This window comes from Corynebacterium wankanglinii (genome assembly GCF_013601005.1).
Classification (GTDB): Bacteria; Actinomycetota; Actinomycetes; order Mycobacteriales; family Mycobacteriaceae; genus Corynebacterium; species Corynebacterium wankanglinii.
Genome location: NZ_JABFED010000008.1, coordinates 57672 through 108205 on the forward strand (window position 1 = coordinate 57672; position 50534 = coordinate 108205).

At 64.2% G+C, this 50534-nt stretch carries 41 protein-coding genes, 3 tRNA genes and 4 pseudogenes (1 of these 48 only partly in view); 16 read left to right on the forward strand and 32 right to left on the reverse strand.

Features of this window, described 5'->3' with window-relative positions; genetic code table 11:
- Together HMA55_RS10115 and HMA55_RS10120 are read right to left on the reverse strand one after the other, a co-directional pair.
- Positions 1–48: the start of a uracil-DNA glycosylase gene (locus tag HMA55_RS10115; protein ID WP_181192927.1), read on the reverse strand. It extends 609 nt beyond the left edge of the window; only the first 48 of its 657 coding nucleotides appear in the window; its start codon is at positions 46–48; the stop codon falls past the left edge of the window.
- Complete coding sequence (locus HMA55_RS10120; protein WP_181192928.1) at positions 33–995, reverse strand: thiamine-phosphate kinase; 963 nt, start codon at positions 993–995, stop codon at positions 33–35. The genes HMA55_RS10115 and HMA55_RS10120 overlap by 16 nt, the downstream gene beginning before the upstream one ends.
- Positions 996–1028: 33 nt before the next feature.
- Between HMA55_RS10120 and HMA55_RS10125 the strand changes: the two genes are divergently transcribed.
- On the forward strand, positions 1029–1958 hold the full coding sequence (locus HMA55_RS10125; protein WP_181192929.1) for a DUF3515 domain-containing protein: 930 nt from the start codon (positions 1029–1031) through the stop codon (positions 1956–1958).
- 48 nt (positions 1959–2006) lie between these two features.
- Here HMA55_RS10125 and HMA55_RS10130 read toward each other — a convergent pair whose 3' ends face one another.
- Both HMA55_RS10130 and HMA55_RS10135 read right to left on the reverse strand, forming a co-directional pair.
- Positions 2007–3047 carry a D-alanine--D-alanine ligase family protein gene (locus HMA55_RS10130; RefSeq protein ID WP_181192930.1) on the reverse strand — a complete coding sequence of 347 codons (1041 nt, stop codon included), beginning with the start codon at positions 3045–3047 and terminating at the stop codon, positions 2007–2009.
- A gap of 21 nt (positions 3048–3068) precedes the next feature.
- The gene (locus HMA55_RS10135) at positions 3069–4067 is read right to left on the reverse strand and encodes an NAD(P)H-dependent glycerol-3-phosphate dehydrogenase (protein ID WP_181192931.1); all 999 of its coding nucleotides are present in this window, start codon (positions 4065–4067) and stop codon (positions 3069–3071) included.
- A 90-nt stretch (positions 4068–4157) separates the two neighbouring features.
- Here HMA55_RS10135 and HMA55_RS10140 point away from each other — a divergent pair, with 90 nt between their 5' ends.
- Genes HMA55_RS10140 through HMA55_RS10150 form a run of 3 tightly spaced genes read left to right on the forward strand, consistent with a single transcriptional unit; the run spans position 4158 to position 6121 of the window.
- Positions 4158–5168 (forward strand): NUDIX hydrolase, encoded by a 1011-nt coding sequence (locus HMA55_RS10140; protein ID WP_181192932.1) that lies wholly within the window; start codon positions 4158–4160, stop codon positions 5166–5168.
- Positions 5169–5188: 20 nt separating this feature from the next.
- The gene (locus HMA55_RS10145) at positions 5189–5653 is read left to right on the forward strand and encodes a YbjN domain-containing protein (protein WP_181192933.1); all 465 of its coding nucleotides are present in this window, start codon (positions 5189–5191) and stop codon (positions 5651–5653) included.
- Positions 5654–5656: 3 nt separating this feature from the next.
- Positions 5657–6121, forward strand: coding sequence for a hypothetical protein (locus HMA55_RS10150; RefSeq protein ID WP_181192934.1), 465 nt, complete (start codon positions 5657–5659; stop codon positions 6119–6121).
- Between the two features lie 9 nt (positions 6122–6130).
- Here the strand turns inward: HMA55_RS10150 and leuD are convergent, their stop codons facing one another.
- Entirely contained in the window at positions 6131–6721 is a 591-nt protein-coding gene (leuD, locus tag HMA55_RS10155) for a 3-isopropylmalate dehydratase small subunit (RefSeq protein WP_181192935.1), read from the reverse strand.
- Between the two features lie 12 nt (positions 6722–6733).
- A complete protein-coding gene (gene leuC / locus HMA55_RS10160; protein ID WP_181192936.1) occupies positions 6734–8155 on the reverse strand; it encodes a 3-isopropylmalate dehydratase large subunit in 1422 nt (473 codons plus the stop codon).
- 61 nt (positions 8156–8216) lie between these two features.
- Here leuC and HMA55_RS10165 point away from each other — a divergent pair, with 61 nt between their 5' ends.
- Positions 8217–8903: an IclR family transcriptional regulator gene (locus HMA55_RS10165; RefSeq protein ID WP_181192937.1), complete on the forward strand. Its 687-nt coding sequence runs from the start codon at positions 8217–8219 to the stop codon at positions 8901–8903.
- Positions 8904–8938: 35 nt separating this feature from the next.
- On the opposite strand, the pseudogene HMA55_RS10170 reads toward HMA55_RS10165, so the two are convergent.
- Positions 8939–9411: pseudogene (locus HMA55_RS10170) on the reverse strand (FAD/NAD(P)-binding protein); the annotation flags it as partial.
- 516 nt (positions 9412–9927) lie between these two features.
- Between HMA55_RS10170 and HMA55_RS10175 the strand changes: the two are divergent.
- Positions 9928–10098 (forward strand): hypothetical protein, encoded by a 171-nt coding sequence (locus HMA55_RS10175; protein WP_181192938.1) that lies wholly within the window; start codon positions 9928–9930, stop codon positions 10096–10098.
- Positions 10099–10581: 483 nt separating this feature from the next.
- On the opposite strand, the gene HMA55_RS10180 is transcribed toward HMA55_RS10175, so the two are convergent.
- Both HMA55_RS10180 and HMA55_RS10185 read right to left on the reverse strand, forming a co-directional pair.
- Entirely contained in the window at positions 10582–11052 is a 471-nt protein-coding gene (locus HMA55_RS10180) for a hypothetical protein (protein ID WP_181192939.1), read from the reverse strand.
- A 553-nt stretch (positions 11053–11605) separates the two neighbouring features.
- Positions 11606–12079, reverse strand: a complete 474-nt coding sequence (locus HMA55_RS10185) for a hypothetical protein (protein WP_181192940.1) — start codon at positions 12077–12079, stop codon at positions 11606–11608.
- 47 nt (positions 12080–12126) lie between these two features.
- Here HMA55_RS10185 and HMA55_RS10190 point away from each other — a divergent pair, with 47 nt between their 5' ends.
- The 4 genes from HMA55_RS10190 to HMA55_RS10205 are packed head-to-tail and all read left to right on the forward strand — an operon-like array spanning position 12127 to position 17865.
- Positions 12127–12756, forward strand: a complete 630-nt coding sequence (locus HMA55_RS10190; RefSeq protein ID WP_181192941.1) for a hypothetical protein — start codon at positions 12127–12129, stop codon at positions 12754–12756.
- 53 nt (positions 12757–12809) lie between these two features.
- On the forward strand, positions 12810–13061 hold the full coding sequence (locus HMA55_RS10195; protein WP_181192942.1) for a hypothetical protein: 252 nt from the start codon (positions 12810–12812) through the stop codon (positions 13059–13061).
- Between the two features lie 26 nt (positions 13062–13087).
- The gene (locus HMA55_RS10200) at positions 13088–15679 is read left to right on the forward strand and encodes a YhgE/Pip domain-containing protein (protein ID WP_181192943.1); all 2592 of its coding nucleotides are present in this window, start codon (positions 13088–13090) and stop codon (positions 15677–15679) included.
- A complete protein-coding gene (locus HMA55_RS10205) occupies positions 15676–17865 on the forward strand; it encodes a YhgE/Pip domain-containing protein (RefSeq protein ID WP_257802589.1) in 2190 nt (729 codons plus the stop codon). The genes HMA55_RS10200 and HMA55_RS10205 overlap by 4 nt, the downstream gene beginning before the upstream one ends.
- 83 nt (positions 17866–17948) lie before the next feature.
- Here HMA55_RS10205 and HMA55_RS10210 read toward each other — a convergent pair whose 3' ends face one another.
- Complete coding sequence (locus HMA55_RS10210; protein WP_181192944.1) at positions 17949–19646, reverse strand: alkaline phosphatase D family protein; 1698 nt, start codon at positions 19644–19646, stop codon at positions 17949–17951.
- A gap of 136 nt (positions 19647–19782) precedes the next feature.
- On the opposite strand from HMA55_RS10210, the gene HMA55_RS10215 reads away from it, so the two are divergent.
- Positions 19783–21921: a purple acid phosphatase family protein gene (locus HMA55_RS10215; protein WP_181192945.1), complete on the forward strand. Its 2139-nt coding sequence runs from the start codon at positions 19783–19785 to the stop codon at positions 21919–21921.
- Between the two features lie 74 nt (positions 21922–21995).
- Here the strand turns inward: HMA55_RS10215 and HMA55_RS10220 are convergent, their stop codons facing one another.
- The 9 genes from HMA55_RS10220 to HMA55_RS11355 all read right to left on the reverse strand — a co-directional run bounded on the left by HMA55_RS10220 (position 21996) and on the right by HMA55_RS11355 (position 31196).
- Positions 21996–24755: an FAD/NAD(P)-binding protein gene (locus tag HMA55_RS10220; protein ID WP_181192946.1), complete on the reverse strand. Its 2760-nt coding sequence runs from the start codon at positions 24753–24755 to the stop codon at positions 21996–21998.
- Positions 24752–25711: a pyridoxal-phosphate dependent enzyme gene (locus HMA55_RS10225; RefSeq protein WP_181192947.1), complete on the reverse strand. Its 960-nt coding sequence runs from the start codon at positions 25709–25711 to the stop codon at positions 24752–24754. The genes HMA55_RS10220 and HMA55_RS10225 overlap by 4 nt, the downstream gene beginning before the upstream one ends.
- Before the next feature lie 37 nt (positions 25712–25748).
- Positions 25749–26570 carry a PhzF family phenazine biosynthesis protein gene (locus HMA55_RS10230; RefSeq protein WP_181192948.1) on the reverse strand — a complete coding sequence of 274 codons (822 nt, stop codon included), beginning with the start codon at positions 26568–26570 and terminating at the stop codon, positions 25749–25751.
- A 62-nt stretch (positions 26571–26632) separates the two neighbouring features.
- Positions 26633–26705 (reverse strand) — tRNA-Glu (locus HMA55_RS10235).
- 80 nt (positions 26706–26785) lie between these two features.
- Positions 26786–28018, reverse strand: a complete 1233-nt coding sequence (locus HMA55_RS10240; protein WP_181192949.1) for an alpha/beta hydrolase — start codon at positions 28016–28018, stop codon at positions 26786–26788.
- 65 nt (positions 28019–28083) lie between these two features.
- Positions 28084–28156 (reverse strand) — tRNA-Glu (locus HMA55_RS10245).
- Between the two features lie 31 nt (positions 28157–28187).
- Positions 28188–28259, reverse strand: a tRNA-Gln gene (locus HMA55_RS10250).
- A gap of 171 nt (positions 28260–28430) precedes the next feature.
- On the reverse strand, positions 28431–29924 hold the full coding sequence (gltX, locus tag HMA55_RS10255; RefSeq protein ID WP_181192950.1) for a glutamate--tRNA ligase: 1494 nt from the start codon (positions 29922–29924) through the stop codon (positions 28431–28433).
- 186 nt (positions 29925–30110) lie between these two features.
- The gene (locus tag HMA55_RS11355) at positions 30111–31196 is read right to left on the reverse strand and encodes an alpha/beta hydrolase family esterase (RefSeq protein WP_181192951.1); all 1086 of its coding nucleotides are present in this window, start codon (positions 31194–31196) and stop codon (positions 30111–30113) included.
- Positions 31197–31281: 85 nt separating this feature from the next.
- Between HMA55_RS11355 and HMA55_RS10265 the strand changes: the two genes are divergently transcribed.
- Positions 31282–32409: an isochorismate synthase gene (locus HMA55_RS10265; protein WP_181192952.1), complete on the forward strand. Its 1128-nt coding sequence runs from the start codon at positions 31282–31284 to the stop codon at positions 32407–32409.
- Here the strand turns inward: HMA55_RS10265 and HMA55_RS10270 are convergent.
- From HMA55_RS10270 to HMA55_RS10305, 8 genes and pseudogenes are all read right to left on the reverse strand, one after another.
- A complete protein-coding gene (locus HMA55_RS10270; RefSeq protein WP_181192953.1) occupies positions 32406–33197 on the reverse strand; it encodes a fumarylacetoacetate hydrolase family protein in 792 nt (263 codons plus the stop codon). The genes HMA55_RS10265 and HMA55_RS10270 overlap by 4 nt on opposite strands.
- A gap of 130 nt (positions 33198–33327) precedes the next feature.
- A pseudogene (locus HMA55_RS11360) lies at positions 33328–33468 on the reverse strand (3'-5' exonuclease); the annotation flags it as partial.
- A 98-nt stretch (positions 33469–33566) separates the two neighbouring features.
- Entirely contained in the window at positions 33567–35039 is a 1473-nt protein-coding gene (locus HMA55_RS10280) for a cell wall-binding repeat-containing protein (protein ID WP_181192955.1), read from the reverse strand.
- A 10-nt stretch (positions 35040–35049) separates the two neighbouring features.
- Entirely contained in the window at positions 35050–36066 is a 1017-nt protein-coding gene (locus tag HMA55_RS10285) for a 3-isopropylmalate dehydrogenase (RefSeq protein WP_181192956.1), read from the reverse strand.
- A 51-nt stretch (positions 36067–36117) separates the two neighbouring features.
- Positions 36118–37062: pseudogene (locus HMA55_RS10290) on the reverse strand (hydroxyacid dehydrogenase); the annotation flags it as partial.
- Between the two features lie 48 nt (positions 37063–37110).
- Positions 37111–37959: a hypothetical protein gene (locus tag HMA55_RS10295; RefSeq protein WP_181192958.1), complete on the reverse strand. Its 849-nt coding sequence runs from the start codon at positions 37957–37959 to the stop codon at positions 37111–37113.
- The gene (locus HMA55_RS10300; RefSeq protein WP_181192959.1) at positions 37944–39728 is read right to left on the reverse strand and encodes a DUF262 domain-containing protein; all 1785 of its coding nucleotides are present in this window, start codon (positions 39726–39728) and stop codon (positions 37944–37946) included. Before HMA55_RS10300 ends, HMA55_RS10295 begins: the two co-directional genes overlap by 16 nt.
- 21 nt (positions 39729–39749) lie before the next feature.
- Positions 39750–40658, reverse strand: a complete 909-nt coding sequence (locus tag HMA55_RS10305) for a cation diffusion facilitator family transporter (RefSeq protein ID WP_181192960.1) — start codon at positions 40656–40658, stop codon at positions 39750–39752.
- Between the two features lie 295 nt (positions 40659–40953).
- On the opposite strand from HMA55_RS10305, the gene HMA55_RS10310 reads away from it, so the two are divergent.
- The gene (locus HMA55_RS10310) at positions 40954–41493 is read left to right on the forward strand and encodes a hypothetical protein (protein WP_181192961.1); all 540 of its coding nucleotides are present in this window, start codon (positions 40954–40956) and stop codon (positions 41491–41493) included.
- Between the two features lie 174 nt (positions 41494–41667).
- Here the strand turns inward: HMA55_RS10310 and ilvC are convergent, their stop codons facing one another.
- The 3 genes from ilvC to HMA55_RS10325 form a co-directional block, all read right to left on the reverse strand.
- On the reverse strand, positions 41668–42684 hold the full coding sequence (gene ilvC, locus HMA55_RS10315) for a ketol-acid reductoisomerase (RefSeq protein WP_181192962.1): 1017 nt from the start codon (positions 42682–42684) through the stop codon (positions 41668–41670).
- Between the two features lie 74 nt (positions 42685–42758).
- Positions 42759–43277, reverse strand: a complete 519-nt coding sequence (ilvN, locus tag HMA55_RS10320) for an acetolactate synthase small subunit (protein ID WP_181192963.1) — start codon at positions 43275–43277, stop codon at positions 42759–42761.
- Positions 43278–43279: 2 nt separating this feature from the next.
- Positions 43280–45097, reverse strand: coding sequence for an acetolactate synthase large subunit (locus HMA55_RS10325; RefSeq protein WP_219910532.1), 1818 nt, complete (start codon positions 45095–45097; stop codon positions 43280–43282).
- Positions 45098–45423: 326 nt separating this feature from the next.
- On the opposite strand from HMA55_RS10325, the gene HMA55_RS10330 reads away from it, so the two are divergent.
- A complete protein-coding gene (locus tag HMA55_RS10330) occupies positions 45424–45972 on the forward strand; it encodes a PH domain-containing protein (protein ID WP_181192965.1) in 549 nt (182 codons plus the stop codon).
- Between the two features lie 4 nt (positions 45973–45976).
- A complete protein-coding gene (gene ilvD, locus HMA55_RS10335; RefSeq protein ID WP_181192966.1) occupies positions 45977–47815 on the forward strand; it encodes a dihydroxy-acid dehydratase in 1839 nt (612 codons plus the stop codon).
- Between the two features lies 1 nt (position 47816).
- On the opposite strand, the gene HMA55_RS10340 is transcribed toward ilvD, so the two are convergent.
- Positions 47817–48674: a DoxX family protein gene (locus HMA55_RS10340; protein WP_181192967.1), complete on the reverse strand. Its 858-nt coding sequence runs from the start codon at positions 48672–48674 to the stop codon at positions 47817–47819.
- Between the two features lie 181 nt (positions 48675–48855).
- Here HMA55_RS10340 and HMA55_RS10345 point away from each other — a divergent pair, with 181 nt between their 5' ends.
- Positions 48856–50259 carry a YkvI family membrane protein gene (locus tag HMA55_RS10345; RefSeq protein WP_181192968.1) on the forward strand — a complete coding sequence of 468 codons (1404 nt, stop codon included), beginning with the start codon at positions 48856–48858 and terminating at the stop codon, positions 50257–50259.
- 105 nt (positions 50260–50364) lie between these two features.
- Here the strand turns inward: HMA55_RS10345 and HMA55_RS10350 are convergent.
- Positions 50365–50534, reverse strand: a pseudogene (locus HMA55_RS10350) (IS30 family transposase); the annotation flags it as partial.

Below are 50534 nucleotides of genomic sequence, written 5' to 3' on the forward strand. Positions count from 1 at the left end.
CGGTTCCTGCCACGAATCGTGCACCGGCAGCATCAGAAGCTCTCCCATCCGCGGGCGGTGGCGGGCTCCGCGCCGTCGATACGCACTCCCTGTTTCCGCGAAACCGTGCCGATGGAGCGAAAGCCCACTGGCGCAGACCCCTCGATAGTGCCCACCAGCGTGTGGTCCTCCCCGCCGCCGAGCACCCACTCCCACGGGTCGATGTGGAGGAGTTCGCCCGCTTCGCGCAGCAGCGCATCGGGCGTTAGGGCGTTGGAGGCGAGATCTATCCCAACGCCGGATACTTCCGCGATCTGGGAGATATCGCGGATCAAGCCATCGGAATTGTCCGTCATGGAACACGCCCCGGCAGCGCGCGCGACCACTCCCCGGCCCGGGGTCAGCTGCGGTACCTGGTGGGCTGCTACCAGCGGCTCTAAGGCTGGCGGGACCGCAACTCCCGCCTGCAGCAGCGCGAGGCCAGCGGCGGAGTAGCCGATGCGTCCGTGGGCGATGACGCGGTGGCCCGGGCGCGCACCAGCAAGGGTCAGCGGCGGACGATTGCCGCCGAGCGCGCCGATGGCGGTCACCGACAAAACCAACTCATCGCCGCTGGTCACATCCCCGCCGACGAGCTCGCAGGCGTAGTCCGAGGCCATGTCGCCTACTCCCCGGGCGATCTCCTCCATCACTACAACCGGCATGTCAGGGTGGGCGGATACCGCCAACAGCGCTGCGATTGGGCGTGCACCCATAGCCTCGATGTCGGCGAAGTTCTGCAGCGCGGCTTTGCGCCCAACGAAGTACGGCGTGCTTGTGTCGGAGGTGAAGTGGCGGCCCTGCACGAGCATGTCGGTGGCCGCCACGACTCGCGAGTTCGGGGTTGGAGGTGCCAGCACTGCCGCGTCGTCGCCATTCACCGCGGACGGGGCTTGGGCGCGGATGCGCTTGATTACGTCGCGTTCGCCGAGCTCGCGCAGCGTCGGCCCGCCGGTGGGAAAGCCTGTCTCAATCACGTCCTCGCCAGCCCTTTCACTACAGTTGCCGCCATGAGTTCCACGGCGCACGACCCACAGATTAACCGCACCACCATCTACGTAAGCCTTGGGCTGGCGGTGCTGCTGGTCCTCGGCGTGCTGGTAGGCGCCCGCGTGTATTTCAACCGCGTCGCCCTGCAGCCGGTCGCGATGACGGAGCTTCCGGCACCAGACGCGCAAACACCAGAGTGCGCGCAGCTTATCGACGACCTCCCGGCCACCCTCGCCGGGCTCAAGCGCGCCGAGTTGGCCGAGCCGGCGCCAGCGGGAGCCGCCGCGTGGCAGGCCTCCTCCACCGAGCGCATCACCCTGCGCTGCGGGGTGGACGCTCCCGCCCAGTACACCCCATACGCGTCCACTGAAGATGCGGACGGTACCCGCTGGCTGCAGGTGAACGATTTGACCCCCGGCTCCTCCCTTGCCACGTGGTACACGGTGGACCGCTCGCCGATTTTGGCCGTCACTGCGGATGTGACCCAGCTGGCTGACGGTATCCCACCGCTCTCTGCGCTGCCCACCGGCACTCTCACCGGGCCCGCCCCGCAACAGCGCCCCGCGCCGCTAGCTGACCTGGCACCGGCCGGTGATGCTGGCACGTGCGACGCGCTCATCGCCGCGGCCCCCGATTCCATCGCTGACGGCTACACCCGCGTCGATGCGCGCAGCCCGCACACCGTCGCGTGGTCCGCGCCTGGCCAAGACGCAATTGTGCTGCGCTGCGGCGTGGCCGCGCCAGAGAACTACGGCCCCGGCGCGCGCCTCGACCAGGTCAACGGCATCCCCTGGTTCGAAGACGTCAAGCTGGCCAACGGCACCACCGCGTCCACCTGGTACGCCATGGGGCGCGACGTGCAGGTGGCGGCGTCCCTCCCCCAGGTGGAGAGTAACGAGGCGATTACCAATCTGACCAACCTCGTCGCTGAGCACACCGCGGAACAGTAGCGGCGCCTCCCCGACGCTCTCGCCCGCTCCCGGGCGGGAGCGCGATACCTACCGCAGCGCGGTGCGGATCAGCGTGTCTAAAAGCTCCGGGTACTCCACCCCGGTGGCCCCCCACACCTGCGGGTACATGGAAATCGCAGTGAACCCGGGCATGGTGTTGACCTCGTTGAGCACCGGCCCGTTGTCGGTGACGAAGAAATCCACCCGCGCCAGCGACTTGCAGTTAAGCGCATTGAAGCAGGTCACGGCCATGTCCTGCAACTGCCCAATCAGCTCGTCCGAGTACGGCGCAGGGATGGTGGCGGTCACGCCTTCTTCCAGGTACTTCGTTTCAAACCCGTAGAATCCCTCCGCGGAGTCCTCGGTGCCGTTGAGTTTGGCGGGCACGGACGCTGCCACGGTGCCGTCGGGCCGCTCCAGCACGCCGACCTCCACCTCGTCGCCGACGAGCTCCGCCTCGACGATGACCTTGCCGTCGGACTCCAGCGCCAGCTCCACCGCGGCCGGAAGATCATCCCAGCTAGTCACCTTGGACACGCCGATGGAAGAGCCACCGTTCGCGGGCTTGACAAACACCGGCAGGCCAAGGTGCTCGCGTTCAACCTCTGTGAGGTCCCGGGCGTGGTCAACAATCACCTCGCGGGTGACGGGTATCCCCGCCGCGGCCACGAGCTTCTTGGTGTATTCCTTATCCATCCCGCACGCGGACGCCAGCACACCCGGTCCCACGTACGGCACTCCGGCCAGCTCCAGCAGACCCTGCACCGTGCCGTCCTCGCCGTACTTGCCGTGCAGCACCGGGAAGACTGCGTCGACGGTGGTGAGGGTCTCGCCGGAGGTGACGTCGTAAAGCACGCCCCTGCGCTGCGGGTTGAGTGAAAGTGCGACTTCGCGCCCATGCGTGACGACGGGCAGCTCCGCCCCCTCCGCCGGGTTGGTCGCACCCTCAACCCACACGCCGTCTTGCGTGATGCCGATGGGAAACACCTCGTACTCGCTGGGCATATGCGCCATCACCGAGTCGGCGGAGATGCAGGAAATGGAGTGCTCGGTGGACATGCCACCGTACAAAACAGCAATGCGGATCACGGAGGGACAGCCTACAGCCCGCTACTCTGCTTTCTTGCTGCGCCCCATCAGCGCCGCGACGGCGTCGGAGACGCGCATGCCTTCGTGGCACACCGCGTAGACGGCCTGGGTGATCGGCACCTCCACCGCGTGTTCCGCCGCCAGCTGGAAGATGCTGCGCGACGACACGACGCCCTCCGCCACCTGCCCCTTTGTGGCGGCGCGGGCCTCGTCGATGGTTGCGCCTTGGCCCAGCGCGGCACCGAACGTGCGGTTGCGCGACAGCGGTGAGGCGCAGGTGGCCACGAGGTCGCCCATTCCGGCGAGCCCAGCGAACGTGCGGGAATCTGCGCCGAGCGCAGTACCGAGGCGCGTCGTTTCCGCGAGACCCCGGGTGATAAGCGTTGCCAGGGTGTTGTCGCCCAGCCCCTGTCCGGCCGCCATGCCGCACGCGAGTGCGATGACGTTTTTGATGGCGCCGCCGATCTCGCAGCCCACCACGTCGGTATTGGTGTACGGGCGCAGGTAGCCCGTCGCGCAGGCAGCTTGGACGAGCTTGGCGCGGTTTTCGTTGGCGCAGGCGATGACCGTGGCTGCGGGCTGCTCCTCAGCAATCTCGCGCGACAGGTTGGGCCCACTCAGCACCGCAATGCGCTCATTCTCCGCCCCTGTGACCTCGGCGATGATCTCGCTCATGCGCATGTGCGTGCCAGTTTCCACGCCCTTGGAGATAGAAACGAGCGTGGCGTCGCCCGGCAGGTGCGGCGCCCAATCCATGAGGTTGTCGCGCATAGTTTGGCTGGGCACGCCAAAGACTGCAATGGCGGCACCGCGGAGCGCGTCTGCAGCGTCGGAGGTGGCGCGAACCGCCGGCGGGAGGGTGATACCGGGCAGGTACTCGGGGTTCTCACCGGTGTCTTGGATGGTTCGTGCGAGGCTTTCCCTACGCGCCCAGAGGGCAACGGGGTTGCCTGCGTCTGCGAAGACTTTTGCAAGAGTGGTCCCCCAAGAACCAGCGCCCAGAACTGTCACGTTGACCATGCGTGCGACCTCCCAGCGTTTTCAACCGCTACAACGTACCACCCCGCCCGGACGTAGCGCGCCCGCCAACTGTGCGACACAATGGAACCTATGCCTAATAACAACGGCCATCTGCACGAGCAGGACAAGGACACTCACGGCGAGATGTTTCTCACCGGGCGTTTACAGGAGATCCCGAACCGTCCGCACAACGAGTTCAAGCGCACCACCCTCGCCGCCGGCGCGGTGCTGTGGCGCGGGGACTTACGCGCTCCGGAATCCGTGGAAGTTGCCTGCATCCACCGCCCCCACTACGACGACTGGTCCCTTGCGAAAGGCAAGGTCGATCCAGACGAATCCCTGATCCAAACCGCGGTGCGCGAGATCAAGGAAGAAACAGGGTTCGACGTACGCCTGGGCAAAATGCTGGGCAAGACCGTCTACCCGGTGAAGAAGACCACGAAGGTGGTCTACTACTGGACGGGCGAGGTCACCGGCGGCGAGTTCGTCCCAAACGACGAGGTCGACGAGATCCGCTGGCTCCCCTTCGACCAGGCCGTCGAGCTGATGACGTACGACCTGGACCGCCAGGTGCTACGCAAGGCGCAGAAGCGTTTCCGTACCCCAGCAGATGCGCGCGTCCTGTACGTGCGGCACGCCCGCGCCCATGACCGCGAGAAATGGTCGGGCGACGATAATCTCCGGCCGCTGGACAAGAAAGGCCGCCGGCAATCGGAGATGCTCGTGCCACTGCTCAGCGCCTTCGCCCCCGAGCGGATTTTCTCGGCCGCCCCGGAGCGTTGCCAGACCACCGTCGCACCGTTGGCCGACGAGCTCGGATACGAAGTCGCGGTTGACGAGCGCTTCGGCGACGAGGCGTGGTTGACCGATATGGTCGGCGCCCAGCGCGCGTTCACGGACGTGGTAGACCAAGGTGGCACCAGCGTGGTGTGCGCACAGGGCGACGTGATTCCCGGCATGCTCGCTTGGCTCTCCGCGCAAGGCACGTTGCCGATCGACACCGACATCCACGCCAAGAAAGGTTCCGTGTGGGTGCTGAGCTTCAGTAACGGCCAGCTCACCGGAGCCGACTACATCCCCTCCGCACTACCGGTGCTGTAAGAAGAAAGGAACGGTTTCCCATGACTTCTCCATCCGCGACCGCATTCCCCCTGGTCACCCAAGACCGCATCGCCGCTACCCTGGAGGCGCTCGACCTAAAGTTCTACCGCGAGGACAACGGCGAGGTCCGCACCGCGTTTCCAGGCTTAGTTGTCTTCTTTGAAGTGGAAAACGAAGGGTTTAAAGCGACGTCACGCTGGATGGCAGTGGTGGACGGCCCCGAGGACACAGAGCGGCTACGCGAGCTTGCAAACACCCTCAACCGCTCCCTACCGCTCGTGCGGGTACACCCGGTGCAGCGGGCAGACGGCACCGCGATCGCAATCGTCGAGGCACCGTTTTTCTCCGGCGACGGCTTCGCCGATGAACAACTGCGGGAAATGTGCGAGTATTTCTTCTCCGCAATTCACCACGTTGCTGGCAAGCTACGTGAGGCCTTTCCCGGCCGCGAAGAATCCTTCACCGACGGCGCTAAGGAGGCGTAACCAATGGGCACCACCAACACTTTGCAGCCCCTGTCCATCCAACGTGTCAAGGATGTGTTCGCTCAGCAAGGCTGGCAATTCGATGAGGCCGGAGAGTTCACCATCCGCTCCGGCTTTGCCGGCATCGGCTTAGAGGTAGCGCACATCGAGCCGAACGTGAACGTCATCTCCACAGTGGCCGTAGACGCTATCGGAACTGACCGGTACGCGGAGATTCGCGAGTGGGTAGAGCAGTACAACTACACCAAGGCCTACCCGACTGTGACCGCCCTGAAGGACGACAACCGCGGCATCACCGCCCTCGGGGCGGCGTACAGTCTGCCGGGGCACTGGGGATACACGGATACGCAGTTCGAGTCCCACCTGCTCACCGGCATCCAGGGGGTCGTGGCCGCATCGCGCGACTTCCTCACCGCGTTCGCGCCGCAGGTGATCCAGCAGCTCGACGCGATGGCGCAGCAGCGCTAATCCCCAGCGCTATCGCACGGCCGGCTTGAACGCCGGCCGTTGTGCTTCAAAGGCCTCGATGGCGCCCTCGTCGCGCAGCGTGAGCCCGATATCGTCCAGGCCCTCCATGAGCCGCCAGCGCGTGTAGTCGTCCACCTCGAACGCAAAGGTGTTGTCCCCGACCGTCACGGTGCGGTCCTCTAAGGACACGGTTGCGGTATCGCCTGGGTGCTGGTCCAAGTGCTTCCAAATCAGCTCGATGTCCGACTCCGGCAAGGTTGCGGCCAGAAGCCCCGCCTTGCCCGAGTTGCCGCGGAAGATGTCAGCGAACCGGGGGCTGAACACAGCGCGGAAGCCGTAATCCATCAGCGCCCACACCGCATGCTCGCGCGACGAGCCGGTGCCGAAGTCCGGGCCAGCAAACAGCACGGAACCGTTCCTGTACGCGTCCTGGTTGAGCACGAAGCCCGGCTCCGTCTCTCGCCAGTTGGAAAACAGGCCGTCTTCAAAGCCAGTGCGGGACACGCGCTTGAGGTACCGCGCCGGGATGATCTGGTCGGTGTCCACGTTCGAGCGCGTCAGCGGCACGGCGACGCCCGTGTGGGTGGTGAACTTCTCCATGGGTGTGCTCCTTTACAGGTCTGCGGGGCTTGCGAGGTGGCCGGTGACTGCGGTCGCCGCAGCGACCAGCGGGGAGACGAGGTGGGTGCGTCCTCCCGGTCCTTGGCGGCCCTCGAAGTTGCGGTTGCTTGTCGACGCGCTCCGCTCCCCCGGACGCAACTGGTCCGGGTTCATTCCCAGGCACATCGAGCAGCCCGCGGTGCGCCATTCCGCACCGAAGTCCGTGAAGATTTTGTCCAGGCCTTCCTCCTCCGCCTGCTGCTTCACCAACGTGGAACTGGGCACCACCAACATGCGGGTGTTCTCCGCGATGGTGCGGCCCTTGACCACCTCGGCGGCCGCACGCAGGTCCTCAATGCGCGCGTTCGTGCACGACCCCAAAAAGACGGTGTCGATCGCGATGTCTCGCAGGGGGGTTCCCGGAGTGAGACCCATGTAGTCGATGGCTTTTGCCGCTGCCTGCTTGGAGGTCTCGTCGGTGCAGTCCTCCGGGTCGGGAACGTTCTCCGCGAGCGGCAGGCCCTGCCCGGGGTTGGTGCCCCAGGTAACAAACGGTGTCAGAGCCGCACCGTCGATTTCCACGACGGTGTCGAACTCAGCACCGTCGTCTGTGGGCAGCGTCTTCCAGTACTCCACCGCGGCGTCCCATTCCGCGCCTGTGGGGGCGTACTCGCGTCCCTCGACGTAGTCGAAGGTCTTTTGGTCCGGTGCGACCATCCCGGCGCGCGCACCGGCCTCGATGGACATGTTGCAGATGGTCATCCGCGCTTCCATGGACATCTTCTCGATGGCCTCGCCGCGGTACTCGATGATGTGGCCCTGGCCGCCGCCGGTGCCGATCTTGGCGATGATGGCCAGAATGAGATCTTTCGCGGTCACCCCCTCCTGCAACTCCCCCGTGACCTCGATTGCCATCGTTTTGAACGGCTTCAGGGGCAGCGTCTGGGTGGCCATGACGTGCTCCACCTCGGAGGTGCCGATGCCCATGGCGATCGAGCCGAAGGCGCCGTGGGTGGAGGTGTGGGAATCGCCGCACACGATAGTCATACCGGGCTGCGTAATTCCGAGCTGGGGGCCTACCGTGTGCACGATGCCCTGCTTGATGTCACCCATCGGGTGCAAGGTGACGCCAAACTCCTCGCAGTTCTTGCGCAGGGTGGCCACCTGGGTGCGCGAGGTGGGTTCCGCGATCTCGATGAGGTCGCCGGAAGTGATGCCCTCCGTGGGCACGTTGTGGTCTTCCGTAGCCAGGTGCAGCTCGGGGTGGCGCATTTCTCGACCGGCCATGCGCAACCCGTCGAAGGCCTGCGGCGAGGTCACCTCGTGCAGCAGCTGGAAATCGATGAAGATCAGGTCGGGCTGACCGTTTTCACCTTTGGTGACCACGTGGTCGCGCCACACCTTCTCCGCCAACGTCAACGGTTTCTCCGCCATAGGAATCTCCTTCGCACTTCTTCCCTACAGTCCCACATAATGAGATGTTAGGATTCGAACTGTGAGACAGTATAACGAAGGCTCCGGCATCAAAGTGCTCGACCGCGCGGTCGCCATTGTGACCGCCGTCGCCGGCGGCGACAAATCCCTCGCGGAACTCAGCGACGCCACTGAACTCCCCCGCGCCACCGCCCACCGCATCGCCACCGCGCTCGAGGTCCACCACGTCCTGGCCCGCACCGAGCGCGGGGAATGGTCGCTCGGGCCCGCGCTCTCCGGCTACGCCGCCGGGCCCTCACCGAAGCTGCTCGCGGCCGCCGCACCGGTGATGCGCGATCTGGTTGCCGCGACAGGCGAGTCCGCCCAGCTCTACCAACTCACAGGCTCCACCCGCACCTGCATTGCGGCGGAGGAGCCGGAAAGCGGCTTGCACAATGTGGTGCCGGTGGGCTCCCGCCTGTCGCTATCTGCGGGCTCTGCCGCTCGCGTGTTCGCAGCGCATTCGCTTATCGACGCTCCGTTCGACGCCGCCGACCTCGACCAGGTGCGAGCGGATGGCTACGCAGAATCCATCGCCGAGCGCGAGGTCGGCTTGGCGTCTGTGTCCGCCCCGGTGTTCTTGCCGGACGGCGCCCTCGTGGCGGTGTTGTCCATCTCCGGCCCGGCGGAGAGGCTCAAGCCGTCACCCGCCGCGAAGTGGAAGCAAGAGCTGCTCGCGGCGAGGAACCAACTCGAGGGCGCCCTGTAGACGTCACCGCCATGCGCGCGAGCGTTTCGCCGACTTTACCCGCGGTCGATCGCGTCGAGCTCCCCATCCGGCCACACCACATTCTTGGCCAGCGGGATCTGGTGCGACGCGCTCTCCAGGATGTGCATGAAGTACCCAGCGGTGTTCGGGATCGCGACGAGGTCTCCCGCCGCCACACCGCGGGGGAAGCGGATCTTCCGCCGCAGAATCAGTTCGTCCTCAATGCAGTAGGCGCCGACCAAGAACGCCTCGATCTCCTCGCTCGGCGGGGTCCGCTTGACCAGGTAGGGGTCGATGAGGAAGTCATCCGAGGTCGTGCGGCACTGGGTGCGGTTCATGGCTAGGCCCACCAGGGGCACGCCGTCGGAACGGGTCTTGGTGAAGGCGACTTCGGCAAGGGTAGCCCGCAGCCGTCGACAAGCGAGCGCCCCGGCTCAAGATGCAGACGCAACCCGCGCTCGCGCAGCGCCTCTGCGACGCCGCCGGAGAGTACCTCGGTGAGCCAGTCCCATTACGTTGTTAGCAGTTCCGCTTGAAGGAGCCCAGGATTCGTAACTCCTAGCCCCATGCTGGGGCAGGCTATGTTTATCTGCGTTCCTTCTGCCCTTGTGGCAGTGGAACTAGTCGCTGGCTTCGGTATGGCTTGTTTTCGTCCCTGTCTGAAAATGACCCGGGGAGGTGATGCCGCCGAAGGCAGTGACATACTCCAGACTGCTAATAGGAACCTGACCCAGCCCCCCAGCGTATCGACGCCGGCCAACTCGCCTTCCGCATCCCCGCCGGCCACGGCGGCACCCTCACGTTCTCCTTCGCAGGCGAGCGCCCCTACCGCCTCAGCCTGTTCGGCGGGGCGACGCTCAGCCTGGTCAGCGCGCTGGTGTTGCTGTGGTTTGCGTGTCGACGCCGCGGCGTCGACGCCCCGACCCGCCCCATCCCTAGCGGGATAGTGGCGGCGTTGCCGCTGGCAGCCGCGCTGTGAATCAGCCCGGCACTCGGGATCGTCAGCGCCATCGGTGTCTGGGCGGTGCGCCGCTTTACCCTCCTGGCCAGCCGATACATTGCCGCCGGCGCCATCACCGCCATGGGATTGTGGCTGGCCCGCGCGCCCTGGCCTTCCGCCGGGTACGCCGGCGACGCCGCCCTCATGCTCGTGGCCGGGTGCGTTGCGGTGGCCTGCCTCGCCTGGCCGGGCTAGGTTTGGCTGCCCCCGCCCGGGAACCATTTTGGGGCTTCGGCCGGTTCCGGTCGACCGACATGGCGTTTCCCCAGGTCGCGACCGCTGTCTACGAAGAAAGTTCCCAAGACCACCGCCTCTTCGCACCAGATTCCAGGTTTTCGGCGAGCGGGTTTGCAAAAACCTCAGGTCGCGCAAACCTCATGCAGGAATTTGGTGTGCGCCCGGCCTACCATCACGCCTCAAAACCGTTTAAAGCGTGCGCTTAGAAGCGAGCGATGCAGGTCGCGCATTTTCAACCGACCCCGCCGATTTCCGGCGACCAGCATCGCACGCTTTAAACACCTCGACCGGAACAAAACCGCCCGACCACACAGGTCAATGACGGCGTGGGGTACGCAAGGTGAATCTGAAATTCATTGGGCTCCACACGTAATTTGACCCGTGCCCATGAGGGCACTGATCAAATTACGCTGGAAAACTCTCACGCAACAAGCGTGTGATCTACCAGTTCTGGAGCAAGCGGGCCCCTAGTGGCGACTGCAACGTCACCTTCATGGAGGAAGTGGAACTGATCAGGATGCACTCGTCAGGCGATCCTGGAATATTCCCTTCGTACACCCGAACTTTTACTGATGTTGCGGTTTCCGATGTCTCTGCGCGGTATCCGTAGCAAGTTTCGGTTCCGGCGGGGAAGAACACGCGTATTTGTGTGGGGCTGATTACTTGGTAGCCCGACCATTTGACTTGACGCTCATTTTTGAGATCGTTGCGCGCCTCCACGTCGGAGGGTTGTTGCCGCGTTTTGTGGACGATCCCCATTGCGCTGCTGAGTTCGTCGCCGACAGGGGTGGCTGAGACTATTCCTACCGCACTACCCACCTCCACCAACACCGCTAAAATAGCGCCGATCAAATGTACATTTTGTGCGTTCAGCCCCACGTTTATGCCGAATTTAGATAGCATGCCAGACATATTCGCTCCTTACTTCACTGGCCGACTTGCCGTTGAATCAAACATGTCCCAAATCTTGGAGGTTATAATCGGCGAACCGAGATACGCCGCACCGTTTGCCGGACCAAACGAACTCACGGAGCGGATATGTCCCAGAGTTCCGTTGAAGTCTTCTAGCCATGCACCGCCGGATGCACCACCTCCAAAGTTGCACCCATATGACATGTAGAAGTTATAGGACGACCTATTTTCGTTTTTCACCGGTACCGTGCACCGAAACATAGAGGAACCCAGGAAACGGTTGGCGGGATATCCAATTATGTCAGCTTTGAACGAGCCTGCATTTCCGGAGCGCAGTCCATGGCCACCAACCGCATCGACGAGACGTTTCCCTCTTTCTGGGTTGACAGTGACAAACCCGAAGTCAGCAGCAAACCCACGAGGTGTAGTTCCATAGTTTGCCCAGTCAGTAGTTGTGGTCATAAAATTGGCTTTGAATCTCCCATGGGGTGCAACACCGATCGTATATTCTGGGACGAATACCCAGTTTTTATGAAACTCACCTCCGCTCCCGCTATGAACGCAGTGACCGGCAGTAATTACGGTACTTTTTGTTGTCTGAGTTTACGGCAGATGCGGAGCAGACGTGATCTTTATATCTGCCATTGACTTTCTTTGAGAAAAATACTTTTCCATTCGCAGCACCGGAATTGCCGATTCGAGAGTGCGCCTCACTGGCGGTTTGAGATGATGAGGAGAACGGTTCAATAGGCTCTGATGCTTCTTGTTCACGTTCTGGCACTTCAGGGGAAACGACAACCTCTTTGCTGTTTGACGTTGCTTGGTCCGCTGCAAATGGCAAGTCGAGGGTTGCATCAACAGGAGTGGCTCTCGACATGCGATCCAGTGTCCAATACTCATCCAGCGTCATCTCCGAGGAAACTGATCTAGTCGACTGATCATTCGGGTTAATTACTCCGACAGTGGTTTCAGCTTCTTCTCCGATGAATGATTCCTGAGCATGGACTGCCACTGGCGCCACAGCCATGGCCAGACAAGCCGATGATGCCAGGACTGTAGCCCAACTACGGCGCCGTGCAACGCGCACAGTCCGCGCACCTCGCTACCGCCGCTGAAGGCAAGGACGTGCGCAACCTGGTGCCGGACTACCCCTCCGCGGGCACACCGGTGGGCGTTGCGATGGAAGGTAATGCCTCCGCATCCTCCTCCGCCGCCGACGCCACCGCCTTCGGCGGCGCCCGCGCATCCCGGTCGCTGACCGCCGCCTTCGACGGCCTCGACGACACCGCCTGGTGGCCCGCCGCCCAAGACCCCCACCCGTGGCTGCGCTTCACCCCCAACGCCAACACCGCCACCATCACCGCCACCGCCAACACGAAAGTGCAGGTCACCGACTCATCAGGCGAGCGCACGCTCAGCCTCGTCGCAGGGCAACCCCGCACCATCAGCGTGCGCGGCGAAACCACGCTCGCCCTCACCGAACCCGTCGGCATCACAGAAATCGACGCCGGCATCCACCGCATCGTCGACGTCCCCGGCACCGCCGACACTTACTTCTTCCAACGCCTCATGCCCGAAACCACCACGCTGCAGCGCGCCTTCACCACCGCCGAAGCCGCCGAATTGGAACTCTCCTCCCCGCCCTTATCGACGGCTCCTCCGCCACCAACACCGTCTTCCTTCCCGCCGGGCGCCACGACCTAGTCACCGACGCCGAAACGATCACGCTGCGGCGCGGGCCCAAGCCTGCGGCTTCGTTGTCGGCGTGGGAGCCGGTAATCGGCGACGCAATCGCGCCCGCCGACCAGGACCGCCTGCTCATCACCACCCACGCGTTTAACCCAGGCCTGCAGGCCAGCCTCGACAACGAACCGCTCACCCCCCGTCTCAGGGTCGGGCGCCTCGACCGGGTGGATGTGCGCGCCGAGGGCGCGGGCTGTGCGGTCCTTGGCACTGCCGCCGCGGTTGAAGGACTCGAGTTTGGCCCAGACCCGCGGCGTTTCCCCTAACGCCCATTGGAGGGTACGCTCGCCACGTGAGAAAGAGCGGGCAGATTCTTGGACGGGACATACGTCGCCTACTGCGCGTTCCCCGGGCCTTCATCATCATCGTCGGCGTGCTCATCATCCCCGCGCTCTACGCGTGGTTCAACATCAACGCCTTCTGGGACCCCTACGCCCACACCCAGAACATCCGCATCGCGGTGGTCAACAACGACCGTGGCGCATCCGCCGAGCGCGTCGGCGAGGTCGACATCGGCGAGCAGATCACCGAGCAGCTCAAGGGCAACGACAAGATCGGGTGGGTGTTCCTCCCCGAGGACGAGGCCCGCGACGGGCTCATGCGCGGCGACTACTACGCCATGTTCCTCATCCCGCCCGAGTTCAGCGAGGACATGCTGAGCCTGGTCAGCGGCACCTACACGCAGCCGGTGCTGGAGTACTACGTCAACGAGAAGAGCAACGGCGTCGCCCCCTCGATCACCGACGCCGGCGCCTCCGCCGTCGACACGGCCGTGTCCGAAGCCTTCAAGAAGAAGGTCGGCGAGGCCGCGGCGACCGAGCTGCGCAATAAAGGGTTCGCGTCGCGCGATGTCGCCGAAGAGGTCCGAGGCAAGGCCTCCGGGAGCTTCGGCCAGATCGCCGCCGACCTCGACGCCTCCCAGGGGCGGGTGGCCACGATGAAACAGAGCATCAGCGGGGCGCGCCCGGTCGTCGCCGAGCTGAACACCCTCGTCGGCTCCGTCGACGACACCCTCGTGTCCGTGGACTCCTCCCTTGGCGAGGCCGAGGGGATCATCGCCGAGCTGCAGAAGTCCTCCGCCGGTTTCAGCGCCGACACGTCGACCGCGCTCGTCGAGTCCACCAACGCGCTCAGCCTCGGCGCCGCCTCCGCCAACGCCTCCATCGCGGAGGCGACGGACCAGCTCGGCACCGCCCAGGGGCGGGTGCGCTCCGCCGTCGGCGAGGTCGACGGCGTGGTCAAGCAGGGCGAATCCGCCGTCGCGCAGCTGCGCGCCATATCGGCCGGGGCCGCCCTATCGCCCGAGGTCCGCGCTCAGCTCGACGCCGCGGCCAGCGCGCTGGAGGAGCGTACCGCCGCCTCCCGCGCCGTCCTCGACAGCCTGAACAACGTGGACCGCAGCGCGAGTGCCGCGCTGGCGTCGATAGGCGAGCTCGGCGACTCCCTCGAGGCCGCGACCGCCGACTCCAACGCCGCAGCGCGCGACGCGAGCACGCAGCTCGGCGAGTCCGTGCCCGCGATCAACGCATCGCTCGCGCAGGCCTCCGGCAGCGTCGCCTCCGTGCGCGGCGCGCTGAGCAGCCAGCGTGCCCTGCGCGAGGAAACGACCTCCCTGCTCGCCGGGGTGGACAACCAGCTCGCGGCCAGCCTCGGCATCCTCGACGAGGTCTCGGGCAACCTCGGCACGCTTGCCGACGGCGCTCGCTCCGCCCAGTCCGACATCAACGCCCTCCTGGCCACCTCCGACTCGAAGGCCCTCAACACTGTCACGAACCTCAACTCCGCGAAGATCGGCGAGTACATCTCCTCGCCCGTCACCGTCGAGCAGCAGGCCGTCTTCCCCACGGAGAACTACGGCAGCTCCATGGCCTCCTTCTTCACCAACCTGGCCCTGTGGATCGGCGCGTTCGTGCTGACGATCATCTTCCGCGTCGAGGTCGACACTGAGGGCTTCCGCCGCCTCACCGTCGGCCAGGCCTACCTCGGCCGCTTCCTCCTCTTCGCCACGCTCTCGGTGCTCCAGGCCGTCGTGGTGACGCTCGGCAACGTGGCCTTCGGGGTGCAGATGCAGTCCGTCACGGCCTTTCTCGCCACCGCAATCGCCATCGGGGTCGCCTACACGGGGATCATCTACTCCATCGTCTCCGCACTCGGCCACATTGGCCGCGGCATCGCCGTCTTCCTCGTCGTCATCCAGATCCCGGGCGCGTCGGGCCTCTACCCCATCGAGCTCATGCCCGACTTCTTCCGCCGCATCTACCCCTTCCTCCCCTTCCGCTACGGCATCGACGCGATGCGCGAGACCATCGCCGGGTTCTACGACCATCACTACCTCCGCTTCATGGCGGCGCTTCTCGCCATGTCCGCCGCGGCCTTCGCGCTGGGGTGGCTGTTCCGACTCACCTCCTCGCACGCCAACCTCCTGTTCAACCGCCAGCTCGCGCGCACGAACCTGATCACCAACGAGAAGGTGGAGGTCATGGGCTCGCCCTACCGCGCGTCCGACATGATGGCCGCCCTGTCGGACCGGGATGAGTTCCGCGGTGGCGTCGAGAAGCGGGCGCGGATGCTGCGGGAGAACTACCGCACCCTTATCTTCGGCGGGATCGGCGCGGGCGTTGTCGGCATCGCCATCATCACCCTGCTCACCACGCTCCTGCCCACCGACAAGACGATCATGCTCTCCATCGTTGTCGGCTGGTCGCTGCTGGTCATCCTCTACCTCGGCGCAGTGGAGTACTTCACGCAGAGCCTCGTCGACGCCGAACAGGTCTCGCGCCTCGGCGAGGCCGAGCTGCGCGACGCCGTGATCCACCGCCACGACTCCGCCGGCACCAGCGTCACCATCGGGCCCGCTGACGCCGAAAGCGAGGACACCAAGTGAGAACCGTCTTCTCCATCGCCTACAACGACCTGCGCCGGCTCTACACCAACGTCATGGCGGGCATCGTCATGGTCGGCCTGATCGCCATCCCCTGCCTCTTCGCCTGGTTCAACGTGCTGGCCACGTGGGACCCATTCGGCAACACCGAGCGCCTCGAGGTGGCGGTGGCCAGCACCGACCGCGGCCACACGAGCGACCTCACCCCGCTGACCGTCAACGTCGGCGACATGGTACTCTCCCAGCTCTACCGCGACGACTCGATGGACTGGGTCATCACCGACGCCGACGACGCCATCGAGGGCGCGAAATCCGGCGAGTACTACGCCGCCATCGTCCTGCCTCCCACGCTGAGCGACGACATGTTCACCTTCTACGCCGGCGACGCCGAACCCAGCCGCATCGACCTCTACATCAACGAGAAGAAGAACCCCATCTCCCCGCTGCTCATCTCCAACGGCACGCAGGGCGTCAGCGCCCAGATCAGCGCGTCGTTCACCAGGGCCCTCGCCGAGGTGTCATTCGGGTTGATCGAGACGGCCTCGGACTTCTTCAACGAGGCGGAGACCAAGCAGGCGCTCGACTCCATCGGGACGCGCACCGCCAGCGCCCGCGACCAGCTGCTCTCCAGCGCTAGCACCGTGGACGCGCTCGCCTCGCTCACAGAGTCGAGCGTGCCGCTCGTCGACAGCGCCGAGCGGATCTCCGGGGCGCTGGGCGACTCTCTCGGGCAGGTCCGCCCCGTCGACCTCGGGGTCACCGGGGCGAGCCTCGGCGGAGGCGGCGCGGCGCTTGCGGCGGCGCTGGGGGCGACGTCGGTAAGCTTCGCCGCCGTGAGCGACCGTGTCGACCAGCTGCTGGCGGACTCCTCCGCCACCTCCCAGGCCACCGCCGCGAGCCTGACGGACATCGCCGCGCGCATCGATGTCCAGGTGAAGCAGTACACGGCCCTGCGCGACACCATCAACGGGCATGTCGCCCCGGTGCTTCCCCCCGACGCCCAGCCGGGGGTGCGCGCGGTGGTCGGCGACCTCAACGACGCCATTGCCCGCCAGACGGCCGTGCGCGACGGACTCAACGACGCCGCCGCGCGCCTCACCGCCGGGCAGGGCGGCCGGGACGGGAAGAACGCGGACCGGCAGGAGATCGAGGACTCGATCGCCCGGGCCCGCGAGGCGATGGACTCGGCCAAGAATTCCTACGACACCGGGATCCGCCCGCGCCTCGAGGCGCTGTCGGGCTCGCTGGACAACGTCCGGGCGAACGTCGACAAGGCCCGCTCGGACATGGACGGCGTCTCCTCTGCCCTGGTCAACCGGCCCGGCTCGCTGCGCGACACCCTCGCAGCGTCCGGTGCGAACCTGCGCGACACGGCGGAATCCCTGCGCGCCAACGCGGCGAGGATGCAGGAGGCGCAGCAGTCGATCGCGCAGGCGCGCTCGAGCGGGGACCTGACGAATCTGGCCGACCTCGTCTCCAGCCACCCGGAAGTGCTCGCCGACGCCCTCGTCGACCCAGTCAAGGTGGAGCGCAAGGAGGTCTTCCCCCGCGTCAGCTTCGGCGCCGGCATGGCCCCGCTCTACACGGTGCTCGCCCTGTGGGTAGGCGCCCTGTTGACGTCGGTGGCCGTGCGCACGGACGACCGCTCCATCGAACAGAACGTGGTCGATCCCGGCCGCGTCACCGCGGGCCAGAAGTACTTCGGCCGCTACCTGACGTTCGTGACCACCGGCCTGGCCCAATCCACGCTCCTCATGGCGGGGCTCATCGTCTACGTGGGCATCGAGCCCGCGCACCCCTTCCTCCTCTTCGTGGCGGGGTGGGTCTCGAGCCTGGTCTTCCACCTGATCTGCTACACGCTGGTGCTCTCCCTGAGCAACGCCGGCAAGGCCGTGGGCGTGCTCATCCTGGTGCTCCAGGTCTCGGCGGCGGGCGGCGCCTACCCGCTGCAGCTGCTGCCGGGCTGGGCGCAGGCGATCAGCCCCTGGCTGCCCGCGACTTACTCGATCCGCGCTATGCGCGCCGCGGTCTTCGGCACCTACGGCTGGGACTTCTGGCGAGCCCTCGGCATCCTCGTCCTCTTCGCGCTGCCCTTCCTCTTCCTCGGCCTCTGGCTGCGCCACCGTCTGCACCACGCGATCAGCCGCATGGACGAGGCGGTCGCCCAGACCAAGGTGATGATGACGTAGGCCGCCCGCCTACAGCTCGATGGTGCCGCGCACGCGCGCGGTGACCGCCCACCCAGATGTCGCGGCCGTCGTCGATAAGCAGATTATGCTTCGACGAACCCCTCGCCGATGCGCCACTGACGCTTCGTGCCGAGGCTGACTGCGGCATCCGGGTCCTCCACGTCTGAAACGCGGTAGTACAGCATGTCCACGTAGTCGTAGTGGATGCTTGCGATGCCGTAGCCGTGCGCGTCAAAGTCGATGTGGTTGACCCACGGGTTGTACTCGCGGATCATCCGCTCCACCAGCAGCGAGGTGGAGTTGTCCTCCCTGTGGTAAGTGCCGAAGACGTCTGTGAGAATGTCGTCCACATTCGGAGCGGAGATCGACGTTGTCACCATCTCGCACCCGATCTCCCCGAAGCCGGAAGGCGAAACGATAGAGTTCGCCCACTCCGAGTGGATGTCGCCAGTAAGGAACAACGCGTTGGACTCTTGCTCGTCCAACATGGTGAGCACGCGGTCGCGCTCCGCAGCGTAACCGTCCCACTGGTCCGAGTTGACGGTGATGCCCGTTGCGCGTTCTTGCATGTACCCCGAAGCAACATTGGCTTTATCGTTGTTTTGGACGGTGACAAAACGCATCGGGGAGATCATCACCGAATTGCCCAGCACATCCCAGCGCGCGTCAGAATCCTGCAGCTGCTGTGCGAGCCAGTTGAATTGTTTCTTGCCCAGCATCGTGCGCTCAGCGTCCACTGATTGATCGCCGGTGGTCTGCTCACTGCGGTACGAACGCAGATCCATCATGATCAACTGCGCCAGTGTGCCGAAAGTGAAGCTACGGTAGAGCAGCTGGTCGTCGTCTTCCGCAGAACGCGCTCGCACCGGAAGCCACTCGAAGTACGCTTGCTCGGCGTTGCCCAGACGCTCGTGCCACTGGCCCTCCACACGACCGTCGGTGTGGTTCTCCGCACCGTCCAGCCAGCTGTCGTTCGCGGACTCGTGGTCGTCCCACACCACAATCCACGGGCAGGCAGCGTGCGCTGCCTGCAGGTTGAGATCAGTGCGGTAGCGGCCGTGGCGCTGGCGGTAATCCTCCAGCGTGGAAATCTCCCACTCCGGGTGGTGCATACGCGCCACGCCACTTTTGCCCGCGTACTCGCCAGTGGGATATTCGTAGATGTAATCGCCCAGAAAGACCACATGGTCGATTTCGCCGGACCGGGCACGCTGCGCCATATCCCCGTACGCCGCGAAGAAGCCGGATTCCCAGTTCGCGCACGATGCGATGGCGAGGTTGAGCTGGTCGAGGTCCGCGTCCGCCGCAGGCGCGGTCAGCGTCCGGCCAACCGGCGAAACAGACCCCTCGAACGCGCCGCTTCGCACGATAAAGCGGTAGAAGTATTCGGTATCCGGCGTGAGCCCGGCCGGATCAACGTGCACCGTGTGGTCCGAATCCGCAGACGTGGTCACGGTGCCCGTCGTCGGGCTGGAGAAATCCTCCGACGTGTCAATCTGCCACTCCAGCTGCACATCCTCGCCGAGGCCGGAGCCAGGCAGCGCCTCACGCGACGGAGTAACGCGTGTCCACAGCACCACACGGTCCGACAGCGGGTCGCCGGAGGCAACCCCATGCAGGAACGGCAGATCCCAGTTCTCAGCCGGGGTGGGCTCCTCCGGCGTGGAAACAGTGTTGCGACGGGCAGCGTAGGCACCGCCCGTGCCGATGGCGGTAACGGCGGCAGCCGCAGCGGCAGATTGCAGGAACACACGGCGGTTCACACTGAATTTTGCGCTCATACAGGTAACTCTCAACTAGGTGCGAATCGCTCGCAACAAGGGCAATGCCTAGTTGCCCAAAATTCACTTTCAATTCACCAAGGTGACGCAGTGCTTGTAACCGGCTGTTAAAACCGCGTGATTTAAGTGAGCAACCATGACCCTCACGCATTCTCCCCGCATGTACTCCGTGCACCGCCGTGCAGCCGCCACCGCGGTTGTCATCTCCCTGTTCGCGCCGCTCACCACCGCCGTTTCCGCCGACGCGCAGGACGATGCGATCAACACCAAGATCAGCCGCATCGTGCTCGGCATCGGCTCCGACGCCACCGAGGCAAACCTGGCCTGGCAGTCCAGGCGGTCCGGGACGCAGTTCCTCGAATACTGGCCTGCCGGCGAGCCGGCGGACGTCACCCGCGTTGAATCGCCCGCCGGGCCGTACAACGCCGCCGTTTTTTACCCGCACGAGGCGAAGATGACCGGGCTCCAGCCGGAAACCGAGTATGTCTACCGCGTTGGGGATGAAAGGCGCGGCTGGAGTGGGCAGCGCTCGTTTACCACCGGCGCTGATGCTGATTCCTGGAACTTCCTCGCAATGGCGGACGCTCAGATCGGTGTGGACGCGAAGATCAAGGAACAAGCCGCCGCCTGGGACAAAGCCGTCAACGTTGCTACAGGCGAGCACCCGGATTCCGCCTTCATCATGCACCTGGGCGATCAAGCTGAAGGCTGGGGCGCCCCCGTCGCGCAGCTTGAGGCGTTTACCGCACCGGAGCAGCTGCAGAAATATCGCCTCGCTGTGCTGAAGGGCAACCACGAAACCTACGCACCCGACAGCCACTTCCGGGACACCTACTTCCTGCCAAACGAGGTGGGCAGCACCGCGAATTACTTCTTCAACTACAACAACGTGCTGTTCATCGGCCTCGACGGCAACCGTGCCAGCGCCGCCGACATTGACACGCACGCCAAGTTTGTCAACGACACCATTGCGGAGCACGGCGCTGACGCGGATTGGGTGATCGTTGGCATCCACCAGGCCCCGTTCTCGCAGGGCACCCACTACACGGACCCGGATGTCACCGCGCTGCGGGACTCCCTGACTCCGAAGCTCTCGGAGGCTGGCGTCGACCTCGTGCTCAGCGGCCACGACCACATCTACACCCGCACCCACCTGATGAACGGGTTTACCCCGGTCATCCCCGAGGGCGCCTCCAAGTCCGGCGACATTCTGATCCCAGAAGACGGCGAAGTACTCTACGTCACCTCCACCACCGCGACTGGCGGCAAGTACTACGACTTCCAGGACAAGAACGGCGAGAAGCACCCGAACATCCGTGAGGAACGCGCCCGCGATCTGGCGCACGACTCCACCGCTCGCTGGCGCCAAGACTATAACCCGGACTACACTAGCATCGACGTCTCGCCGACCGAGCTGAAGCTGACCACCTACAACATCAACACTCCGTACGTGGTGGACCAGGTGACGCTTCGCAAGAAGGACGACGAAAAGCCGCAGGAGACCTCGACCGAGCAAACCTCGACGCAGACCCCGACGGAGGAGTCCTCTGCCGCTGCCCCGACCCAAGGCGAAACCGCCACCACGGCCGAGACTGCAACCGAGCCTGCGCCGGAGACCGAGAAGTCAAAGCCGGTAACGATCACCACCACGCAGACGTCCGAGAAACTCGTGACCACCACCAAGACGTTGGTTGGCAAGGCCACCGTCACTGAGACGGTCACGCAGACCTCGCCGTCCACCAAGGTTGTTGAAAAGACCAAGACGGTGCCCACCACGGTGAAGGAAACCGTTGTCCAAACTGAGACGGTGAAGGTCCCGACCACGATCACCAAGAACGCCGAACCCCAGGTCGTGACCGCCACGGAAACGTCTGAGAAGGTCCTCACCGAGACCACCACCTCTACCGGCAAGGCCACCGTGACTGAAACCTCGACGCAAACCTCGCCGTCCACCAAGGTTGTGGAAAAGACCAAGACGGTGCCCACCACGGTAACGGCGACCGTGGTGAAGACCACGACGGTCGCTGTGCCGACAACGGTGACCAAGGGCGCCGAGCCGGCTGCGACCCCGTCTTCCACGTCCGCAGCCGAGAAGCCTCATGGCGTTGACACTGAGGGCAGTGCCTCCGGCAGCAGCACCTCCGGCAGCAGCACTGGCGGCATCATCCTCACCGTGCTGGCCATCCTTGTTGGGCTGCTGGCGTCCATCTTCGCTGTCCTTGTCCGCGTGAACCCGCAGTGGGTTGAGGACATCCGCAACCAGTTCAACATCTAACGCCGAAGCACCAGCCAAGAGAAGGCCCCGACACCGCGCAGCAGCGGTGCCGGGGCCTCAACCATCCCGCGGGATTAACCGCGGTCTATGGCGTCGAGCTCTCCCGCAGGCCACACCACGTTTTTGGCAAGCGGTATCTGGTGGGAGGCGCTTTCAAGGATGTGCATGAAGTACCCGGCCGCATTCGGGATCGCAACGATATCGCCGGCGGCTACGCCCCGCGGGAAGCGGATCTTGCGCCGAAGAATAATCTCGTCCTCGATGCAGTACGCACCCACCAGGAACGCTTCGAGGGGCTCACCGTCGGGCGTCCGCTTCACCAGTTTTGGGTCGGTGAGGTAATCGTCCGACGTCGTGCGGCACTGCGTGCGGTTCATCTCCAAGCCCACCAAGGGCAGCCCATCCGAGCGCGTTTTCACAAAAGCCACACGGGCCAAAATGACACCACAGCCGTCCAGTAGGGACCGCCCCGGTTCCAGGTGCAGCCGAAGGCCCCGCTCGCGCAGGCCTTGTGCCACGCCGTTCGCGAGCACCTCTTTGAGCCAGGTTCCCCGCGTGGGTTCCTGCCAGTAAGGGTAGGTGTTGGTGAGCGGGTCCGATTTCCACGTGAACGGCTCCGCGTAACCGGCGCGCTGCGCTGCAATAGCTTGCTGGTAGTTGCGCCACTGCTCCTCATGGGCGAGGTAACGCATCGGCACGCCCCCACCGATGTCGATGAACTCGGGAGTGTGGCCGGCCGCCGTGAGGACGTCGATAAGCTGCAAGCATTCGCGCAGCGCCGCGGAACGGTCGGCGGCTGCGTACCCGTGGAGGTGGGCGTGGACACCGACGATGCGCACGCTTGACGACGGCTCGCGCAGATGCCACGCCCAGTCCCCCAGCCGCTCGCCGAACCGGGTCGGCGGCATAGTGTCGGGGTCCGGAGCTAGGCGCGGGGCAACGCGGGCGGTGAGACCGGACGCAGCGGCGAGGGCATCAATCCGGTCGTACTCCGCGCGGTTGTCAGCGGAGATAACCACCCCGTTGTCAATGGCGAGCTGCAGGAGGCAATCCGGCTTGATCGCTGCCGAGAGAATGATGCGATCGCCGGGGACGTTGTGGGCGAGAACCTGGCGCAGCTCGTTCTCGCTGGCCACGTCAACGCCGTTGCCCGTATCGCGCGCGGTATCGGCGAACACTAACGCTTTGTTGGCCTTACGCGCGTAGAACACCTTCGTCTCAACGCCGCAGTCACGACCGGCCTTGACCAATTCGTCGATATTGGCCTGCATCGGGCCCGGATGCAGCACGTTGACTGGACTGCCGTACTCATCGAGCAAGCGGTGGCACGCATCCGAGTCTGCGAGCAGGCTGTCGGACCACGCGACATGTGTTGGTTCAAGCGGCGGCAGGCCGTGGACGCGATCTGGTGTGTCCATGGCCGAAGCACTGACACGGTCCGCCCAGCGGTCGACGACGTCGTGCTGTGTCCGCTTGAGTGTGTCGTGTCCGAGGATGCGCCCCTCGTTCATGCGTCCTGTCGCAGCGATGTGCATCTGGCCGACGAGTGTGCCGTCGCGCTCGACTTCGAGGGCGCCGGTATCACCGTCGCGGATGCCGATGCCGGCGGCCACAAGGTTGCCAACCAACGTGCCGTCAATCACCCCAGGCGGCGCAAGCACCGCGTCGATGACAACGGTTGCGTCCACCTCCTGTGCGAGTGTGCGGAGATCTTCCTCACCACGGCCGATCAGATCGGTGCGCACGCGGTCTTGGCCGATGAGGTCAAGCAGCGCCGATGCGGATTCAGCCGGCGGGCCGAAGGCGACGCGCTCCATGGTTCGGGTGAAGTCGTGGAAATCCTTGCCGCCGAGCGTTTCCTGGCCGCCGAATGAGGACCGCTCTATCAGTGCGTCGTACGTTTCCCGGAAGGCGACCTGCGCCGCAAGTGCCGGCGTCCACGGCCGCTCGCCGAGCGCTGCTTCAAGCGACGCCCGTAATTCTGCAACCGGGTCCCCAGTGAAGTCCTTTCCCAGAAAGACGTCGCGGACCTCTACTTCGCCGCCGTCGCCCTCGACAATGCGCAAAATCTCCGTTGCACAGGCCGTGAGGATCTCTACGAGATGATCCAAGTGCTCGCACTCGAGGATTGCCTGCGATGCCGCCTGAATGACGGGCCGGGCTTGTCGCTCGGCGTCGCTTGGCAGGTACGCCTTCACCTCCATGAACCGGCCGGAACGGGTGACCGGGTAAAACGCCTTGGCATTCGCGTACTTCACTACGTCGATGAACGTCAGCGCTGCCCCGCGCACTACCGCGATGTCGTTCGTGCTGACCACGTCAAGATTCGTCGCAGGGTACGGCGGCGCAACCACTTTCAAGTCGCCGAGATCCTCGTGAGCGAGTGATCCCGGCCAGTCGTGGGCATGGCCGGTGGCCAGCAGCACCTCGTCGAAGTGCTCGCCGCTCACCTTGACTCCTCCAGCGGTCGGTTCGACCATGTCCACTCGCTTCATTCGGTGTGCGACGCTGCACCGCGGCGGCAGATGCTGCTCCAGCGCGCGCCAGGATGCGACGAGGTGCTCCCCTACATGCCGCCGGCTGGGGAAGTCACCAGCGAGCTCGCTTTGAGGATCTAGTGCGCCGAGCTGAGTCCGCACAATGGTTTTGGGTGCGTTCAGAATCCACTCCTGCGGCACAGACACACCGAACGCCCCCGGTGCCGATGCTTCCGAAAGCGGGCGCTCGTTAAACACTGTCAGCTCAATAGCGGCCCCGCGCTGCCGTGCGCGCTCCATGAGGGCTTCTGCGGCCCACAACCCTCGCGGGCCCGCCCCGATAATTGCTACCTTCACAGCGCACCTCCGATGTTTTCAGCAACCCACTCATCGTTGTAGACGGTGTCCAGGTAGGCCCGCCCGTCATCGTGGAACACCGCCACAACCTCTTCAGCTGCCCCTTCCGCTATGAGCTGCTCAACCGCGTACGCCACTGCCCCGCCAGACGCCCCGGGCACGAATCCTGTGGCTCGAGCCAGGCCACGCGCAGCGCTGACCGCAGCTGCTGCCGGAACCCGAACCACCCGGTCCGGCGAAACCGCTGTTGACAGTTCCGTGACAACACCAGCGCCATATCCAGGAAGGATGCGCTCACCCCGGTCGCCGTCGAACAGCACCGACCCCTCCGCGTCTACCGCGACAACCTTCGTTGCGTAGCCATGTTCGCGGATATGCCGCAGGCATCCGCCAACCGTGCCGGTGGTACTCACCGCTACCGCCAGCAGCTCCGGTGCATGACCGAGCTGCTCCGCAATTTCTCGCATGGTGCCCTGGTCGTGGGCGTCAAAGGCCGCCCGGTTCGAATACTGATCCAGGTTCACCGCGCCGAGATCCTCCTTGAGCTGTGCCACGAGGTTGCGCCGCGCCGTGAGCCAGTCTCCTGTTTCCGGGTCAGGCTCGCGCACCGGGTGCAGCACGGCCCCGAGCGCGGAAATCATCGAGAGTGTCGCCTGGTTCGTGCGGGGGTCAACCACACAGTGGAACTCCCAGCCGCCGACAACAGCTTCGCGTGCGAGCGCGATGCCCAGGTTGCCGCTGCTGGACTCCACAGCCACCGCCCCAGGGTGCAGCAGCCCCTTCGCGGTAGCGTCTGCAACCATCGCGCGCGCCGTGCGGTCCTTCGCACTCCCGCCCGGGTTGAAAGATTCAAGCTTGCCCCACACTCGGGATTGGCCAGCGAATCCAGCGGACACGTCCACGAGGGGTGTGTTGCCGATAGCGGAGAGAAGGTCAGAATCAGAGGACGCATGCATGCGCTCCACCTTATGCGCTCCGGCTCTCCAAGCGCTTCTACTCCACGTCTAGTGTGCCGCGAACCCGCACCACAGCTCGGCCGCCCACCCAGATGTCCTCCCCGTCGTCGGCAATATCCACCTGCCCGTCACGCCCCAGCGCTGTCCCTTGCGAGACCGTGTACCGCGGCGGCACATCCCCGCGCCCTCGCAACCACTGCGCCATTGCTCCGTTCGCGCTGCCGGTGACCGGATCCTCGAAGGACGGGGTAAACGCGCGCAGCTCGTAAGCAGGGTCATCGCCGCCGGTCAACGCGGCGAACGCCACCTTTAGCCGGCTGCCTTCGGGCCGCTCGAGCGCGCGCAGCGCGTCCAGGTCGTCCAGCAGCGCTAGCTTCCACCCTGGGCCGTTGTCGCCGAATGAGGCGTCGATAAGCACCTGCCTATCGACGCCGAAGGTCGCACACACCTCATCTTTTTCCTGCGCAGACAACGGGCCCTCCCGCTTGAGGGGCGGGGTGGCAAAGGCGAGCGTGTCGCCGTGGACGCGCACCTCAACGTTGCCCACACCGCACTCCTGGATCACGCGACCTGCGGTGCCGGGCGTGTTGCCCAGCTCCAACCACGCCCGCGCGGTGCCGAGCGTGGGGTGACCAGCGAAGTCGAACTCTTCAGTCGGTGTGAAGATACGCACGCGATAGTCAGCCTCAGGGTTGGACGGTTCGAGCAGGAACGTCGTCTCGGAAAAGTTTGTCCAGGAGGCGATAGCCTGCATCTGCGCATCCGTGAGGGCATCCGCGCCACAGATGACGGCGAGCGGGTTGCCGGTGAATGCGCCGGTTGCGAAGACATCAATTTCGAAGAAATCCAGGGGGCTCATCCGCCCTACGCTACCAATGCAAAAACCTCCGACCCGACAACCGGATCGGAGGTTTTGCGTTGTACCCCGTACGGGATTTGAACCCGTGTTACCGCCGTGAGAGGGCGACGTCCTAGGCCGCTAGACGAACGGGGCGCGCTCGCTTGTTTGCGACTTGTTAAAGATAAAGCATGGCTGTGTTTACCTACAAATCACCAGGTAGAACCAGAGTTCACCTACCTACTTGAACCGACAGAACCCCCGACCGGCTGCGGCGCCTCCTCCGGCAGCGGCGACTTAGTCACCGGGATTGTCCGTTCGAAGCGCTGCACGTCGAGGGCGGGCCCGATCACGCCCCAGCTTTTTCGCATGGACTTCTCAAACAGGCCCCAACTGTGCGTGCCCTCCACTTGCGGGTACCACTCCACATCCAGGCCAGCACGCTGGGCCTGGTCCACGAAATAAGAGGAGCAGGCGTAGGAGGCAGCCTCGATGGCCAGAGGCGGGCCTATCCGTTCTGATGATGTCTCGGTGCCATCAATCGCTCCCGGAACCCCTTGCGCCGCGGAGACGAACAACGCTGTATTTCGCAGCGCATCCAGGTGAAGCACGGGCGAGTGCGCTACCCACGCAGGATCACTGGACATGCCCCACATCTTGGCTGCGTCCGCCCCGTTGAGATTCAACGCTTGGCGCACGTAGGTGTCACCCAGCACGCCGGAGGTGGCCGGACAACCCGAGTAAGACGCCGCGGCACGGAACCGCCCCGGTTCCAAAGACGCGATGTGCAGGGCTGGCCCGCCGGACATAGAAATTCCTGCGATTGCGTCGCGGCCGTTGCCGTGGAAATACTCGTCCATAAGCGGCGGCAGCTCGTTGGTGAAGTAGGTGAGCCACTTGTTGCGCCCCGTCGCCTCGTCCTCGCGGTACCAGTCTGCCTGCATAGAGGACACGGAACCTATAGGAGTGACAACGTTGACCAGCTTGTCTTGGAAGAACTCCTGATAGTCCGAAGAGTTGCGCCAGGACCAGCCGTTCGCCGCCCCGTCGGCCCCCATGAGCAGGTAGAACGTTGGCCGCGGGGTCTCGTTATCCGGGCCGCCGGGCAGGATCACCTCGTTTTTGACTTCCCTACCCATGGCGTGGGAATACACGGTGACCTCGTAAATGTCGTTTTCAATGTGTGTGACAGACTGCAGCGTCGCTGGGCGGGCATCCTCATCCGGGAAGGTCTCGCCGACGTTGCTCGAGCCGTTGCGTAACGACGACCCATGGCTACTCGCCCCCTCGTACAACGAAGAGCCGAACACTCCCCCACCCAGCGTGGCCAGGAACAGCGCCGGGACTGCCAGGAGCGGGATCGCGGAGAACAGACTCGATGCCGCGACTGGAACACTGGACGCGTCAATGAGACTGGAACCGCTTTGCTGAACCCTGCCGCTGAGCAGCGACGACAACTTCCACACCATGCGGACAATGTACTCCCAACGTGAAAAACCTCCGACCCAACAACTGGATCGGAGGTTCAACGTTGTACCCCGTACGGGATTTGAACCCGTGTTACCGCCGTGAGAGGGCGACGTCCTAGGCCACTAGACGAACGGGGCATTAGGACACAGAACTTTCAAAGCTCTGCAGCTGGCCTACCAGGACTCGAACCTAGAATGACGGTACCAGAAACCGTAGTGTTGCCAATTACACCATAGGCCATTGTTTTCAGTTCTGACCTGCGCTTTCCCACTCTGGGTTCCGCGCCTGCCCGGCTGAACAACGTGGATTACTATAACCATGAAGCGCTTAAGCCACCAAATCCCCAGGCCACCGCACACAAACCGGCGACCTGGGGACGGAGAAACAACAGCGCTGTAACTACTCCGCGAGCTACTCTGCTGCCTGGTACGGCGTTACGGCCCGCGCGGCGCGCAAGCGCTTCAGGGTGGACTCGCGGCCGAGCAGCTCCATGGACTCGAACAGCGGCGGCGACACGGCAGCGCCGGTGACGCCCACACGCAGGGCACCGAATGCGACGCGCGGCTTCAACCCGAGGTCGTCGATAAGCGCGGTGTTCAACGCGGCCTCGATGTTGGCCGTGGTCCACTCCCCTTCGCCGAGTGCCTCCAGCGCGGCGATGCCGGCGTCCAGCGGCTCCACGGCGGTGTCCTTGAGGTTCTTCTTAGCGCTCTTCTCGTCCAGCTCGAGGTCGTCGTCCGCGATGACCAAGAACTTCAGCAAGCCCCACGCGTCCGAAAGCACCTTGATGCGCGTCTGCACCAGCTCGGCGGCCACAGCGAACTTGTCCGCCGGGTAGTCCGCCGGGAACTCGGTGTATTCGGTGAGGTACGCACGAAGGCGGTCGCGGAAATCTTCCGGCTCCAGCAAGCGGATGTGGTCGGCGTTGATGGCTTCTAGCTTCTTCTGGTCGAAGCGGGCGGGGTTACCCAGCACGTCGTTGACATTGAAGGCCTCGACCAGCTCGTCCACGCTGAAGATGTCCTTATCCGCTGACAGCGACCACCCCAGCAGCGCGAGGTAGTTGATCATGCCCTCCGGGATGATGCCGTTATCGCGGTGGTTGAACAGGTTCGACTCCGGGTCGCGCTTGGACAGCTTCTTGTTGCCCTGCCCCATCACGAACGGCAGGTGGCCAAACTCGGGCGTGCGTTCGGCCACGCCGATGCGCTTGAGCGCCTCGTACAGCGCCATCTGGCGCGGGGTGGAAGACAGCAGGTCCTCGCCGCGCAGAACGTGGGTAATTCCCATCAGCGCGTCGTCCACCGGGTTCACCAGCGTGTACAGCGGCGCGCCGTTGGATCGCGCCACCACGAAGTCCGGCTGCGTCTCGGACTTGAACGTCACCTCGCCGCGCACCAGGTCGTTCCAGGTCCAGTCCTGGTCCGGCATGCGTAGGCGCCACACGGGCTTGCGGCCTTCCGCCTCGAACGCGTCGATCTGCTCCTGGGTGAGGTCGCGGTCGAAGTTGTCGTAGCCCAGCTGGGGGTCGCGGCCGGCGGCCTTGTGGCGCTCTACAACCTCTTCGTTCGTGGAGTACGCCGGGTAGACCTCACCGGCCTCAATGAGCTTGTTCAGCACATCTTTGTAGATCTCACTGCGCTGAGACTGGCGGTACGGCTCGTGTGGGCCGCCAACGTTGATCCCCTCGTCCCAGGCGAGTCCGAGCCACTCCAGCGAATCAATGATCGCCTGGTAGCTCTCCTCAGAATCGCGCGCGGCGTCCGTGTCCTCGATACGGAAGACGAAGGTGCCGCCGCAGTGGCGGGCCTGCGCCCAGTTAAACAGTGCCGTGCGCACCATGCCCACGTGCGGGGTCCCGGTCGGTGAAGGGCAAAAACGTACGCGCATTGAAGAGTCAGTCATGTCCGCAATCGTAGCGCGAGGTGCGATGTGCCTATCGACGTCCTCCGGCCCCCACCCTCCCGCAATTCCGCAGTTGCAGAACCTCCTCAACCCCAACTCGAGACCCAGGCCTACGAACGCACCGAAAAAGCCGGCTGCCCGAAGGCAACCGGCATTCTTTGCGGCGCGTTTTCCTCCTTCCAACCCCTACTTCGGGTTGCGCATGAGAAACGCCCACATCTCGTCGGCGGCGGACGGCGAGTACCACCAGAAGTGGTTGGAGCCGTGGACCTGGATAACCTCAACGCCCTTGCGGCAGCCGCGGGCGGAAACGCGAGTGGCGTTGGGCAGCGGCGCGCGGTCGAGGCCGGGGCCGCAGCCGTTGCGGGCTGCGTAGGAACCGAACAGCTCCGGCACAGGCAGGACGCGCTGACCGCGACGGATCGTGCCGTGGTACGGCGTGAGCGTGTCGTTCGTCCCGTGCAAGGCCATAAATGCGATGGGGATGTTTTGGCAACCCTGGTTGACCGGAGCGTAGTAGGCGCCGGAGACACCGGCCACGCCTGCAAACAGGTCAGCCATGTGGCAGGCGGAGACCGCCGCCATACCGCCGCCGGTGGACATGCCGGTGGCGAAGATACGCCGGCGGTCAATGTTGTAGTAACGCTGGACGTCGTTGATCATGGCGCGGACGTACGCGATGTCTTGCCCCGGGCGGGTCGCGGCTGTCGGCGAGCCTTCCCAGGAAGCACCAATAGCGCGCGGGTACACGATGATGGCGTCGCGGCCGACGGAGGACTCTCGCAGACGCGAATAGTTGCGGAAGTTTTCCGTCGAGTCCTGGTACGCCGAGTATCCAACCATCACGGGCGTCGGTTTCGACGGGTTGTAATTGCGCGGCACCCAGATGAGGTAGCTGCGTCCAGCAGCATGGATTTCACCGTTGGTTCCGTTGGCAACGGGTGCGGGCGCCTGCGGCGACCACGGACCGACAGCAGCGGGACCAGGCGCGGGCGCGGGCACAGGAGCAACCTGCGGCGCCGGGAAGGGATTGCGAGGCAGCGACGAGCCGTTTGGCAGGGACTCGTTGGCCATCTGCACAAATTTGTTCCATTCGGCGTTTGCCTGGTTGGCCGCATCCGCGACGGCGCGGTTTGCTTCGTTGACCGCACTGTTGACTTGGTTATTGATCTGGGAGGAAAGATCCTGGGCATCAGCCTGAACCGGAGCTACCGCGCTACCAGCAAGAAGCAGAGCGGCAAGACCGCCCGCAAGGGTCTTAACAATTTTCACACAGGCAACAATAAACGCACTTTTAAGGCCCTGCAAGCGCCGCGGGAGTAGGGGGAATATCGATGGGGCGATAAAGTTACGCCACATGCCCACCTCCAGACCCGAAAGCGCACCCGACTTCCTGCTCTCGCGCGGCGACGGCTCCGTGCGCACACAAGGATCATTGCGCACGTTCGACGACGCGTGGGAGGCCGCGGACGCGGTCGCCCGGGGCGAAGTGGAAATGGTTGTTGGCGCTCTCCCCTTCGATCAGGACTGCGCTGCCGCCTTGACGGTGCCTGAGCACATTATCCGCGAGCCGGGCCCTCTGGAACCGCACCCGTACTACCGGATCGGCCCGGGCTCCACGCTCAACGCAATGCTTATCGACGTCGACCCGTCCCCGGAGGAGCACTACCGCAGAGTCGAAGCCGCGATTTCAACCATCCAAAGTTCGGCGTTGGATAAGGTCGTGCTCGCCCGCGCAGTGGACATCGCCTTCGACCCCCCGGTTGATCCGCGTCTGGTCGCGGCACGGCTGATAGACCTCTCCTTCACGCACGACGGCTTCATCGCAGACCTCACCCCTTCCGGACGAGTCGGCCATTTCCTCGTTGGGTCGTCTCCGGAAGTCCTCGTACGCCGGCGCGGCAACCGCGTCTGGTCCTTCCCCTTGGCCGGCTCTGCGGCACGAGTTCCCGATGACCATGCAGCAGATACCGCCGCGGCTGAGGCGCTGTACTCCTCGGCCAAAGATCTCGACGAGCACCGATTCGTGGTCGATCACATCCGCAGGGTATTGCGCCCGCTCTGCAGCGAATTACATATTCCGGATCGACCAAAACTTGAGAAGACCAGCGAGATGTGGCACTTAGCAACCCCTATCGAGGGTGTGCTGAAAGCTCCCGCGCCGAGCGCCTTAGACCTTGCCCTCAGCCTGTATCCCACACCCGCTGTTTGCGGTACCCCGCAGGCAGCGGCGGAGGCGCTGATCACCACCGCAGAATCGGACCGCGGCTTTTATGCCGGTGCCGTGGGCTACACCGACGCTCTGGGGGACGGCGAATACATGGTGGCCATCCGCTGCGCCGAGGTCAATGGCGACGGCACGAAGGCCCGTGCTTGGGCGGGCGGGGGCTTGACCGCAGACTCGGACCCCCAAGCCGAGCTCGACGAAACGACGGCCAAGCTGCGCACCATCATGCGCGCGCTCGGCCTACAGCACGCAAGCTAGGCGCGCTCGACTGGATTGCCCAGTTTGCCGATGCCGGGAATTTCCACCTCGATGTAGTCTCCGGGAACCATTTCCGCGGTTCCTGCAGGCGAGCCGGTGGCAATCACGTCGCCCGGCAGCAACGTGAACGACTCCGATACCCACTCGACCATCTCGCCGACGGATTTGATCATCTGGTTGGAGTTGGAGTCCTGCTTCGTCTCCGTCACCCCGTCGTGAGTGTGGTGGGCCTTAATGGGCAGGTTGGAAAAGTCGAACTTCTCCAGGTCCGTCTCAATCCACGGGCCAATGGGTCCGAACGTGTCAATACCTTTCGCCCGTGCCCACTGCCCGTCGGCGAACTGCAGGTCGCGCGAGGACACGTCGTTGATGATGGTGACGCCGCGGATGACCGATTTCCAGTCTGCAGCCTTGACGTTCTTGCACGGCACGCCGACAACGAGAGCAAGCTCGCCTTCGAACTCGACCCGGGTTGCGTACTCCGGGATCTTAATTGGGGCACCTGGTCCGACCACTGCGGTGGAGGGTTTGATGAAGATGGTGGGCGGAAGGTGCTCGGCGGACTGCTTGAACACCTCTGCTACGTGATCGGCGTAGTTGCGGCCGACAGCAACTACCTTTGAAGGCAGCGTTGGCGCGAGGAGGCGCACATCCTGCAAGGAATACTCTTTTCCGGTGTATTCCGGGTCCGTGAACGGAGTTCCGGCAATGGCCTTCGCCGTTGCCCCTTGATCGTCAATGACGGCGAAGGTCATGCCTTCGGGTGTTGCAATTCGTCCAAAACGCATGTGACCGAGCATACAACCCGGCGGCACAAGTGGCGTTATCCCGCGACCGCTATTGTACCGTTAGCGCGAGATAGAGCTCGGCGCATCTCGAACCCCGCACATCTGCGTGGCGGACTCCCCCACTCGTGTCCCCCCGCAGAACGAAGTATTGGGCACCGGCGAGATCGATGACCCGGCCATCGACCGGGACCCAGCCAACCGACACAAGCTGGGCACGTTCGGGCTTGAGTCCCGTAGTTTCAACATCCACGGCGAGCAGTGCGCCGTGGATAAGCTTGCGCTACTTCGCCGCGGGAAACCGTAGACCTCATCTAGCTCCACACTCATGGAGCGAGCCAAGCGTGACCGACCGCATGCTCGCGGCACTTTCTACTGGTAGCTCACAAACCAGGGGGTCGGGTGGACGTCCCGGTACGTCTGCTCCGGGGTGAATGTGGGAAAGTCCTCGTCGAAGAAGTTCTTCCACGCCATATAGAAGTTCGGGTCCAACCCCTGACGCAGCACATCCCAAGTCTCGAACTTTTGCTCAGGCACCCCATGTCCGTCGGCGTGCAGGATCCACGCCAGCTCCGGTTGACCGGTGACGATATTTTCCCGATCGGGGAACATGGCGACGTTGAACTGGTGGATAACCAGCGCCTTCTGGGGGAGATTCCTTTCCCGGACAAGTTGAGCGAGCCAGTCGGCTACCTCGTTGATCTCGGCAGCCGTGGCGCTGCCGATCCGGGACAGCGGCGCCTCGCCGGGGTTGAGCTTCCACTCGGCGTCTAGCGCCAGCCCGACGTTTGGACGGGTGAGCAGGTCCTGATACAACTTCGCTTGCTCGAGGAAGCTGCCCTGACCGGGCTGAAGGTCGATAACGGCGTAACCACCCGCGTCCACAATCGCGTCGACGTAGGGCACAAGGTCCTCCATCGGCGTCTCATTTGAATAATTGCCGTCGTCACCCGGGAATTCCGACGCGACAGAAGCGATGATTTCGAAGGCCGGAATAACGGGCTGATCGCTGAACGGCTGGTAATCGGCAGCGAAGCGCTTCGCCATCTCGACGGAGGCGGCTGGATCCTGCTCGCCCATCACACCCAAGTCCGGCCCGTACGGGTGCCCGTAGAGCGCCACCATGCGGCGTCCCGGGAATACCAACCCGCCGCCGCCGGGCAGCTCGCCGTTTCCTGCTAACGCGGCACGTGCTTGGAAGTTGTCGTTCGAGCCCCACTGGCGCCCAAGCGCCAGGGTGTCCTGATCGGTGACCGTGCGCATGCTCTCCGCCGTTGCGCGCGGGTCCGCTGCGGGGAGGACCTCCACCTCTGCCCCGGCAGCGCGTGCTGTGGCCACCGAAGCGCGGGACGACACGGCAGTAGCAAAGACCGGAGGCATTGCGAGCTCCGACGGGTGTTGGGGTTCCAAGGCCGCGATCGCGGCCGCATCCTCCGCCGGTGCGTTTGAGTCAACCGCGTCGGTGGCAGCGACCTCGCCGTCGTCGCCAGGCACGGTAATCACATGGGTCGCGCCGAGTCGCGCAATCTCCGCATCGACGGCGGCATCGGCGCCGTCGAGACGCGTCAGCATTGGAGCGCCAAGTTTGACGGCGATGGCCGCCGCTTTCAGCTGCTGATCGCGCTCCTTGGCGGCGACGACAACGGTGTCGGCCGCGTCAAACAGTCGGCGCGACACCTCGACCCCAGTGCCGTCTGCGTCCTGGATCACCTCGTCGCCATGTGTTTGCAGGACCGCCTTTTCGCCGGGCCGTGACCCGGTATTCCCCTCTTCAGTGCTGCTGCAGCTGGTGAGCACCAGCGCGGTTGCTGCGAGTACGGCGGGAATCGTGCGGGTCACATACATGCGATCAACCCTACTTCAGCGCAGCTGCGATCCGGTCACCCACTTCGGCGGTTCGCACCTTGGCATCGCCACGCGTTGCAACGTCGCGTTCGACAGCGTCCTCGATGCGTGAGGCGTTGTCGTCGTCGCCGAGGAAACGCAGCATCATCGCCACCGACAAGATCATTGCAGTGGGGTCCGCGATGCCCTGACCCGCGATATCCGGGGCGGATCCGTGCACCGGCTCGAACATCGACGGAAACGCTTTCGCGGCGTTGATGTTGCCGGAGCACGCCTGGCCCACGCCGCCGGCGACGGCACCGGCGAGGTCGGTGAGGATATCGCCGAAGAGGTTGTCTGTGACGATGACGTCGTAACGGCCAGGGTCTTGCACCATGTAAATGGTGGCGGCATCGATGTGGTTGTAGTCCACTTCGACCTCGGGGAATTCAGGACTGATTTCGTCGACGACGCGCTGCCACAACCCGCCGGCGTTGACCAGCACGTTCGTCTTGTGCACGAGGGTGAGCTTCTGCCGGCGCGTCATAGCCAGCTCGAAGGCGTAGCGCACCACGCGCTCCACCCCGTGATAGGTGTTCTGGGAAACTTCGCAGGCCACCTCGTGCTCGGTGCCTTGCCGCAGGGTGCCGCCGTTACCGGCGTACAGGCCTTCGGTGCCCTCGCGCACCACCACAAAGTCGATGTCGCCCGGGTTCGCCAGGGGGCTGACCGAGGACGGGTAGAGGCGCGACGGCCGCAGGTTGACGTAGTGGTCCAGTTTGAACCGGAGGGGCAGCAGTAAACCACGCTCCAGCACGCCCGCCGGCACCCGCTCCGGATCGCCGATGGCACCGAGCAAGATCGCGTCGTGCTCCTTGAGCGCATCCAGGTCCGCGTCGGTGAGAAGCTCCCCATTGCGCAGGTAGCGGCGTGCGCCGAGGTCGAACTCCGTGGTTTCCACGTCGTTGCGAACTGCGTTGAGCACCTTCAGCCCTTCCGCCATTATTTCTTGGCCGATACCGTCGCCCGCAAGCACTGCAATTTTCATAATCTGGAATCCTTTTCTCACATCGTAGAAAACAGATCCAGGGTATCACCTGTTTACGGCGCCCGGGACCGGCTCTCCGGTAAGCGCGCTCAGCACCGCACGGGCCACATCCACACCGGCCCGCGCCTGCGCCTCCCGGGTCTGCGCGCCCAGGTGCGGGGTGAGCACAGCGTTGTCCAGCCCAAACAAGGGTGATTCGTGGGGCGGCTCCTGCTCAAAGACATCAATCCCGGCGGCAGAAATCGGCCCCTCGCGCAATACGGCGGCGAGAGCGCGCTCATCCACCACCCCACCGCGGGAGGTATTGATCAGGATCTGCCCCGGCTTGGCTGAGCGAAGCAGTCGCTCGTCGAAAAGCTCGTGCGTCTCGGCGGTTTTCGGCACGTGGATGGAAACGAAATCCGCCCGAGCCACCAGCGCGTCAAGATCCGCCAGCTCGACGTCGAGACGGTCGACGGCCGCCTGGTCCGGGTACGGGTCGTATGCGAGAATGCGGGTGCCAAAGGCGCTCATGCGCTCAGCGAAAAGCTGGCCTACTCGGCCGAAACCGACAACGCCAACGGTTTTGCCGTAGATCTCCGTACCGTGAAACCGGGAGCGCTCCCAGCTCCCCTCATGCACGCAGGCATTTGCCGCCGGAATGGTGCGGGCGGCCGCTAGCAGGAGGGCAATGGCGTGTTCGCAGGCGGAGTGGATGTTCGCGGTAGGAGTGTTCGCCACGACAATTCCCCGCTCGGCGGCGGCCTCGACGTCGATGTTGTCAATACCGACCCCGGCGCGACCGATGACTTTCAGGTGCGCGGCGGCATCAAGAACCTCCCGGTCGACTGTGGTGGCCGAGCGGACAATGAGCGCGTCGGCATCGCGTACCGCCCTGAGCAAGTCGGAGCGACGAGGCCCGGCGACTCGGCGGATCTCTACCCCAGATCCCAGTGCTTGCTCGGCCTCCGACGCGAGCGGGTCGGCGATCAGCACAATCGGTGTGCGTGGTGGCACTGGATCTCCTTCTGCATGAAACAATAAGCCAGGGCTTATTTTAGCGTGTTAATAGGCAGCTTCCGCCTGCCGGATGCGGTGCGCAAGTACTTCGGACGTGCCGAACTGGCTCCCCAACGCCACGAGCGGCAGATCTGACAGGCCAGCCATGGCGAAGAGCGTCTCTTCACTTTTTCGTGGGTCCGGCAGCGGAACCACTGAGACGGTCGCGCCGTAGCTGCGCGCATTTGCCACTGAAGGGATCGATGATTCCCAGGTGGCCACAACGCGCGGGGCCATGTTGGCGTCGCGCCGAGACTGGATGGGAAGCGGCTCGGGTTTTGCGGCTGGCAGCACCACCGGATCCGCCCACGCGGCTCGAATCCACGTGGGCTCGCGCTGGTCCAACGATGCGACCTCGCGCACTGCATCCCCCGGCTCGTCCACAGTGCGTTCCACGAAGCGCAGCGCCGTCATTTCCTCGAGCGCACGCAACCCCCCTGGGTCCCTGCGCACGCGAACCGCGCCTGATGAAGGAGCGATAGAGACGTCCCCAACTGTGAGCACGGTGACAGTGTGCATGTCCGCTATCATGCGCGCGTATTCCGCGTGCCGGCCGGGGTCGTAAACCATCATCGGGGCGTTGGTTGCCACAGCGATCGAGGCGGCGCGCAACTGGGCCTCAACCGTGGCGTCGCTGAGCACCAGCGTCTCCGACGCGGGGAAGAACAGCCGCGTGGTTTTGATACCGAGAACATCGTCCACCACCTCCGGCCTGTCGGCGAACAGCTGCGCGACATGTTTGGACTGGTTGACGCTCTTCGCCCTCTCGAGGGGGCTGAGCTGCGCCTCCGGCGCGCATCCCGCGAGCACGGCAGTTACGGCGACGGCGACTGCGGTAACTATCGCTCGTCGCACTCGGCCTCGCTTCGGTCCCAGTCGCGAACCGCCTGCCGGTCCATCGCGTACTCGATCATGCCGACGAAGCGCTCGCGTCTGTCTGCAACGAATCCCTCCCAGTCGGATGCCAGCAGCAGCTCCGGGTTCATCTCATGGCCGGCGAGCACAGCATCAAATTCGTCGTCCTCCAAAAGCGATTTGGACTGCAGGCGTGGAAGGTAGCGCTTTGGCTCATTGTGCTCTATCACCACATCGGTGCGTCGACCCATTGGCGTCCGGTTTAATACCGAGTCGGCCAGTTCCGGGTCCGCATCCAAAGCTCCAGTCATGGCCAAGAATTGCCGTGGGAACACCTGGCGGAACCTCGGCTGCAACTCAGCGACCGTGTCTGCAGTAAACGGCTCTGCGGTGCGCCAGTCGCGCGCTCCCCGCGCCATCAGCAGCGAGTACAAACCGCGGTAAACGCCGCTACTTGGCCCCGCGCTGCGCAGGCGCGATTCGTGGAACCGGGCGTCTGCGACGGTGCGCGGCAGATCCTGGGTGTCTCCCCGGACCCACGGGGTGACCTCCGTGACGTCCAGCCCGATCCGGATCGTCGGCGCGTGCGCACCGTAGAGCTCGCCGAAAACGCCGCACCAGAACCAGCGGTTCAGGCGGTCGGCTGCGCCGTCCGCCGCTAGCGCGTCCGGCTGCTCCGCCAAGCGCGCAAGGATGACGGCGAGGGGGATCAACTGTGCGGGATATGGCACTTGGTCGGCGGCAACGACGCGCCGCTGTTCCAGGAACTCGGCGGCGGCGAGAAACCCTGCCGCCATTTCAGGGCCATGCGCCTGATACTCCTCGAGAGTGATGTTCAAGATGTCGCCGCGGTGGCCCAGCGCCGGGCCCTGACGACTTGTCAGCAGCAGTGACAGCGCGCGCAAGAACTCCACGCGGCCCACGCTGTCCAGCACCGGGTGAGCCCTCAGCTGCGCCTCGATACCGCCCCAATCATCGGCGAGCGCAAAGCCCGGGTCTTCGGCCGCGTAGACCGCGGTAAGGAGCTCGAAGACGTCCATCTGCACACCCGCAGAGTTGGCGAAAGCGAAGATCTGGCCCACGCCGGCCTGCGTGGTATCGCGGTCGACGCGGATCACCGGCACGTCGTACGCCGGAAGCCCCCGCATGACCTGGTTGATAAACCGCTTCACCGCATCCCGCAGCGTGTCATCCTGCGCGTGCGCCGCCATATCCACGAGTAGTTCGTTGCCGCATTTCCACAACAGCATGCTCACCGGAATCACGCCGTGGCGGATATACGCTTCACGTGTGTCGAGTGGCTCATCCACGCTCGGCCCGAAGTGGGAGCGGACGCGGCCACTGTCATCAACGGCGAATAGCGCCTCCACCGGCATGGTTTCCGCCGCCACTGCGGCACGCACGTCCACGAGGAAGCGGCGCCGGATAGGCCTTCCCAAATAATCGACGGTGCGCACCTCGCCGCTGTGCGTGAATGCCTGGTAGAGCGAGGTCAACCGCTGCTGGCCGTCCAGCAACAGCAGCCCCGGGGAAACGCCTGACGCCTCCACCCCTTCGAGCGGGCGCGGCTTAAACCGCTGCTGCGTGTTGCGAGTGTCCAGCGCCAGCAACGCTCCCACCGGGTAGCCGCGCAGCACCGAAGTGACCAGAGTGCGTATCCTATCGACGTCCCATAGGTACTCCCGCTGAAAATCGGGCAGCTGCAACTCCCCTTTCTCTGCGCGGGAGAACAGATCCTTGAGCGAGTAACTTGGCGTGGTGAAACCCATGGGCCCAAGGGTAGATCAGTTTCAGCACACCTTCTCGTGGGAGATGTGCTCGGGCCGCTCGATCTGCACAGTGGCGTGCTCCACCCCCAGGCCAGCCAGCGCCTGCTGGACCCTATCTAGAAGCTGGTCGCGGTCTACGCCAGATGCGGCAACCACGTGGACGGTGGCCAGCACGCTCACTCCATCAAGCGACCAGAGGTGAAGATCATGGGTATCTACCGCACCGTCGACCTCGCCCAGCGTCCGCTCCACCACCTCAACGTCGAACCCCTCCGGAACCTGCTCCAGCATCACGCGGGCCGAACCGACCATGAGCTGCCACGCCCGCGGCAACACAAGTGCAGCGATAAGCAGGGACGCAACAACGTCGGCAGCTGCAACCCCTGTCACCGCAATCACTGCACCTGCTGCCAGGACCGCAACGGAACCGAACATGTCCACCAGCACGTGCAGGTACGCGCCCTGCACGTTGATGGATCCCTCCCGGTGGCGCGCGAGCACCCATGCCGAGGCGGCGTTGGCCACTAGGCCGATGGCGGCGATCACCATCATCGGCCCTGTCTCCACCGGCTGGGGGTCGCGCACCCTGCGTACGGCTTCCACCACAATCCAGACCGAAATACTCAGCACAGCCACCGCGTTGATGAGCGCGGCGAGCACCTCCACACGACGGTGGCCGAACGTCGCCGTCGCCGACGCAGCCCGCTGCCCGACAACGACGGCCACCAGGGAGATGATCAACCCTGCGGCATCCGAAAGCATGTGCATCGCATCCGCAAGCAGCGCCATCGAGCCGGAGATAAGGCCGCCGGCGACCTCCGCCACGAAAACGACCCCTGTAATGGCGAGCGCGATCATCAACGCGCGGCGCGGCGCCGGTTCGCGCCCCCCGTGCTCATGGTGATGGTGCTCGTGCGCGTGGTCGTGCATCCTGGTTCCTTTCACAATGCTTTGCATCCTGGTTCCTTTCACAATGCTTACCGACGACCAACGGTATCCGCCCGATTCCTTATTGACAACTAACTGAAAATCGTTACGGCGCTGCACCTGCGCCCCTAAGGCGCTGGGAAAATGATGCGACGGGATCGACGCGAGCCACACGGGTACCAGAATGCGGTGCGAATATTTGTTAGAGTGGGCGGTCGTTCACGGAGGATGCTGGCACGTCCACGCGATCCACGCGAACGGTATGCCAGCACTTGTGTTAGCACGAAAGGAATTTACAATGACCAACCCGAATGACCCGAACCGCAACCCCAAGGACTTTGGCGAGGGCAAGATCGAGGACGCGAAGAACTTGGGCAAGGACAAGGTCAACGACCTTCGTGGCACCAAGGACGTTAAGGACGCCAACGTTGATCCGTCCAAGGATGTCCGTGTTGAGCGCACCACCACCGAGCGCACGACCGCTACCCCGGCACGTAGCACCGCCGGCTCCACTGCCGTGACCGAGGAGAACAACGGTGGCGGCTGGTGGAAGTGGCTGCTGGGCATCTTCGTAGCACTGCTGCTGCTGTGGCTGCTGTGGCTCCTGTTCTCCGGCAACGACGACGAGGGCACGACCGTTACCTCCACCACCACCGCCGCAACCGAGGTCGTCTCCGAGACCACCACCGTTGACAACGGCGCTACCGAGTCCGCCGCCACCTCCGAGTCCGCTGCGGCAACCGGCGACAACGCCGCTGACGACACGGTTACCCAGACCGAGATCGTCGACGAGGTGACCGAGACCCTCGCACCGTCCGAGGCTCCGGCGACCAACTAGCCGCTTCTCTCACCGCAGAGAGTGCACCCCGCATCCCCGGTCAGGGGACGCGGGGTTTTTGCTTTGCCTCCGCGAGGGTTTGAAGGCTAGCTCGACGACAAGCGCTGGGCGCAAGAACGAAGAACGCGGCAGGGCTGATGGAGCCCTGCCGCGTTTGCGTCGTCGCTGATAGCTCTAGCGCGCGGTATCGTTGAGTGGCGCCTTCACCCAGCTCATCATGTCCCGCAGCTGGGCACCGGTCTTCTCAATCGGGTGCTGCGCCACCTTGTCGCGCAGGCCCTCGAGCTCCTTGTTGCCACCCTCGACGTTAGCGACGAGGCGCTTGGTGAACGTCCCGTCTTGGATGTCCTTGAGGATCTCACGCATGCGGTCCTTCGCGCCTTCGTCGATGACGCGCGGGCCGGAGAGGTAGCCACCGAACTCCGCAGTGTCGGACACCGAGTAGTTCATGTTGGCGATGCCGCCTTCGTAGATCAGGTCGACGATCAGCTTCATTTCGTGCAGGCACTCGAAGTAGGCCATCTCCGGCTCGTAGCCCGCCTCAACGAGCACCTCGAAGCCGTTCATGATCAGGTACTCCAGGCCGCCGCAGAGCACTGCCTGCTCGCCGAAGAGGTCAGTCACCGTCTCCGCTTCGAAGGTGGTGGGGATGACTCCGGCGCGGGCGCCGCCGATAGCGGCCGCGTATGACAGAGCGAGGTCGCGTCCGTTGCCCTGCGGGTCCTGTTCCACCGCGATGAGGCAGGGCACGCCCTTGCCGTCTGCGAAGGTACGGCGGACCAGGTGCCCCGGCCCCTTCGGCGCAACCATGGCGACGGTGATGTTGTCGGCCGGCTTGATCAGGCCGAAGTGGATGTTCAGGCCGTGGCCGAAGAACAGCGCGTCGCCGTCCTTCAGGTTCGGCTCGATGTCTTCGGTGAAGATCTGCGCCTGGGAGGTGTCCGGCGCGAGCAGCATGATCACGTCGGCCCACTCGGCGGCATCCGCGTTGGTCTTGACCTCAAAGCCAGCCTCGCGCGCCTTCTCCGCGGACTTGGAGCCATCACGCAGGCCCACGACGACCTCGACACCGGATTCGCGCAGATTCTGCGCGTGGGCGTGGCCCTGGGAGCCGTAGCCGATGATGGCGACCTTCTTGCCCTGGATCAGGGACAGGTCTGCGTCGTTGTCATAGAGCACGTCGATTGCCATGTGTACGTCACTTCCTTCAATTTATGAGACGGTCATTTCACATTATGACACAACCGCCTACGGGGGTTGAGAATTCAGTCGGCCTTCGCCATCGTCTTGGATCCGCGCGAGAGCGCCACCGAACCCGACCGTGCGAGTTCTCGGATGCCGAAGGTTTCCATCACCTCGAGAAACGCCTTCAATTTGGCGGAGTTACCGGTGGCCTCGATGATCACGGAATCCACCCCGACGTCAATCACTCGGGCGCGGAAGAGATTCGCCGCATCCACCACTTGGGGGCGGGTGAGGTTATCTGCCGTTACCTTCACCAAGAGCAGCTGGCGGCCGACCGACGTGCCGTCGTCAAGCTCGAGCACCTTGTGCACCTGGATGAGCTTGTAGAGCTGTTTGGTGATCTGCTCAACGGCGTGCTCCGTGGCGTCGACAACGACGGTCAGCCGGTTTATGCCGTCTGTCGCCGTCTTGGCCGAAACCAGCGAGACCAAGTTGTAGCCGCGACGGGTGAATAGCGCGGTGACACGGGTGATAATGCCGTCGACATCGTCAACAAGCACCGACAGCGTGTGGCGGGTGATGGGTTCTTGCTGGGCCATGCTTAGTTCTCCTCCTGCTCGAGCGATGCGATGGTCTCGTTGATTGCCTCGGGTGTTTCAGCCGCGGACTCCTCCTCGCCGAAGAACGGCCGCATGCCGCGCGCATACTCGATGTCGGAGTTGGAGGTGCCGGCCGCGATCATCGGCCATACCTGCGCGTCCTCGCCGACCACGAACTCGACCACGACGGGGCGGTCGTTGATCTCCCGGGCGCGCTGGATGGCCGTTTCGACGTCGTCAGCAGACGTGACCCGGAAGGACACCGCACCCAACGCCTCCGAGAGCTTCACAAAATCAGGCACGTACACCTCGCCGCCAAGCTTGGTGTGGGAGTAGTTGCCCTCGTAGAACAGGGTCTGCCATTGGCGCACCATGCCCAGGTTGCCGTTGTTGATCAGCGCCACCTTGATGGGGAAGCCCTCGAGTGCGGCGGTAGTGATCTCCTGATTGGTCATTTGGAAACAGCCGTCGCCGTCAATGGCCCACACTTCCGCATCCGGCATGGCCGCCTTCGCGCCCATTGCCGCGGGGATGGAAAAGCCCATCGTGCCCGCGCCGCCGGAGTTGATCCAGTGCCGGGGCTCCTCGTAGTCGATGAACTGGGCGGACCACATCTGGTGCTGGCCCACGCCGGAGACGTAAATCGTCTCAGGCCCGGCAACCTTTGACAGCGTCTCCAACACAAACTGCGGAGCCAGCGTGCCGTCGGTGTGCGGCTCGTAGCCGCGCGGGAAGCGCTCCTTGAGGTCCTGCAGGCGCGCAATCCACGGGTCGATGCTCGGCGCCTTGACCTTCCCCTTCTCGGCGCCTTTCTCGGCCCCCTTCCCGGCAAAGTGGTCCGTGAGTTCGGAAAGCACCCGTTTTGCATCGCCGACAATGGGGACGTCAACCGCGCGGATCTTGCCCACCTCCGCCGGGTCGATGTCCGCGTGGATGATCTTCGCGTGGGGTGCGAACGTATCGGTGTCGCCGGTCACGCGGTCGTCGAAACGCGCGCCGATTGCGATGAGCAGGTCGGATTCCTGGAACGCGCCGACGGCCGGAACCGTGCCGTGCATACCGGGCATGCCCAAGTACAGCGGGTGCGACTGAGGGAAGGCACCGAGCGCCATCAGCGTGGTCACCACCGGGACGCCCGTTGCTTCCACGAATTCTGCAAGTTGCTTGTGCGCGTTCGCCTTCACCACACCGCCACCGATGTAGAGCACTGGGCGCTCCGCCTTAGAAATCATCTTCGCCGCTTGTGCGATCTGACGGTTGTGGGGCTTCGTGTTCGGCTTGTACCCAGGCAAATCCACCTTCGGCGGCCAGTTGAACTCTATCTCAGCGTTTTGCACATCTTTTGGAATATCCACCAGCACCGGACCCGGGCGTCCAGTAGAAGCGATGTGGAAAGCCGAAGCGATAGCTCGCGGTATATCTTCCGCCTTAGTCACCATGACGTTGTGCTTAGTAATCGGCATGGTGATGCCGCGGATATCCGCCTCCTGGAACGCGTCGGTGCCCAGCAGCGGCGAGCCGACCTGGCCGGTGATCGCAACCATCGGCACGGAGTCGAGGTACGCGTCCGCGATTGGCGTGACCAGGTTCGTCGCGCCAGGACCGGAGGTGGCGATACAGACGCCGACCTTGCCGGACGCCACCGCGTAGCCCTCCGCGGCATGGCCCGCCCCCTGCTCGTGACGCACGAGCACGTGGCGGAGTTTCTCGGCGCGAAACAGCGCGTCATACAGCGGGAGCACCGCACCACCGGGCAGGCCGAACACAATCTCGGTGCCCAGCTCCTCAAGACTGCGAACGACGGCATCCGCGCCTGTCATGCGTTCGGGCTTTCGTTTTTCTGAAGCTGCCACGGTTGAAGGCTCCTTGCTCGCTCAATTGTTCTCTGCAATCTTCTCTGCGTCGCGATCTCATACAACAAAAGCCCCCGACGAGCGTCGTGCTCTCGAGGGCGCTTGGTCTGTGAGCGGCGTAGTAAAACGCACCCGCTACGGCAAGCGCCGTCGGGATACGATAATTACAAGTCGCTCGTTGATCACGTGAAAAAGACTAGCGCGCACCCGTACCGTGCGCAGGTTTTTATTCAGATATTTAAATTGCGGGCTATTGCTTATCGACGTCCCAAAGGTGACTACCATCCCCAACTATGACTGACACGCCGGAGCACACCCCGCACGTTTTCAGACCGACGCGAGAACACATCCTCGCCATCGTGATTGCAACCGGTATCGCGCTCATGGGCATCCTCTGGGCGCCCAAGTACCTGGCGTGGCTGCTCATCTTCCCAGCACTCTGGCTGGCATGGGTACTGGCCTCCTCCACCACTGTGAGCGAGCGCGGCATCACCGCGAAGTACCTCTTCCGGAAGAATGTCACCCTGCCGTGGCAGGACCTGGAAGGCCTGGCGTTTCAGGGCTCCTCCGTCTCCGCTGTCACCACCGGTGGCGCGAAACATCCACTGCCCGGCGTGACCTTTAATTCTTTGCCCGACCTCGCGGAGGCTTCGAACGGGCGCATCACCGATGTAATTACGTCAGCCCAGGAGGCGGCGGACGGCAAGTTCGAGATCATCGACAGGGGCGGGCACAAAGTTTTGCTCAACCGAGAAGAGTATGACGCTTACGTCGCCGAGCACCCAGACCTGCCCGGCCCGCGCCCCGCCGTAACCGAGGCAGCACCCGAAACAAAGGAGTAATACCGTGATCCCGCTTCGCTCACGAGTCACCACCGTCGGCCGTCAGGCCGCTGGCGCCCGCGCCCTGTGGCGCGCCACCGGCACAGGCGAAAACGAGTTTGGCAAGCCCATTGTGGCCATCGTGAACTCCTACACCCAGTTCGTGCCCGGCCACGTGCACCTCAAGGAAGTCGGCGACATCGTTGCCGAGGCCGTGCGCGCGGCCGGCGGGGTGCCGAAAGAGTTCAACACCATCGCCGTCGATGACGGCATCGCCATGGGCCACGCCGGCATGTTGTACTCGCTGCCCTCCCGCGAGATCATCACCGACTCGGTGGAGTACATGGTCAACGCCCACACCGTGGACGCGATGGTGTGCATCTCCAACTGCGACAAGATCACCCCTGGCATGCTCAACGCCGCGATGCGCCTAAACATCCCGGCCGTGTTCGTCTCCGGCGGTCCGATGGAGGCCGGCAAGGCGTTCTCCGTCGGCGGGGTGACTAAGCCAAAGTCCGACCTCATCGACGCCATCGCGCTGTCTGCAAACGACGACGTCAGCGACGCCGAGTTGGACGACATCGCGAACAACGCCTGCCCCACTTGCGGCTCCTGCTCGGGCATGTTCACCGCGAACTCCATGAACTGCCTCACCGAGGCGCTGGGGCTTTCCCTGCCCGGCAACGGCACCACCCTGGCCACCCACACCGCGCGCCGGGAGCTGTTTGAGAAGGCCGGCCGCACGGTCATGGAGCTGTGCGAGCGCTACTACGGCCAGGGCGACGAGTCGGTCCTGCCGCGCAACGTGGCAAACGTCCACGCGTTCCGCAACGCGATGGCGCTGGACATGGCGATGGGCGGCTCCACCAACACCATCCTGCACATCCTCGCCGCGGCGCAGGAAGGCGACATCGACTTCGACCTGTCCGACATCGACGAGCTTTCCCACCAGATCCCGTGCCTGTCCAAGGTCGCCCCGAACGGCGAGGCGCACGTCGAAGACGTCCACCGCGCCGGCGGCATCCCCGCCATCCTGGGCGAGCTCAACCGCGCCGGCCTTTTGCATGACGATGTGCACTCCATCGCGTACCCGTCGCTCAGCGAATGGCTCGCCGACTGGGACATCCGTGGCGGTTCCGCCACCGATGAGGCGCTCGAGCTCTACCACGCGGCCCCCGGCGGCGAGCGCACCACGAAGGCATTCTCCCAGAGTGCACGCTGGTCCGAGCTGGACACTGACGCGCGCAACGGCGTCATCCACGACGTCGAGCACCCGTTTACGTCCGATGGCGGCCTGGTTGTGCTGCGCGGCAACCTCGCGCCCGACGGGGCGATCTTGAAGACCGCGGGTGTAGAAGAAGGGCTGTGGGAGTTCTCCGGCCCCGCGCGCGTGGTGGATTCGCAGGAGCAGGCGGTAAGCATGATCCTCAACCGCGAGGTCCTCGAGGGCGAGGTCGTGGTGATCCGCTACGAAGGCCCAGCGGGCGGGCCAGGGATGCAGGAGATGTTGCACCCGACGTCGTTTCTGAAAGGCGCAGGCCTGGGCAAGAAGTGCGCGCTGATCACGGACGGTCGCTTCTCGGGCGGCACCTCCGGGCTATCCATCGGCCACATCTCCCCCGAGGCTGCGGCCGGCGGGCTGATCGGTTTGATCGAAAACGGCGACACCGTCTCCATCTCCGTGTCCAACCGCGAACTCAAGCTGGACGTGCCTGACGACGAGCTTCGCGCCCGCCGCGAAACAATGGAAGCCTCCGACAGCCCCTGGACGCCGAATCGTGTCCGCGAGGTGTCGAAGGCTCTGCGTGCGTACGCCTCCATGGCCACCAGCGCCGACAAGGGCGCGGTGCGCAAGGTGGATTAAATTACGCGAATGGGTTGATCTCAGTGCCGAACCACCAGATCAGCCCGGCGGCCGCAAGCCCGACCAGCGCGCCGACCCAGCTGGAGGCCAGCGGGCGCTTGGCCCAGCCGCGGGAGGCGTCGATGCCGTAGCGGCCCGGTCCGGTGAACTGCACCGCAAGTGATGCGGCGAGCAACATCACTGGAACCCAGGTCTCCGGAGTCCAGGCGAACACGTTGAACCCGTCCGACTGCGCGTTGAAGGCGTCGAGCGCCATGAATCCGGTCACCGCGATTGCCACCAGCGCCGCGACCGGTGTGAGCAGACCTAGGACGAGGAAGACGCCGGCCGCGAGTTCGAGCGTGGGCACTACTACGGCGAGGCCGTTGCCGTACGGGTAGTTGGCGTAAGCCGTCTCGAGCCCGGAGATGCCTTCGTTGCCGCCGAGGCGGAAGAAGGTTCCCACCGAATCGATGATGAGAAACGCCCCCAGCGCCAGCCGCAGCAGGAACAGTCCGAAGTCGGTGGTGCCACGGCGGGTCTCCTCCTCCACCACGACCGGCTCTGCGGACTCGGTGTAGGTGGGCTCTACGCTCTCCGTCACCGCGCTTTGCTCGGCCGGGGGCACGTATACCGGCTCTCGTTCCACAGAAGCTGTCTCGAACGCGGTCGTGGCCGGCGCCGGCGACTCGGGGATTAACGGGCCGGACTGCTGCTCGCCGCTCGGGAAGATCTCCGTCGGCGCCGCTTTGCCGGTCCGCGTGTAGAGACCCTCAGAGGCAGCAGTGGTGCCGCCGGAGTACTCAGGAACATCCGGGGTGTCCAAGTTGGACAGGTCGTTTTGTTCTTTGGGCGTGAGGTCGCGTGGGTTGTTAGCCATGTCCAACAATGTATGCGAGATCGCTGCCTATTCCTTGGTAACGCGCCGTTCGAGCAGCAAACGCAGCCCCGTGCGCTGCGGTGTTGGCGGCGGGAACCTGTGGACGTCGGTTAGCAATGGCTCAGTAATGCTGTTACCGTCGGTTCCGCTCTTTTTACTGTTACTTTCATTGAGGATCATTATGGGTAAAACGTTCAAAGTTGCCCTTGCGCTGGTGGGCCTTACCGTCGGCGCGGGTTTCGCCTCCGGCCAGGAGGTGATCCAGTACTTCCTGTCCTTCGGCTACTGGGGCATCGTCGGTGCGGCCGTCGCAGGCATCAGCATCGCCGTGTTCAGTGGCTGGGTCTACCAGCTGGGCTCCTACTACCTGGCCGACGACCATAGTGCCGTATTTAAAAGCGTGTCACGTCCGTGGATTGCCAAATACATGGACATCACCACCATGTTCACGCTGTTTTGCATCGGCTTCGTTATGGTCGCCGGCGCCGGCGCGAACCTGAACCAGCAATTCGGCCTGCCCACATGGGCCGGCTCCGCCATCATGGTCGTGCTGCTTTTGCTGTCGGGGCTTCTCGACGTGGACAAGCTGACCAGCGTGATCTCCTTCATCACGCCGCTGCTGATCGTGTGCCTGCTCGGAGCATTCGTGATCACGCTGACGAACATGCCGGACAACATCGGGCAGATCAACGAGATTGCCCAGACCAATCCTCACGCCTCCGGCACCTTTGGCAACTGGCTGATCACGGCATTGAACTACGCCACGCTGGTGATGATCATGGACACCTCCATGATGCTCGTCTTCGCCGGCTCCCACATGAACCCGGCACAAGCCGGCAAGGGCGGCCTGCTCGGCGGCATCATGTTCGCCGTCCTGCTGCTCATCCTGACGTTCGTCCTGTTCATGAACATGGAAAACGTCATGGGCGCGGACCTGCCGCTGCTCAAGGTGTTCGACAACATGCACCCCACTGTCGGCGTGTTCGTGTCCATCGTGATCTACCTGATGATTTACAACACGGCCGTCGGCCTCTTCTACGCCCTGGGCCGCCGCCTGAGCCATGACAACCCGAAGAAGTTCCGCCCGTACTACGGCATCGTGGTGCTCATCGGCTTCGCCCTGTCCTTCATCGGCTTCGCCGACCTAGTCGGCTGGGTCTACCCGGTTCTGGGCTACCTGGGCCTCGTACTCGGTGTGGTCATGGGTGTCGCCTGGTTCCGCGACCGCAAGAACATCCAGGATGAGACCAGCCGCCGTGAGCGCCTGGCGGAGCTGGCCGAGACACAGCTGAACCCGGAATCTGACAACCTCACCGGCGCCGAGCGCGCCGAGGTGGACGAGCTGACCTCGGACTCCCATGTGGGCGGCCAGGACCTGTGGCAGTCCGTGCAGGAGGAGGTCGCCGCTGACATGCACACCGACTCCTCCAGCGACTTCGACATCAAGTCGGTACCAGCGCTCGACCCAGAGTCTGATTCCTACACTGGCGCTCCCGACACCCCGGGAGAAAACATCCACTGGGAGTCGTACGAGGAAATGTACAAGACCGGCGAATTCCCCGCTGTGAAACCCGAGGGCAAGTAAGCCCGGTTGAAAAAACGCTCTCCCGGTCACCGTTTGGTGCCCGGGAGTTTTTCGTTGCCGGGGGCACAAATGGTGAAAGGCAAATGGTGAAGCCCCGGGGCGGGATCAAGCGGTTAATGCGCCACGTTTGAATATTTGCTGGAGTATCTCACGTGGGGTTGCTCCGCCGAGGACTTGTCGGGGTGTGTCGTTGAGTTCGTCTTGCACCCAGGCGACGTGCTCGGGGGTGACTTCGGCGAAGTCGGTGCCTTTCTTGTAGAAGCGGCGGCGGATCT

What these genes read in the sequence shown, in the direction of transcription:
- HMA55_RS10125 (WP_181192929.1), top strand. Translation starts at nt 1,029, where the DNA reads ATGAGTTCCACGGCGCACGACCCACAGATTAACCGCACCACCATCTAC.
- HMA55_RS10135 (WP_181192931.1), bottom strand. Translation starts at nt 4,067, where the DNA reads ATGGTCAACGTGACAGTTCTGGGCGCTGGTTCTTGGGGGACCACTCTT.
- HMA55_RS10140 (WP_181192932.1), top strand. Translation starts at nt 4,158, where the DNA reads ATGCCTAATAACAACGGCCATCTGCACGAGCAGGACAAGGACACTCAC.
- HMA55_RS10145 (WP_181192933.1), top strand. Translation starts at nt 5,189, where the DNA reads ATGACTTCTCCATCCGCGACCGCATTCCCCCTGGTCACCCAAGACCGC.
- HMA55_RS10150 (WP_181192934.1), top strand. Translation starts at nt 5,657, where the DNA reads ATGGGCACCACCAACACTTTGCAGCCCCTGTCCATCCAACGTGTCAAG.
- leuD (WP_181192935.1), bottom strand. Translation starts at nt 6,721, where the DNA reads ATGGAGAAGTTCACCACCCACACGGGCGTCGCCGTGCCGCTGACGCGC.
- leuC (WP_181192936.1), bottom strand. Translation starts at nt 8,155, where the DNA reads ATGGCGGAGAAACCGTTGACGTTGGCGGAGAAGGTGTGGCGCGACCAC.
- HMA55_RS10180 (WP_181192939.1), bottom strand. Translation starts at nt 11,052, where the DNA reads ATGTCTGGCATGCTATCTAAATTCGGCATAAACGTGGGGCTGAACGCA.
- HMA55_RS10185 (WP_181192940.1), bottom strand. Translation starts at nt 12,079, where the DNA reads ATGGCTGTGGCGCCAGTGGCAGTCCATGCTCAGGAATCATTCATCGGA.
- HMA55_RS10210 (WP_181192944.1), bottom strand. Translation starts at nt 19,646, where the DNA reads ATGAGCGCAAAATTCAGTGTGAACCGCCGTGTGTTCCTGCAATCTGCC.
- HMA55_RS10215 (WP_181192945.1), top strand. Translation starts at nt 19,783, where the DNA reads ATGACCCTCACGCATTCTCCCCGCATGTACTCCGTGCACCGCCGTGCA.
- HMA55_RS10225 (WP_181192947.1), bottom strand. Translation starts at nt 25,711, where the DNA reads ATGCATGCGTCCTCTGATTCTGACCTTCTCTCCGCTATCGGCAACACA.
- HMA55_RS10230 (WP_181192948.1), bottom strand. Translation starts at nt 26,570, where the DNA reads ATGAGCCCCCTGGATTTCTTCGAAATTGATGTCTTCGCAACCGGCGCA.
- HMA55_RS10240 (WP_181192949.1), bottom strand. Translation starts at nt 28,018, where the DNA reads ATGGTGTGGAAGTTGTCGTCGCTGCTCAGCGGCAGGGTTCAGCAAAGC.
- gltX (WP_181192950.1), bottom strand. Translation starts at nt 29,924, where the DNA reads ATGACTGACTCTTCAATGCGCGTACGTTTTTGCCCTTCACCGACCGGG.
- HMA55_RS10265 (WP_181192952.1), top strand. Translation starts at nt 31,282, where the DNA reads ATGCCCACCTCCAGACCCGAAAGCGCACCCGACTTCCTGCTCTCGCGC.
- HMA55_RS10270 (WP_181192953.1), bottom strand. Translation starts at nt 33,197, where the DNA reads ATGCGTTTTGGACGAATTGCAACACCCGAAGGCATGACCTTCGCCGTC.
- HMA55_RS10280 (WP_181192955.1), bottom strand. Translation starts at nt 35,039, where the DNA reads ATGTATGTGACCCGCACGATTCCCGCCGTACTCGCAGCAACCGCGCTG.
- HMA55_RS10285 (WP_181192956.1), bottom strand. Translation starts at nt 36,066, where the DNA reads ATGAAAATTGCAGTGCTTGCGGGCGACGGTATCGGCCAAGAAATAATG.
- HMA55_RS10300 (WP_181192959.1), bottom strand. Translation starts at nt 39,728, where the DNA reads ATGGGTTTCACCACGCCAAGTTACTCGCTCAAGGATCTGTTCTCCCGC.
- HMA55_RS10305 (WP_181192960.1), bottom strand. Translation starts at nt 40,658, where the DNA reads ATGCACGACCACGCGCACGAGCACCATCACCATGAGCACGGGGGGCGC.
- HMA55_RS10310 (WP_181192961.1), top strand. Translation starts at nt 40,954, where the DNA reads ATGACCAACCCGAATGACCCGAACCGCAACCCCAAGGACTTTGGCGAG.
- ilvC (WP_181192962.1), bottom strand. Translation starts at nt 42,684, where the DNA reads ATGGCAATCGACGTGCTCTATGACAACGACGCAGACCTGTCCCTGATC.
- ilvN (WP_181192963.1), bottom strand. Translation starts at nt 43,277, where the DNA reads ATGGCCCAGCAAGAACCCATCACCCGCCACACGCTGTCGGTGCTTGTT.
- HMA55_RS10325 (WP_219910532.1), bottom strand. Translation starts at nt 45,097, where the DNA reads ATGACAGGCGCGGATGCCGTCGTTCGCAGTCTTGAGGAGCTGGGCACC.
- HMA55_RS10330 (WP_181192965.1), top strand. Translation starts at nt 45,424, where the DNA reads ATGACTGACACGCCGGAGCACACCCCGCACGTTTTCAGACCGACGCGA.
- HMA55_RS10340 (WP_181192967.1), bottom strand. Translation starts at nt 48,674, where the DNA reads ATGGCTAACAACCCACGCGACCTCACGCCCAAAGAACAAAACGACCTG.
- HMA55_RS10345 (WP_181192968.1), top strand. Translation starts at nt 48,856, where the DNA reads ATGGGTAAAACGTTCAAAGTTGCCCTTGCGCTGGTGGGCCTTACCGTC.